Origin of the sequence: Mitsuokella sp. AF33-22 (assembly GCF_003475755.1) — a bacterium.
Lineage (GTDB): Bacteria > Bacillota > Negativicutes > Selenomonadales > Selenomonadaceae > Mitsuokella.
This window is the reverse complement of the sequence record NZ_QRQA01000011.1, coordinates 1-57,671: the sequence shown is the minus strand read 5'-3', so window position 1 is coordinate 57,671 and position 57,671 is coordinate 1. Positions and strand designations below refer to the sequence as shown.

General features: G+C 56.5%; 53 protein-coding genes, 1 pseudogene and 1 riboswitch (1 of these 55 running past the window's edge). Of the genes and pseudogenes, 31 read left to right on the top strand and 23 right to left on the bottom strand.

The features are described from left to right. The 6 genes from DWZ54_RS08195 to DWZ54_RS08170 form a co-directional block, all read right to left on the bottom strand. A protein-coding gene (locus tag DWZ54_RS08195) for a glutamate synthase-related protein (RefSeq protein WP_118475437.1) crosses the window boundary here: on the bottom strand, positions 1–1,084 show its 5' portion. It extends 548 nt beyond the left edge of the window; the window shows 1,084 of its 1,632 coding nt (coding positions 1–1,084); it begins with the start codon at positions 1,082–1,084; its stop codon lies beyond the left edge, outside the window. Continuing rightward, positions 1,072–2,178, bottom strand: a complete 1,107-nt coding sequence (locus tag DWZ54_RS08190; protein WP_118475436.1) for a glutamate synthase — start codon at positions 2,176–2,178, stop codon at positions 1,072–1,074. The genes DWZ54_RS08195 and DWZ54_RS08190 overlap by 13 nt, the downstream gene beginning before the upstream one ends. A 246-nt stretch (positions 2,179–2,424) precedes the next feature. Then, positions 2,425–3,462: a peptidoglycan DD-metalloendopeptidase family protein gene (locus DWZ54_RS08185; RefSeq protein WP_370245761.1), complete on the bottom strand. Its 1,038-nt coding sequence runs from the start codon at positions 3,460–3,462 to the stop codon at positions 2,425–2,427. 138 nt (positions 3,463–3,600) lie between these two features. Then, positions 3,601–4,119 (bottom strand): DUF4446 family protein, encoded by a 519-nt coding sequence (locus DWZ54_RS08180; protein WP_118475434.1) that lies wholly within the window; start codon positions 4,117–4,119, stop codon positions 3,601–3,603. A 60-nt stretch (positions 4,120–4,179) separates the two neighbouring features. Continuing rightward, a complete protein-coding gene (locus tag DWZ54_RS08175) occupies positions 4,180–5,133 on the bottom strand; it encodes a ParB/RepB/Spo0J family partition protein (RefSeq protein ID WP_118475432.1) in 954 nt (317 codons plus the stop codon). Beyond that, positions 5,123–5,893 carry a ParA family protein gene (locus tag DWZ54_RS08170; protein ID WP_298465507.1) on the bottom strand — a complete coding sequence of 257 codons (771 nt, stop codon included), beginning with the start codon at positions 5,891–5,893 and terminating at the stop codon, positions 5,123–5,125. Before DWZ54_RS08170 ends, DWZ54_RS08175 begins: the two co-directional genes overlap by 11 nt. Positions 5,894–6,141: 248 nt before the next feature. Between DWZ54_RS08170 and DWZ54_RS08165 the strand changes: the two genes are divergently transcribed. Together DWZ54_RS08165 and DWZ54_RS08160 are read left to right on the top strand one after the other, a co-directional pair. Beyond that, positions 6,142–6,828, top strand: coding sequence for a vitamin B12 dependent-methionine synthase activation domain-containing protein (locus DWZ54_RS08165; RefSeq protein WP_118475430.1), 687 nt, complete (start codon positions 6,142–6,144; stop codon positions 6,826–6,828). A gap of 117 nt (positions 6,829–6,945) precedes the next feature. Next, entirely contained in the window at positions 6,946–9,324 is a 2,379-nt protein-coding gene (locus DWZ54_RS08160) for a homocysteine S-methyltransferase family protein (protein ID WP_118475429.1), read from the top strand. A 325-nt stretch (positions 9,325–9,649) separates the two neighbouring features. Here the strand turns inward: DWZ54_RS08160 and pfkA are convergent, their stop codons facing one another. Next, a complete protein-coding gene (gene pfkA / locus DWZ54_RS08155) occupies positions 9,650–10,612 on the bottom strand; it encodes a 6-phosphofructokinase (protein ID WP_118015072.1) in 963 nt (320 codons plus the stop codon). A 177-nt stretch (positions 10,613–10,789) separates the two neighbouring features. Next, a riboswitch (ZMP/ZTP riboswitch) is annotated at positions 10,790–10,866 on the top strand. A 46-nt stretch (positions 10,867–10,912) separates the two neighbouring features. Here pfkA and DWZ54_RS08150 point away from each other — a divergent pair. Next, on the top strand, positions 10,913–12,085 hold the full coding sequence (locus DWZ54_RS08150; RefSeq protein ID WP_118475427.1) for a phosphoribosylaminoimidazolecarboxamide formyltransferase: 1,173 nt from the start codon (positions 10,913–10,915) through the stop codon (positions 12,083–12,085). 324 nt (positions 12,086–12,409) lie between these two features. On the opposite strand, the gene DWZ54_RS08145 is transcribed toward DWZ54_RS08150, so the two are convergent. Further along, the gene (locus DWZ54_RS08145) at positions 12,410–14,587 is read right to left on the bottom strand and encodes a tetratricopeptide repeat protein (RefSeq protein ID WP_233541661.1); all 2,178 of its coding nucleotides are present in this window, start codon (positions 14,585–14,587) and stop codon (positions 12,410–12,412) included. Between the two features lie 378 nt (positions 14,588–14,965). Next, a pseudogene (locus DWZ54_RS12165) lies at positions 14,966–15,079 on the bottom strand (helix-turn-helix domain-containing protein); the annotation flags it as partial. A 208-nt stretch (positions 15,080–15,287) separates the two neighbouring features. On the opposite strand from DWZ54_RS12165, the gene DWZ54_RS08140 reads away from it, so the two are divergent. After that, positions 15,288–15,542: a hypothetical protein gene (locus DWZ54_RS08140; protein WP_118475423.1), complete on the top strand. Its 255-nt coding sequence runs from the start codon at positions 15,288–15,290 to the stop codon at positions 15,540–15,542. Positions 15,543–15,580: 38 nt separating this feature from the next. After that, entirely contained in the window at positions 15,581–16,678 is a 1,098-nt protein-coding gene (locus DWZ54_RS08135) for a hypothetical protein (protein ID WP_118475421.1), read from the top strand. Positions 16,679–16,771: 93 nt separating this feature from the next. On the opposite strand, the gene DWZ54_RS08130 is transcribed toward DWZ54_RS08135, so the two are convergent. From DWZ54_RS08130 to rpmH, 10 genes are all read right to left on the bottom strand, one after another. Continuing rightward, positions 16,772–17,512: a sulfite exporter TauE/SafE family protein gene (locus DWZ54_RS08130; RefSeq protein WP_118475419.1), complete on the bottom strand. Its 741-nt coding sequence runs from the start codon at positions 17,510–17,512 to the stop codon at positions 16,772–16,774. A 79-nt stretch (positions 17,513–17,591) separates the two neighbouring features. Continuing rightward, the gene (locus DWZ54_RS08125) at positions 17,592–18,491 is read right to left on the bottom strand and encodes an RluA family pseudouridine synthase (protein WP_199663306.1); all 900 of its coding nucleotides are present in this window, start codon (positions 18,489–18,491) and stop codon (positions 17,592–17,594) included. A gap of 396 nt (positions 18,492–18,887) precedes the next feature. Continuing rightward, complete coding sequence (rsmG, locus tag DWZ54_RS08120) at positions 18,888–19,601, bottom strand: 16S rRNA (guanine(527)-N(7))-methyltransferase RsmG (protein ID WP_118475417.1); 714 nt, start codon at positions 19,599–19,601, stop codon at positions 18,888–18,890. Positions 19,602–19,615: 14 nt separating this feature from the next. Further along, positions 19,616–21,517 carry a tRNA uridine-5-carboxymethylaminomethyl(34) synthesis enzyme MnmG gene (gene mnmG, locus DWZ54_RS08115; RefSeq protein WP_118475415.1) on the bottom strand — a complete coding sequence of 634 codons (1,902 nt, stop codon included), beginning with the start codon at positions 21,515–21,517 and terminating at the stop codon, positions 19,616–19,618. A gap of 48 nt (positions 21,518–21,565) precedes the next feature. Then, complete coding sequence (gene mnmE, locus DWZ54_RS08110; protein WP_118475414.1) at positions 21,566–22,948, bottom strand: tRNA uridine-5-carboxymethylaminomethyl(34) synthesis GTPase MnmE; 1,383 nt, start codon at positions 22,946–22,948, stop codon at positions 21,566–21,568. 97 nt (positions 22,949–23,045) lie between these two features. Next, on the bottom strand, positions 23,046–23,801 hold the full coding sequence (gene jag / locus DWZ54_RS08105) for an RNA-binding cell elongation regulator Jag/EloR (RefSeq protein ID WP_118475412.1): 756 nt from the start codon (positions 23,799–23,801) through the stop codon (positions 23,046–23,048). A 1-nt stretch (position 23,802) separates the two neighbouring features. Next, positions 23,803–24,477: a YidC/Oxa1 family membrane protein insertase gene (locus DWZ54_RS08100; protein ID WP_118015468.1), complete on the bottom strand. Its 675-nt coding sequence runs from the start codon at positions 24,475–24,477 to the stop codon at positions 23,803–23,805. Positions 24,478–24,559: 82 nt separating this feature from the next. Continuing rightward, positions 24,560–24,769, bottom strand: a complete 210-nt coding sequence (yidD, locus tag DWZ54_RS08095) for a membrane protein insertion efficiency factor YidD (protein ID WP_118475527.1) — start codon at positions 24,767–24,769, stop codon at positions 24,560–24,562. Between the two features lie 6 nt (positions 24,770–24,775). Beyond that, positions 24,776–25,150 carry a ribonuclease P protein component gene (gene rnpA / locus DWZ54_RS08090; RefSeq protein WP_118475410.1) on the bottom strand — a complete coding sequence of 125 codons (375 nt, stop codon included), beginning with the start codon at positions 25,148–25,150 and terminating at the stop codon, positions 24,776–24,778. An 81-nt stretch (positions 25,151–25,231) separates the two neighbouring features. Next, positions 25,232–25,366 carry a 50S ribosomal protein L34 gene (rpmH, locus tag DWZ54_RS08085; RefSeq protein WP_075429623.1) on the bottom strand — a complete coding sequence of 45 codons (135 nt, stop codon included), beginning with the start codon at positions 25,364–25,366 and terminating at the stop codon, positions 25,232–25,234. A gap of 415 nt (positions 25,367–25,781) precedes the next feature. Between rpmH and dnaA the strand changes: the two genes are divergently transcribed. The 9 genes from dnaA (at position 25,782) to htpX (ending at position 35,152) form a co-directional block, all read left to right on the top strand. Beyond that, on the top strand, positions 25,782–27,221 hold the full coding sequence (dnaA, locus tag DWZ54_RS08080) for a chromosomal replication initiator protein DnaA (RefSeq protein WP_118475408.1): 1,440 nt from the start codon (positions 25,782–25,784) through the stop codon (positions 27,219–27,221). A 266-nt stretch (positions 27,222–27,487) separates the two neighbouring features. After that, entirely contained in the window at positions 27,488–28,600 is a 1,113-nt protein-coding gene (gene dnaN, locus DWZ54_RS08075; RefSeq protein ID WP_118475406.1) for a DNA polymerase III subunit beta, read from the top strand. 25 nt (positions 28,601–28,625) lie between these two features. Next, entirely contained in the window at positions 28,626–28,853 is a 228-nt protein-coding gene (locus tag DWZ54_RS08070) for an RNA-binding S4 domain-containing protein (RefSeq protein ID WP_199663304.1), read from the top strand. A gap of 7 nt (positions 28,854–28,860) precedes the next feature. Next, on the top strand, positions 28,861–29,964 hold the full coding sequence (gene recF / locus DWZ54_RS08065; RefSeq protein ID WP_118475405.1) for a DNA replication/repair protein RecF: 1,104 nt from the start codon (positions 28,861–28,863) through the stop codon (positions 29,962–29,964). Between the two features lie 4 nt (positions 29,965–29,968). After that, complete coding sequence (locus DWZ54_RS08060) at positions 29,969–30,985, top strand: DUF721 domain-containing protein (protein WP_118475403.1); 1,017 nt, start codon at positions 29,969–29,971, stop codon at positions 30,983–30,985. A 5-nt stretch (positions 30,986–30,990) separates the two neighbouring features. Further along, complete coding sequence (gene remB, locus DWZ54_RS08055; RefSeq protein ID WP_158573640.1) at positions 30,991–31,254, top strand: extracellular matrix regulator RemB; 264 nt, start codon at positions 30,991–30,993, stop codon at positions 31,252–31,254. 19 nt (positions 31,255–31,273) lie between these two features. Then, complete coding sequence (gene gyrB / locus DWZ54_RS08050) at positions 31,274–33,310, top strand: DNA topoisomerase (ATP-hydrolyzing) subunit B (protein WP_199497535.1); 2,037 nt, start codon at positions 31,274–31,276, stop codon at positions 33,308–33,310. A 229-nt stretch (positions 33,311–33,539) separates the two neighbouring features. Continuing rightward, on the top strand, positions 33,540–34,244 hold the full coding sequence (locus tag DWZ54_RS08045; protein ID WP_233541660.1) for a YjbE family putative metal transport protein: 705 nt from the start codon (positions 33,540–33,542) through the stop codon (positions 34,242–34,244). 44 nt (positions 34,245–34,288) lie between these two features. After that, positions 34,289–35,152, top strand: a complete 864-nt coding sequence (gene htpX / locus DWZ54_RS08040; protein WP_118015475.1) for a zinc metalloprotease HtpX — start codon at positions 34,289–34,291, stop codon at positions 35,150–35,152. Between the two features lie 299 nt (positions 35,153–35,451). Here the strand turns inward: htpX and DWZ54_RS08030 are convergent, their stop codons facing one another. Next, positions 35,452–36,093 (bottom strand): A24 family peptidase, encoded by a 642-nt coding sequence (locus DWZ54_RS08030; RefSeq protein ID WP_233541659.1) that lies wholly within the window; start codon positions 36,091–36,093, stop codon positions 35,452–35,454. A gap of 210 nt (positions 36,094–36,303) precedes the next feature. On the opposite strand from DWZ54_RS08030, the gene cpaB reads away from it, so the two are divergent. From cpaB to DWZ54_RS07975, 11 genes are all read left to right on the top strand, one after another. Next, entirely contained in the window at positions 36,304–37,290 is a 987-nt protein-coding gene (gene cpaB / locus DWZ54_RS08025) for a Flp pilus assembly protein CpaB (protein WP_233541658.1), read from the top strand. Continuing rightward, the gene (locus tag DWZ54_RS08020; RefSeq protein WP_118475397.1) at positions 37,287–38,912 is read left to right on the top strand and encodes a type II and III secretion system protein family protein; all 1,626 of its coding nucleotides are present in this window, start codon (positions 37,287–37,289) and stop codon (positions 38,910–38,912) included. The genes cpaB and DWZ54_RS08020 overlap by 4 nt, the downstream gene beginning before the upstream one ends. Before the next feature lie 194 nt (positions 38,913–39,106). Beyond that, on the top strand, positions 39,107–39,943 hold the full coding sequence (locus DWZ54_RS08015) for an AAA family ATPase (protein ID WP_233541657.1): 837 nt from the start codon (positions 39,107–39,109) through the stop codon (positions 39,941–39,943). Positions 39,944–40,362: 419 nt separating this feature from the next. Next, positions 40,363–41,490: a P-loop NTPase gene (locus DWZ54_RS08010; RefSeq protein ID WP_118475393.1), complete on the top strand. Its 1,128-nt coding sequence runs from the start codon at positions 40,363–40,365 to the stop codon at positions 41,488–41,490. Continuing rightward, a complete protein-coding gene (locus DWZ54_RS08005) occupies positions 41,487–42,452 on the top strand; it encodes a type II secretion system F family protein (RefSeq protein WP_118475391.1) in 966 nt (321 codons plus the stop codon). The genes DWZ54_RS08010 and DWZ54_RS08005 overlap by 4 nt, the downstream gene beginning before the upstream one ends. 98 nt (positions 42,453–42,550) lie before the next feature. Next, positions 42,551–42,760 (top strand): Flp family type IVb pilin, encoded by a 210-nt coding sequence (locus DWZ54_RS08000; RefSeq protein ID WP_118475389.1) that lies wholly within the window; start codon positions 42,551–42,553, stop codon positions 42,758–42,760. Positions 42,761–42,789: 29 nt separating this feature from the next. Beyond that, a complete protein-coding gene (locus DWZ54_RS07995) occupies positions 42,790–43,254 on the top strand; it encodes a TadE/TadG family type IV pilus assembly protein (protein ID WP_118475387.1) in 465 nt (154 codons plus the stop codon). 16 nt (positions 43,255–43,270) lie between these two features. Continuing rightward, positions 43,271–44,677, top strand: coding sequence for a CpaF family protein (locus DWZ54_RS07990; protein ID WP_118475385.1), 1,407 nt, complete (start codon positions 43,271–43,273; stop codon positions 44,675–44,677). A gap of 478 nt (positions 44,678–45,155) precedes the next feature. Next, on the top strand, positions 45,156–46,088 hold the full coding sequence (locus DWZ54_RS07985) for a type II secretion system F family protein (RefSeq protein WP_118475383.1): 933 nt from the start codon (positions 45,156–45,158) through the stop codon (positions 46,086–46,088). 374 nt (positions 46,089–46,462) lie between these two features. After that, positions 46,463–46,816, top strand: coding sequence for a DUF192 domain-containing protein (locus DWZ54_RS07980; protein WP_118475381.1), 354 nt, complete (start codon positions 46,463–46,465; stop codon positions 46,814–46,816). Positions 46,817–47,129: 313 nt separating this feature from the next. Beyond that, complete coding sequence (locus DWZ54_RS07975; protein WP_118475379.1) at positions 47,130–48,530, top strand: pilus assembly protein TadG-related protein; 1,401 nt, start codon at positions 47,130–47,132, stop codon at positions 48,528–48,530. 324 nt (positions 48,531–48,854) lie between these two features. Here DWZ54_RS07975 and DWZ54_RS07970 read toward each other — a convergent pair whose 3' ends face one another. Further along, entirely contained in the window at positions 48,855–49,121 is a 267-nt protein-coding gene (locus tag DWZ54_RS07970; RefSeq protein WP_118475377.1) for an SEL1-like repeat protein, read from the bottom strand. 180 nt (positions 49,122–49,301) lie between these two features. On the opposite strand from DWZ54_RS07970, the gene DWZ54_RS07965 reads away from it, so the two are divergent. The 3 genes from DWZ54_RS07965 (at position 49,302) to gyrA (ending at position 54,128) form a co-directional block, all read left to right on the top strand. Then, positions 49,302–50,297 carry a pyridoxal-phosphate dependent enzyme gene (locus DWZ54_RS07965; RefSeq protein WP_118475376.1) on the top strand — a complete coding sequence of 332 codons (996 nt, stop codon included), beginning with the start codon at positions 49,302–49,304 and terminating at the stop codon, positions 50,295–50,297. A 47-nt stretch (positions 50,298–50,344) separates the two neighbouring features. Continuing rightward, the gene (locus DWZ54_RS07960) at positions 50,345–51,241 is read left to right on the top strand and encodes an exopolyphosphatase (protein ID WP_367181021.1); all 897 of its coding nucleotides are present in this window, start codon (positions 50,345–50,347) and stop codon (positions 51,239–51,241) included. 460 nt (positions 51,242–51,701) lie between these two features. Beyond that, positions 51,702–54,128 carry a DNA gyrase subunit A gene (gene gyrA, locus DWZ54_RS07955; protein ID WP_118475374.1) on the top strand — a complete coding sequence of 809 codons (2,427 nt, stop codon included), beginning with the start codon at positions 51,702–51,704 and terminating at the stop codon, positions 54,126–54,128. Between the two features lie 121 nt (positions 54,129–54,249). Here the strand turns inward: gyrA and DWZ54_RS07950 are convergent, their stop codons facing one another. Both DWZ54_RS07950 and DWZ54_RS07945 read right to left on the bottom strand, forming a co-directional pair. Then, positions 54,250–54,900, bottom strand: a complete 651-nt coding sequence (locus DWZ54_RS07950; RefSeq protein WP_233541656.1) for a YitT family protein — start codon at positions 54,898–54,900, stop codon at positions 54,250–54,252. A 107-nt stretch (positions 54,901–55,007) separates the two neighbouring features. After that, positions 55,008–55,502 carry a nitroreductase family protein gene (locus DWZ54_RS07945; RefSeq protein WP_118475372.1) on the bottom strand — a complete coding sequence of 165 codons (495 nt, stop codon included), beginning with the start codon at positions 55,500–55,502 and terminating at the stop codon, positions 55,008–55,010. A gap of 209 nt (positions 55,503–55,711) precedes the next feature. On the opposite strand from DWZ54_RS07945, the gene DWZ54_RS07940 reads away from it, so the two are divergent. Genes DWZ54_RS07940 through DWZ54_RS07930 form a run of 3 tightly spaced genes read left to right on the top strand, consistent with a single transcriptional unit; the run spans position 55,712 to position 57,523 of the window. Beyond that, positions 55,712–56,230, top strand: a complete 519-nt coding sequence (locus DWZ54_RS07940; RefSeq protein ID WP_118475370.1) for an SRPBCC domain-containing protein — start codon at positions 55,712–55,714, stop codon at positions 56,228–56,230. Between the two features lie 58 nt (positions 56,231–56,288). Then, complete coding sequence (locus DWZ54_RS07935; protein ID WP_118475368.1) at positions 56,289–56,630, top strand: helix-turn-helix domain-containing protein; 342 nt, start codon at positions 56,289–56,291, stop codon at positions 56,628–56,630. A 41-nt stretch (positions 56,631–56,671) separates the two neighbouring features. Then, complete coding sequence (locus DWZ54_RS07930; protein WP_199663302.1) at positions 56,672–57,523, top strand: type 1 glutamine amidotransferase domain-containing protein; 852 nt, start codon at positions 56,672–56,674, stop codon at positions 57,521–57,523. Positions 57,524–57,671: the final 148 nt, after the last annotated feature.

Here is a 57,671-nt window from a genome sequence, read left to right as displayed (position 1 = left end):
CGCGCAACAGATTGTTGTAGACCGATACCGACGTGGCCGAAGCCGCGCACTTGATGGCAACCGGCACGCGGAAGCCGAAGGCCGCATTCATCGAGAGATGCATCTTCTGAACGGATTCCTCGATGGAGTACAGGCCCTGATGGTTCGGCGGCGAAGCGAGCGTCGCCTTCGGTACGCCGCGGATGGCCTGGACATGCTCGGCCACCTTTGCCTCCGGCAGCAGGCCGCCGTCACCCGGTTTTGCACCCTGGCCAATCTTGATGAGGATGCCGGCAGGATCCGTCTTCATGTGCGGCATGGCCTTGATGATGCGGTTCCAGCCGAAGTGACCGGATGCGATCTGGATGATGAAGTATTTGAGGTAATCCGATTCGAGGAGTTTGACCGGCATGCCGCCCTCGCCGGAGCTCATGCGTACCGGCAGGCCGCATTTCTCATTGAGGTAGCCGACGGCGAGAGCCACGGCCTCCCAGGCGCGCGTTGAGAGAGCACCAATGGACATATCCGAGAAAATCAGCGGGTAGATCCAGTGAACCGGCGGCGTGTGCTTCGTCTCGACGAGCTTGCCGTCCTTGATGGCAAACGGCAGCTCCTTGGCCGAGAGCACACGGCCGAACGGCGAGCGGATATCAAAGGTATGGCGCGCAGCATCGAGCGACGGGTCCGTCATCTGCGAGATGCGGCCGACAACGATGGAATCGAGCGTTCGCTGTGCATTGAGGTTCGTGCGGCCGCCACGCTTGATGGGGCCATGATCCTTCGAGAGCAGCGTCTTTCTCGTATCCGGATTGCGCACGGGGCGAATGGCATTGTTCGGGCAGACCTTCTCGCAGATGCCGCAGCCACGGCAGAAATCCGTGAGACTCGCCACCTGCTTGATGACCGGGCGGGCCGCATGCAGGTGCTTGGGCTCCGGCTGCGTGCTCTCCGAAATGGTCATGTCGCGGCGTTCCACGCTGACCTTGATGGATTTGAAGGAACAGCTGGCCACGCAGCTGCCGCACATCGTACAGCGCGAAGGATCATATTCTATTTTCCAGGGCAGATCATTGACGCCCACATCCTGAGTCTTTACTGCTTCCATCTCTGTACCTCCAGGTCATTGTCGATGACGACGATTTCACGTTCATTCGGATAGATATCCTGCGTCTGGTCACGATCCGGCATGATTTCATTGAGGCCGCAGACCTCCGACGAGATGGCTACCATATCATCCGTGCGTCCGACCACGACGGGGCGCAGCTTCTTGGAATCGCAACAGGTAATCATCTTCATGTCCGGCAGGACGCCGATGATGGTGTTCGGGCCGTTGATCTCGAGGTTCGCGAGGCTCTGGCGGATCGCGATGAGCACATCCTTGTCGGGACGCTCGGCGATCTCCTCGAACGGCAGCGGCGTGATGACGTGCTTGTAATACGTCAGCGGCCACTTGAGTTCGTGATGGACGTAATGGAGCGTATTGAGGAAGCACTGGGAATCGGACTCAAAGCCGATGTAGCCGCGGTGCAGGGATTTCTGGAATTCCTTGTTCTTCGTGTAGAACGTATTCTCACCGTTGGCGCAGAGCGTGTAGCCCTGCAGGAAGAACGGATGCGCCGCATAGCGGACGATGTCGTAGTTCGTGTTCTGACGGCACTGAGCCACGATGGATTTCGCCACGAGGCAGCCATTGTCGTCCCAGAGATGGAAATACGTCGCGATATCGCGCGGATCGCCGATCTCCTTGAGCGTCAGCACATCCGGCCAGAAGGAATAGACAAAACCGGCATCCTCTTTCTCGAGCAGCTTGCGCAGTGCCAGGCGCGTATCGAGCAGCAGGTCCTCCTTCTGCTCCTTCGTCATGTGTTCGGCATCCTCCGGATAATCGTAATTGCGGAAAATGTAGTACGGCATCGCCTTGATATCGAGGCCCGGACGTTTATCCGGCACCGGGATCCACTCGGCCAGCTGGACGAAGTTATGGGCATCCATATACTCCTCCACGAGCTGCGCGCCGCGCTGCGTGCAAGCCAGCGACAGCAGCGGCTTGTCCTTATAATTGGAAAAGATTCCGTACAGGTCCTGCATGACCATGGCGAAACCAGAATTGTCGTGCCCTTCCTGCTGCGGCAGCATCAGGTGAAGTGCCTTGGATGGCTGAATGGGTACTTTACTCTTGATTGAACCTATCCGACACATGGCGGTCTCTCCTTCTATATACACACAAATGTATTTTTACAATGCATATTGGGTTACGTAACTTCTATTATAAAAATGTATACTTGCTATGTCAACCGGAATGTAACATGTATACATGAATACCACGCTTTCCATAATTATTCTTTATTGTTTATACTTGTATGAAAAAGATGATAAAAAAATCCCGCACAAACTCGAACAAACAAGTTTGTGCGGGATTCTCTGTCAAGCCAAAACCTATATGGCTTAGAGATAGCCCACCGGATTGACCGGCGAACCATTGACGCGGACTTCATAGTGGACGTGCGGGCCTGTCGAAAAGCCCGTGCTGCCCATGTAGGCAATAATCTGGCCGCGGCGTACATGCTGACCGGCCGAGACGACCACCTGCATCGCATGACCGTAACGCGTCATGATGCCATTGCCATGGTCGATGTCGACCATATTGCCGTAGCCGCCCGAATTCCAGCCGGCCGTCGTGACGACACCATCCGCCGTCGCGACAATCGGCGTGCCCATATCATTGGCGATATCGATGCCCGGATGGAAGTCCGAGCCGTTCCAGCGCAAGCCGAACGGCGAGCTCACATCGCCACGTGCCGGCCAGATGGAAGGCGTCGTGATGGATACACCGGCCATCGTCGTCATGCCCGGCAGAGAGGAACCCGCGGCCATGCCCAGCTGCTCCTGCTGCTGCTTGAGCTGCTCCTGCAGGGCCAGCAGGGATTCGCGGCGCTTGGCGACATCCTTCTCGATATTGTCGAGTGCCGCGCTGACATTCTCCAGATCCGGCGTCACATGTGGGCCGCCCTGGCCATCATGCGTGCCATCACTGCTGTCATCCATCTGTCCGGCATCATCCTCTGCGGGGCCGGCGCCCGACATGCGGCGCAAATCCGATTCCAGCTGCGTCAGCTGGTCGAGCTGGTCCTGCAGCGCATTGGCCTTCTTCGAGAGCTGCAGCAGCTGTTCCTGCTGGATATTGTTGACTTCCCGGAGCTCGCGGATTTCCGAAGCGCCATTCTGATTGACGAACGTGCTGTAAACCGAATAGCTGAAGGCGCCGACAAACAGCAGTGCACCTGCAGCCAGCGAGGCTGCCCCGTACTTGAGCATGCGTGCCGAAAGGCGGATGCTCTTGACATCGCCCTTGTCATCCGGTATGAGCTTGATTGTATAGATGGTCTGCTTCTTCTTCGGTTTTGCCTTCGGCTGCTCTGCCTTCTGCTTCTCAGCGGCAGCCGCCTGTTCCGGCTGTTTCTCTTCCTTATTATCGTTATCCAAAAAACCGAACCTCCAAAAACAAAAATAATCCACGGACCCTTACTCTCCCTGGATTACAACTGATCAAATAACGAAAAATGAACCTTATGCTTTATTATAGCATAAGGTTCATTCCAATTCAAAACATTATTTTTTCATTCAGGCCTCTGCCGCAACTTTCCCCATGGCCTCATCAAGAGCCTGCTGTTCCTCTGCCATCAGCGCATACGTGGACGTTCCGTTCTCCACGGGCTTGACGTAGCTGCGCGAATCCTCACGACCGAAAATACTCGTGAGGATGACGCCGTTGTTGTGCGAATCCAGCAGGGCGACCGCATAGCTGAGGTCGCTGCCCATGTCGTCAAACGCGCGGAAACGCACGACACCGACACGCGTGATGGCCAGCTGCAGCAGGGCATCAATGCGCTCATTTTCCTGCTTGATGCGCTCATTCTCCTCAGCCACGGCCTTCATCTCATTGATATGCCCAATCAGCATGCGTTCCAGATTCGACCCATCAGCGCCCGTCATCATCTTGCGATACCGCTTCTTCATGTAATTGACCTTCATGTAGAGATTGATGGTCAGCAGAAGCAGCAGCAGGGCCAGAACGCCCAGGACCGCAACGATCATGACGATATTATCGAGTGCAAGTTTGGTGATTACCTGAATATCCATTTTCTTCTTGAAAACTCCTTAGAATGTATAACAACGATGTTTCACGTGAAACATCATGGATCAAACCACAAAATCCTTTGGTCCTCCAGCCGACGGAGCAGGAGAATCCTCCTGCCTGGTCAGGAGTTCCAACAGCCGTTCCAGATCGTCCTCTGAATAAAATTCGATCTCGATGCGGCTTTTTTTGCGTCCCGAACGAATGTGTACGCTCGTGCCGAGGGCCTCGACCAGACGATTCGCCGCAGCTTCGAGAAAGGCGTCCTGATTGCGCCCGCTCTGCCCGTCGTTCGTCTTCTCCTGCTCTGCTTTCGCCGCAGACAGGGACTGAAGATACGCCGGGTTCTCAAGCAGCTTATGCACGAGTTCCTCGGCCTGACGGGCCGAGCTGCCATGCTCGCGGATAAAGGCTGCAGCCTGACGCTGCAGATCCATGTCGTCAAGCGCGAGCAGCGGCTTGGCCTGCCCCATCGACAGATTGCCGCTCGCGACATCATCCTGAACGTCAGGTGCCAGGCGCAGCAGGCGCAGGAAATTGGCAACATGCGAACGGCTGCGGCCGATCTTCTGCGCAATGACCTCCTGCGTCAGATGGAAATCCTGCATGAGGCGTTCGTACGCCCGCGCCTCCTCAATCGCATTGAGGTTCTCGCGCTGGATGTTCTCGATCAGAGCAATCGCACTGATCTCCGCATCATTGTATTCGCGCACAAGAGCGGGCACTTTCACAAGGCCGGCCAGGCGCGCCGCACGCAGGCGGCGCTCACCGGCGATGAGCTCATAGCCGCGCTCAGGCAGCCGGCGCACGATGAGCGGCTGCAATATGCCGTAATGCTGGATGGATGCACGGAGCTCCTCGAGAGCCGCTTCATCAAATTCCTGACGAGGCTGATAACGGTTGGCCTGTATCTCAGCTGCCGGGATTTCCTGCACCTGATCTCTGGCCGGCGTGATCTTGCGGTCCTTGAGCAGGGCTCCCAGTCCCTTGCCAAGGCCGCCATGCCCCTTACTTGCCATGAGCCATCACCTCTTCTGCCAGCTGGCGGTAGGTATCCGCACCCTTGGAGCGCTTATCGTAATAGATGATTGGTTCGCCGTACGACGGCGCTTCACTGAGCCGCACCGTACGCGGAATCATCGTCTTGTAGACGAGTTCCCCAAATGTTTCCCGTACTTCGGCCACGACCTGCTCAGCCAGACGCGTGCGGGAATCGTACATCGTCATGAGCACGCCTTCGACCTCCAGACCGGCATTGAGATTGGAACGCACGAGCTCAATCGTATTCATGAGCTGCGAGACACCTTCCAATGCATAGAACTCGCACTGGATTGGCATGAGCACCGAATCCGCCGCTGCCAGGGAATTGAGCGTCAGGAGCCCCAGCGAGGGCGGGCAGTCGATGATGATGTAATCGTAAGCCCCGGCTACGGTATCGAGGGCCCGCTTGAGGCGCGTCTCACGCGAGATGGCTGCCACGAGCTCAACCTCAGCTCCCGCCAGTTCGATATTGGCCGGCAGGACATCCACTTGGAATTCCGTATGTACAAGCGCCTGTTCAATCGGCGTGCCCTCGATGATCACCTGATAGATGGTCGTATCGAGCGCGGATTTATCGATGCCATAGCCACTGGAGGCATTGCCCTGCGGATCACAGTCCACCAGCAGGATTTTCTTGCCTTTCTCCGCCAGGCATGCCGCCAGGTTGACGGAAGTCGTCGTCTTGCCGACGCCGCCTTTCTGATTGGCTACTGCAATGATTTTTGCCACATAGTTCACCACTTTCCTAGAATTTGCCCCAGACCACGGCCTGTCAGGAACATCGATACATTATTCCTTGTAAAAAGACCCCGGAATCAGTATAATTGTTACATTGTAACATTTGTAAACGACGAATGCCACAGCACGTGGCTACCATACATACATATGGGCAATTTTTTCCTATATCATATAATATAATGAATTGGTGAAAAATGCTATTGTTTCACGTGAAACAACATAAAAAATTTTCCCGAGGAGGTTTTATCATGCCCGTCTACAATGCCCCACTGCTCACGATTGATCCCAAGGAAACCCGGCGCTACGCAGGGCTCATGCGTGCCAAGAACTTCGACGAAGCCCTCATTGAAGAGGCCTGTCAGGATGCGCGCCTGCTCGCCAAGCCGCAGGGTATCTGGCAGCTCTACGACTACGACTGCGAGAAGCAGGATGTCCTGGCTGATCCCCCCTTCCATATCGAAGGCGCGAAAATCGGCAAGCATCTCGCCGGCTGCGACAAGGTCATCCTGCTGGCCGTCACGGTCGGCGATGATATCGAGGACATGGTCACGAAACGCTTTTCCGATGGTGAGTACGCCTCCAGCGTGCTGCTCGATGCCGCAGCGACCACGGCCGTCGAGCAGCTGGCCGATGGCATGGAACGGGCCATCAAGCCCAAGATGGCGGCGCAGGGCTATGGCATGCGCTGGCGTTTCAGCCCGGGCTACGGCGACTGGCCGCTCGACCAGCAGCCTGAGCTCATCCGCCTGACACGCTGCGAGACGATTGGCATCACCCTTTCTGAGTCCAAGATGCTCGTGCCGCGCAAAAGCGTCACGGCCATCATCGGCCTTTACAAGGAAGAAACGCATACCACCCCACAAGCAGATGCTCACGAAGCCAGGGGCTGCGCCGCGTGCGGCAAGAAAGACTGTCCTTCACGCAGACAAGAATAAATAAAATGACGAAAGGGAACGGATTTTCCTTGACATATAATGCATACTAACATAGTATGGTTATAAAATAATACCTATACAAACTGCAAAACTGAATGAACAATAAGGAGCGTTACCATGATCCATATCTTTGACGGTGCCATGGGTACCATGCTGCAGGCCGGGGGGCTCAAACCAGGCGGCTGCCCTGAGCTCATGAACATCGAGCATCCGGAAGTCGTCCTTGGTATCCACCGCGCATATATCGAAGCCGGTGCGACCATCATCGAGACGAATACCTTCGGCGCGAGCCGCCTCAAACTCGACCATTACGGTCTCGAGGACCGCGTGGCAGAGCTCAACGCCGCCGCCGTGCGGATTGCCCGGGAAGCGGCAGGCGAGAAAGCAAAGATTGCCGGCTCCATGGGCCCGACGGGCCGTTTCATCAGCCCGCTCGGCGATCTCGATTTTGAAGAAGCCTATGCCTGCTTCCACGAGCAGGCCGCTGCCCTCGCCGAGGCCGGCATCGATTACTTCATCATCGAAACCTGCATCGACATCCAGGAAATGCGCGCCGCGCTGCTCGCCGCCAAGGATGTCGCGCCCAACATCCCCGTCATCTGCCAGCTGACCTACAGCGATGATGGCCGTACCGTCACGGGTACGGACCCGCAGTCCGCCGCCATCATCCTCTCGGCCATGGGCGCCGATATCATCGGCGTCAACTGCTCGCTTGGACCGGAACAGCTCGTGCCGATTGTCAAAACGCTTGCCGAGAACTGCGACTGCCCGATCAGCGTACAGCCGAACGCCGGCATGCCGCAGCTCGTCGACGGCGAAACGCACTTCCCGATGGGACCGGAGGACTTCGGCAGCTGGGCACCAAAGCTCCTCGCCGCCGGTGCCACCTACCTCGGCGGCTGCTGCGGCACGACGCCGGAGCACATCCGCGCCCTCGCCTCCGCCCTCGCTGACTGTGAGGAACCCAGACGCGCCGCACGTCCCCAGCGCCTCTGGCTGGCCAGCCGCAGCAAATCCGTCTGCATCGACAAAGACCTGCCGACCGTCCTCATCGGCGAACGCATCAACCCGACGGGCCGCAAAAAGCTCGCCGCCGAGATTCGCGAGGGGGCGCTGCTCTCCGTCAAGAAGGAAGCCGTCAATCAGGTGAAGGCCGGCGCCAGACTTCTCGACGTCAACATGGGCGTTGCCGGCATCGATGCCGTAACGGCCATGAAGCAGGCTGTAACCGAAATTGCCCAGCTTACCGACGCACCGCTCGCCATCGATACGAGCGACGCCGCAGCACTCGAAGCCGGCCTGCGCGCCTATCCGGGCCGCGCGCTCATCAACTCCGTCTCCGCCGAGGATGCCCGCATCCGCGATTTTCTGCCGCTCGCCAAGAAATACGGCGCTGCCATCCTCTGCCTGCCAATCACCGAAGACGGCGTGCCCAAGACGGCAGACGACCGCCTCAAGGCCGTGCAGTTCATCATCGGGAAAGCCCGGAAAGCCGGGCTCAAGGACGGAGATTTCCTGCTCGACGCCCTCGTCATGACCGTATCGGCTGACAAGAATGCCTGCCGCGAAGTCCTGCGTACCCTGCATCTCTATCGCCAGCATCTGGGCTTCCCCTCCACGATGGGCCTTTCCAACATCTCCTTCGGCCTGCCGAACCGGCCGCTCATCAACAGCACCTTCTTTGCCATGTGCCTTGCGGCCGGCCTCGATGCACCGATCATGAACCCCTACGATGAATCCATGCAGAAAGCCCTCAAGGCCAGTGCGGCCCTGCTCGGCGACGACCCCTGCGGCCTGGCCTTCAGTCAGGACGAGAGCAACCTCGCCGTGCCCAAGAAAGCAGCCGTGATGAAGACGACGAACCTGCCAATCCTTGAGGCCATCAAGCAGGCCGTCATCGAAGGTGAAAAAGACATCATCGTCGACCTCGTCCTCAAGGCGCTCGAAGAGGGCAAGACAGGCAATGAGATCACGGAAAACGGCCTGACCGCCGCCATGACGGAAATCGGCGAAGACTTCGGCTCCGGGCGCATGTTCCTGCCGCAGGTCCTCTTGTCTGCCGAAACCATGCGCGCCGCCTTTGACAAGCTCAAGGAACTCATCCCGGCCAGTGCCGAAGCGGACAAGGGTACCTTCGTCATTGCCACGGTCAAGGGCGATGTCCACGACCTCGGCAAGAACATCACGGGAGCCCTGCTTGCCAACTCCGGCTTCAAGGTCATCGATCTCGGCAAGGACGTCGATGCCGATACCATCGTGCAGGCAGCCAAAGAACACCAGGCCGACATCGTCGGCCTCGCCGCACTGATGACGACCACGATGCCGCAGATCGACAAAGTCATCGCCAGGCTCCGGGACGAACAGCTCGACGTGAAGGTCATGATCGGCGGCGCCGCCGTCACCCAGGACTACGCCGATGCCTGCGGTGCCGACGCCTACGCAGCCGACGGCGTAAAGGCCGTCAAGCTCGCCAAACAAATGGTCGGAGCGGAATAAATCTCACTTATTCAAGATGCGGATATCGTAACCTTCGGCGGGAGGGCTGCGCAAAAACGAAGCGTTGGCGCGCTGCGTAAAGAATCGATTTTTTTCCTTTTAAGGCAGCCTGCCAAAAGTGCGAAACGCGCTACGCTTGAACGACGCACTTTTGACAGGAGGCTGGCAGGAAAAAAATCGATTTAGCAGCCCGACTTCGCGAAGTGTTGCGCAGCCCTCCCGCCGCCATCTCACGATCGTCACATCCCCTGTATAAAAGAAGCCCGCTTCCTCATCCATGACGGATGGGAAGCGGGCTTCTCTTTTGTTATGCAAATCCTTGCGATCAGAACAGAACCTTTGCAAGATGCAGATAGTCCGGATCAAGAACCTTCTTGTTGTTGACGGCATCATGCAGGTCGATCGAAACGACACGGCCCTTGCTGTAGCCGAACACGATATCCGACAGGCCGGAAATCAGTGCAAGAGCAGCCTGCTCGCCGAGCTGGCTGGCGCGTACGCGGTCGATGACCGACGGAGCTCCCCCACGCTGGATATGGCCGAGCACCGATACGCGCGTATCGAGCTGCGTCTTCTCGGCAATATGCTTGCCGATTTCCTGGCCGCTGCCGGCACCCTCAGCCACGACGACGAGGATGTAACGCTTGCCCTTCTTGTAGGCTTCCTTCATGTCTTCGCAGATGGCGTCGAGATCGTACTCTTCTTCCGGTACCAGGATGTACTCCGCACCGCCCGAGATGCCCGAAACGAGTGCGAGCCAGCCGCAGTTGCGGCCCATGACCTCGAGGACGATGACGCGACGATGAGCCGAAGCCGTATCGCGCAGCTTGTTGATGGCATCGATAATCGTATTGGCAGCCGTATCGCAGCCAATCGTATAGTCAGAGCCCCAGACATCATTATCGATCGTGCCCGGCAGGCCGACAATCGGCATGCCCGTCTCCTTCGACAGGAGGGATGCGCCGCGCAGGGAACCGTCACCACCGATGACGCAGAGACCTTCGATGCCGCGGTCCTTGAGGTTCTGATAACCCATCATGCGGCCTTCCGGCGTCTTCCAGCGCTTGCAGCGTGCCGTACCAAGGAAAGTGCCGCCACGCTGGATGATATCGCCGACATCCTTGGACTGCATCTCAAACATATCCTGCTCGAGCAGACCGTGATAGCCGCCACGGATACCCCAGACCTTGACACCTTCGTATAAAGCAGTACGTACAACCGCGCGTGCCGCTGCATTCATTCCTGGGCTGTCGCCGCCACTGGTCATGACTGCAATGCTTTTCAACATAATGGAAGTCCCCCTTGAATTGAGAATAGCTAGCATATTGACTGGCTGAAAGCCATCGTATGACGTTTAACTACACCTAATGATACCATAAAAATCCCTTGGAAAACAGGGATGCCGGTTATTTTTTCGGACCAGCTCAGACCTTGACAAAATTCCATCTGGATGATAGATTTTAGTTAGATGCTGTGCAACTGACGGAAGTGGATGACCACAGGGAGCACAGGGAAGAAGAGCCGACCGTCTGGGCAGAGCCTGGATTTGTGTCGGCTTTTTTGTATGTGAAAAGGAGCAAATAGCAAAATGAAAGAACTGGAACTCAAATACGGGTGCAACCCGAACCAGAAACCAGCCCGCGTTTTCATGGAAAACGGTGAACTGCCTTTCGAGGTCCTCAACGGCCGTCCCGGCTACATCAACCTGCTTGACGCCATGAACAGCTGGCAGCTCGTCCGTGAGCTGCGGGAAGCCACGGGCCTGCCGGCTGCCGCTTCTTTCAAGCACGTCAGCCCGGCTGGCGCTGCTGTCGCCGTTCCTCTTTCGCCGGTCCTCGAGAAAGTCTACTTCGTCGAAGGCGTGGAGCTCTCCCCGATTGCCACGGCCTACATCCGTGCCCGCGGTGCTGACCGCATGAGCTCCTACGGCGATTTCGTCGCCCTCTCGGACGAATGCGACGCACAGACGGCTTCCTTCCTCAAGCGCGAAGTATCGGACGGCATCATTGCACCGTCGTATTCGCCGGAAGCCCTCGAGATCCTCAAATCGAAGCGCAAAGGCACGTACCTGATCCTGCAGATGGACCCCGCCTATCAGCCGGAAGAACTCGAGCGCAAGCAGGTCTTCGGCGTCACGTTCGAACAGAAACGCAACAATGTCGAAATCACGGAAGACTGCCTCAAGGACATCGTGACGAAGAATCATGATCTGCCGGAAAGCGCCAAGCGCGATCTCCTGATTGCCCTCATCACGCTCAAATACACGCAGTCCAACTCCGTCTGCTACACGAAGGACGGACAGGCCATCGGCATCGGTGCTGGCCAGCAGAGCCGCGTCCACTGCACGCGCCTTGCCGGCACGAAGGCGGACAACTGGTTCCTGCGCCAGAGCCCGCAGGTCCTTGGCCTCCCGTTCAAGCCGGAAGTCCGCCGCCCAGACCGCGACAATGCCATCGACGTCTACATCGGCGAGGAATGGGAAGACCTGCTCGAGACGGACGACTGGAAGCGCGTCTTCACCGAAAAACCGCCTGTCTTCACACGCGAGCAGAAGAAAGCCTGGCTCCAGAAGGAAGAAGGTGTCTCTCTTGGCTCCGATGCCTTCTTCCCGTTCGGCGACAACATCGAGCGCGCCCACAAGAGCGGCGTGACCTACGTCGCCCAGACCGGCGGTTCCATCCGTGACGACAACGTCATCGAGACGGCCGACAAATACAACATGACGATGGCCATGACGCACATCCGTCTGTTCCATCATTAAGATACCGCCATTGGCTATGCGATTCTCCTCCTTCTGGAACTCGGTCACAAGACAGGACCGCTGATCTGTGCTAGAATAATGCCAAGGAGAGTTTTCACTGCTAACGATGATTCGTGAGAGCCGCCCCGGTTGAGCAGAACCGGGGCGGCTTTTATTTTTACAAAAACATTTCGTTTAGGTATTGATATTCATTCTCATATATGCTATATTATCTATAGGCTTTCGTTAGCACCTCAATATGAGGCGCAAAGCTCTCCTAAGATATAATACACAGCAAAAATCCCGGCGTACTGCTCATGCGCCGGGATTTTTGTCTGTAAACTCCTATTCATGGAGGTGAAGAGCATCCTCTATCTTGGACAGCAAAGCCTGTGTCTGAGGCAAAGCCGATGGTTTTACCTGCTCCTGGATGGCGCATGCCTGCGTCAGATACTCCCGGGCTGCCGGCAGATTGTCCAGCTCGTATTCTGTTTTACCCAGCCAGAACATGATCTGAGCCGTATAGGCATGGCGTTCTCCCAGGGCGGAACGGCGAATGGACAGGCACTTCAAAAAAGCCGCTTTTGCCTGTGCATATGCTTCCTGCTGATAGTAGATCTTGCCAAGGCTTTCGTAGCTCCATGCCGTTGCCGGATGGTCCGGTCCCAGGGAATTTTCTCGTATCTTGAGCCCTGCCTGAACGTATTTCAGCGCTGTCGCATAATGTTTATCGTCTTTCCCCTTGGCCATTGCCGCATAATCATTTCCCAGCATAGTCAGAGAATCCGCAATGGTCGGATCATCCGGCGTATAGACTTCGCGGCGCAGTTTCAACCCCTTTTCATGCCAGGCTATCGCCTCCTCACATTTATCCTGCCGTTGATACACCGTGCCGATATTGTGATACGAATATGCCAGCTGCTGCTTGTTCGGCACCGGCTGTTTCTCACGGATCTCCATGCCCTTTTTATAATTTTCCAGGGCTTTATCGAGATTATCCAGATTGATATAGACAATCCCGATATTATTCAAGATATCCGCATGCAATTCCGGATTGTCAATCTTATGAACATCCATGCGATTCTCGGCCAGTCGGAAGTTGTCCAGCGCCTCGGTATACTGAGAGTTCTTACGGTAAACATTGGCCAGATAGTTATAAGCTTCCACGATATCTTCATAAGGAGGATGCGCTTGTTTTTCCCACATGTCGATAGCCGTATGGTAAGCCTTGATTGCCTCCTGATAATCCGCCAGTTTCACTGCCAGATTGGCATGCAGGCAATACGCCTGTGGCAGCAGGGTCTGACTCGCATCATCCGCAGAAGACTTGCAGATCGATAACGCCAGATTGCACTGTCCCCAGGCCTGCCGGTACTGATGTGCCTTATAAATCACCTTTGCCTGGCGAATGAGCAGACCGGCCGAATCCTTGTCGTATGATGCACGAAACAGTTCCCCGGCACGGATCAGGATGGTACAGACATCGTGACGGTCCATGGCCTGGATTTCTTCATCATTGTCTGCATACACACGGATTGCCGCTTCCAAGTAATCCTGACAGTCCCTGAGCGTCGGATGCAGATTCCACAAGACAGCCGTTTCAATCAGAGGATGCAGATGGATCCGGTCGTCCTCGGCCGCCTGATGCGACTCGCGAACAATCCAGCTCTGATTGACGAGAACATTGATTGCGCTGATGCTGCAGCCATCCAGCAGGAACTCATCAAAAAAGGTCATACGGACGCCGTTGATCGAGCAAAGGGCAAGTTTCATCAGGATTTGCTTGGCCTGCTCATTCATCGCACTGATATTGAACAAGGTCGAGATGACATTATAAATATCTTCCTGCTCATAATTATTATCTTTCTCGACCGGAATCTTCAAATCACGCGTGTCCCGTTTCTCCTTGAGCAGCTTAATCATTCTGGCAGGCGACATGGAATACTCCCGCATCGTCTTGGCGATAAGCTCAATCAGCATGGTATGTCCGGATACCATATGGCAGAGTTCCTTATACTTATCCATGTTTTTAGCCGGCAGCTCGATGGGATCTTCCTTGCGGGGACTGTAATTCAAACGAAAGAGCTCCAGTTGTTCCGCATCGCTCAACGGCTTGATGGGGACCATATACATATCTTTGTAAAGGGTCGTGTTGCGGCTCGTGATCAACACGTGCAGTTCCATATCCGCGAGTTCCTCAAGGATGCGCTGATCCTCCTCCGGCAGAAGAGCCCCCATGATATCCATATTATCGATAATCAGGAGAGCATCTTTATGGAACGTTTTCAATGCCTTCATGCGAATCTGAAACCCTTCATCACCGGCTTTGTCTTCCTTCTGATATTTCTTCAAGCCCTGAAACGGAATATCCTGGATTGTCGCTTTGAGGTCCTGATGAAAATAAACCATCTGTATCTGTTTATAGATATGATTCTTCTTGCCACGGTCTGCATAATGCAAAGCCGTCTGCGATTTGCCCAGGCCACCGATGCCACAGATAACGGCCAGACTGTATGCTTCCATCACAGAAGAAATTTTCTCCAAGAGTTCATTGCGTCCAACAAACCCCTCCGTCAGCCGGTAATTGAGCGGTGCAAAGGAAATATCCTGAGCAGAAGATGTTGCATTGACCCGCTTTGCCTCGCGGGACTCCTCTGCCCGCTCCACAACCCTCCGTAAAAACGCCTCCCTGGCTTTATGTATTGTTTCTCGCGGCTTATGTTCACATTCTGCTTGTGAGATCACACCATACAGGTCATCAAGTTCCTGATCGAAGGCTTCATGTTCATGCAGATACCGCTGAAGCTTCTGGACGAATTCCGGATAGGCTTCATGGCAAAACAGCTGCTGGTAGAAAACATCTTTTGTGATTCCACCTCCCATCTGGCTCTGCTCTCCCGTGCACAGCCTGGAAATAGTTGCGGGGTTAACCCCCAGCTCGTCGGCAATCTCTTTTTGACTCAACTTTTGCTTCGTCTTCAGAAAAATCAGTAAAAAAGGATATGTAATATACACACCAGATCCCCCTTACAAATACTTCTCTAATGGTAACAACTTTCTTAATAGATTTCTGCAATTTTCTGCAACAATCCTGCAATCCGGGGAAATATTGTTGCACACGAAAAATGCATCGAAAAAGCATCGCGTTTGACTCGGCCTGCAACGGCAAAAATCGTATCATAAAGACAACAAAGAGATACGGGCTGTGGAAAGGAGCACGACCATGAAGCAGGAACAACAAACGAGCTTTCGTCAGCAACTAAAAATCATGTTCAAAGGTTACCGCCATCTGACCAGAAAGCTGAGCCGGCAGCTTGCCCAGCTCGGCTTCACCCTGGAAAACGGCAGGACCCACTACAAGATTTACTATGGCGAAGATCACCGGCACGCCGTAATCATCAGCAAGACCTCTTCCGATTACCGTGCGGGAATGAATATCTGCCGTCAGCTTTATACACTTGTACCGGCCCATCCATAAGCCGGTCCGAGGATCACAATAAACAGGAGGAATACATCATGAAAAACGAAATGAATTCTATCTATGCAGGGGCAGTCGGTACGGCGAAAAACGCCAAGGCCGTGCATCAGGCAGTCCGGAAAATGCGGGCCTTCGAACAGGCCCAGGAGGAGTTGTCCGGCCTGAATACGCTGCGGGGCGGCAGCAAGGGATTCAAGGGTTTTGTCGGGGAAAGCCTGGAAGCTGCTGAATCCTCAGCCCGCGGGCGCACGACCATCGTCCTGAACAATAACGGGCTTGCTGACCTGAAGCATCTCAAGACGAACGGGAAAGCTGCGTTCCAGCAGGTGAAGATTGGCTACAAGCCTGGACAGATTGATTTTGCACGCTATAAGGGACAGACCATCGTCGTCGACAAGGGCAACCCCTATTTCCGCACGCTGAAAGCAGAAGCAGCAAAATCCGGCGTAAAAGTGGTCGAAGGCCATGTCACGGAACAGGAAGCCAGGTTCTGGGCTGACGCCATGCAGCTGGAAACCAAGGTAACCGGCAAGACGAATGCAGCCGTCGTACCCAAGTTTTACCAGTCGGCCAAAACTGCAGCGGCCGCACATCGTGCCGGCGTATCGGCGGCCAAGTCCGGCGCAGCAGCCGGCGCAGGTTTCAGCCTGGGCAAGAATATCGTCCAGGTGGTCAAGGGCAATAAGACGGTTTCAGAAGCCGCCGGCGATGTAATTGTCGATACGGCGGAAGCCGGTGCGATCAGCTACGGCGCCGGGGCCGCAGGCAGTCTGCTGGCCAGTACGGAAATTGGTGCAGCCGCACTCGAGACGGCCAGTACAGCAGGAGCGGTAATTTCCAGCGCGCCTGTGATCAGCTCAGCAGTCAGTGCCGGAACGGCAATCACGGGAGCGATTGGCGGAGCTGGTGCCTCAGCGGCGGCAGCCGCGACGGGAGCCGTCACCAGTGCCGTCACCTCCGCTGCTGCCGCTGCTTCAAGCGTCGCGGCGGGGACAGCAGCCGCCGGTGCCGTCGGTGCCATCGGGTCGGGGGCCGTAGCTGGTGCGGCCGCCATCGGCGCCGCAGCCGTAACAGTTGCACCAGTTCTGGTCGTCGGCGGCCTGATTGGCGGCCTGATCAGCCTCTTTGATGACTGAGAACATTTGCCCGTAAAAAACTCCGTGGCCTGTGATTTTATCACGAGCCACGGAGTTTTCATTCAATGTTTCACGTGAAACATTTTCCACATCTCACTGCATGGCGAGATCATAGAACATGTAGGCGCAGATGAAGTACAGCATGAAGAAGATTAGGAAGCGGAAGAGCTTGACGGAAACGAAGCGGATGACGGCGTTGCCGAGCACCAGGCCGATGACGAGGGCTGGTATCAGGTAAATCGACTCCACGGCGGCGGAATACATGGACACGCCCTGGAACAGGAAGAAGCCGATGGAGATGATGCCGCTGATTAGGAAGAAGACGACGCTCGTGCCGCGCAGCTCCGCCGGCGTCATCTTCGTGTAGGCAAAATAAAGGATCAGCGGCGGACCGGCCATGCCCGTCGTGACGCCGCAGAGGCCGGCCAGGATACCCATGAGGATGGAATTGCGGCGGCAGAGCGAGAACTCATGATGCGTGAACTGCATGAGCAGCAGCGAGACGAGAATGACCGTACTGACGAGCAGCTTCAGCTGATTGGCTGAAAAATGCGCAAAAATCCAGAAGCCGAAGGGCTGCGCCACAATATAGCCAACCAGGATTGCCCCGATCAGCTTGTAGCGTGCATCTTTCCAGACGAGGAAGGTCTGCACGATGCTGGTAATCAGGCCCACGACAAACATCACGAGCACGGTTTCCCGCGGGTCATAGAAAAGCATGAGCAGCGGCGCTGCAATGATCACGAGCCCGAAGCCTGTGATGCCCTGCATGAACGCAGCCACTCCGATGGCCAGTGTCGGCCAGAGATGTGCCTGCCCAGCAGTAATATCCAAAACAACCACAACCTTTCTGCAAATGATGCTGGTAATCTTGCTGCCAAGGATTATTTCGCTGCCACGCCCTAACTTTCCTCTATCGATGTTTCACGTGAAACAACATTCGTTCAATAAGATGCTGCATATCTTCGGGAATGGGGGCTTCGATGTGGATTTCTCGGCCGGTATCGGGATGGCGGAAGTACACGCGCCAGGCGTGCAGGGCCTGGCGTGGGATGGCATCACAGGGACCGCCATACGCACTGTCACCGAGCAGCGGATGGCCAAGCGCAGAGAAGTGGACACGAATCTGATGCGTGCGGCCGGTCAGCAGATGGATCTTGAGCAGGGAATAATCCGGCCACACGGCACTGACCTCGTATTCCGTCAGCGCACGCCTGCCGTCAGTGCGCACCTGCCAGTGATTGGCCAGTGCCGGATCACGGCCGATGGGCAGGTCAATACATCCCTTGCTGGCGTCCAGATGCCCCATCACCAATGCCAGGTATTCACGGTAAAGCTGCCCATGATATTTCGTCATCGCATACTGTGCCTGAGCCGACTTCGCGATGACGACGATGCCCGTCGTATTGCGGTCAAGCCGGTAGAGCGGATGGATGCCTGCCGCCTCTCCCCAGCGCTTGAGGTAGCCCGCCACGGCATGGACAAGCGTATCGCGCGCCGCGCGATGCGTCGGATGGACGATCATGCCCGCAGGTTTATTGACAACAAGAATAGTTTTATCCTCATAGAGGACATCGAGGGGCAGATCGACGGGCACGACGGGCGATGCTTCCTGCCAGGACAGCGTTACCTCATCCCCCTCGTGAACGCGCAGCCGGGCATCGTGACGTGCCTGCCCATTGACAAGGATCGTGCCGTTCCACTTGATGCGTTTCCAGAGTTTGGCCGAGAGCCCGAGAGGTACGCGCACGGGCTGGCGCAGCTCCCTGCCGTCATGAGCAGTATCTACGATGTAGGAAATCTTCAAGAACATCCCTCTCTTCTTCTGTAAATAATCTTGGGGACCTCTTCCGCCTCGCAAGCTCGGCACCTTCTCCGTGCACGGAGAAGGCACGCGCCTTGTCGGATTCGATCCTTCTACCGAAGGGCAAGCGCCTCCAGCCTTCTCCCCGCAGGGGCGCGAAGCGCGGGATGCCGGTGGCATCCCCGGGGAAGGGGGACCGCGGAGCGGTGGAAGAGGTCCTTGGACTTGCGGATAAGAAACAGAACAGTTGGCAGGCCGTTTCTGGCGTCGTAGCTCCCCGCAGGGGCGCGAAGCGTGGGATGCCGGTGGCATCCCCGGGGAAGGGGGACCGCGGAGCGGTGGAAGAGGTCGAAATTTTGCCGGGAATGCAAACGGGCATGTTTCACGTGAAACATGCCCGTTTTGTTAAAGCGGATTCTTTGCCGGTGTGCCGGCCTTGCGCGGATAGGCCCTGGGGGTCGGCATGGTCTTGGTCACGGTGATGATGGCACGCTTGTCATCAAGGCCCGGCAGATGGACTTCGCGCACCTCCGTGTGGCTGCCGCCCATGACCTTGATGGCTTTCTGAGCCTCCTCGACTTCTTCGGCAAAAGCCCTGCCCTTGAGTGCGAGGAAGTGGCCGCCGCGTTTGACGAACGGCAGGCAGTATTCACAAAGGATGGGCAGCCGTGCGACGGCGCGCGAGACGGCAAGGTCAAACTGCTCGCGGTACTTCTTGTTGCGCGCCCCCTCCTCTGCCCTTGCATGGACGCATTCCACATCCTGCAGACCAAGCTCATCGACGACCGTCTGCAGGAAGTTGACACGCTTGTTCAGGGAATCCATTAGCGTCAGATGCACCTGCGGGCAGAAGATCTTGAGCGGCAGTCCCGGGAAGCCGGCACCTGTACCGACATCGATTATTGATATCTTACCTTCAAAGATAGCAGGATCATACGCGGAGAGCGAATCGACCATATGCTTGACGGCCACCTCATGTGCCTCCGTAATGGCAGTGAGATTCATTTTCTTATTCCATTCCACCAGCAGCTCATAGTAACGCGTGAACTGCGCGAGCTGCTGGTCACTCAGCGTCAGGCCGAAATCCTCCGCGGCCTTCTTCATCTCATCTTGAAACATCTCCATTCCCCCTCTCAATCCTTCGCATGTTCTGCATCGCGAAGCCGTTTCTGCTGCTCGAGCCAGACGAGCAGAACCGATACATCGGCCGGCGAAACACCGCTGATGCGGCCAGCCTGCCCGACCGAACGCGGACGGATGGCTGCGAGCTTTTCACGGGCCTCATCACGCAGGCTTGGTACATCCTGATAATCAATATCTTCCGGCAGGAGCTTCGCCTCAAGCTTCTCCATATGCGCGACCTGCTCAAGCTGCTTTTTGATATAACCTTCGTACAGGATGGACGTCTCGACCTGCTGCCGGACCTCGGGCGTAAGTTCCGGCAAATCCGGGTAGGCAGCACGCAGTGTATCGTAATCGACATCCTGACGGCGCAGCAGGTCGGCAAGCGGCTGTGCGCTCTTGATGGGCTCGATGCCGGCAACCTTCAGCCGGTCATTCGTTTCCTGGCTCGGATTGATGGCGGTGCTCTTGAGCAGTTTCATCGCCTGCTCGATGGCCTCCTTCTTTTTCGTGAAACGGGCCCAGCGGTCGTCCTTGACGAGGCCCACGCGGCGGCCGTGCGGTGTGAGTCTCAGATCCGCATTGTCCTGGCGCAGCAGCAGGCGGTATTCAGCCCGGCTCGTCATGATGCGGTACGGCTCATTCGTCCCCTTCGTCACGAGATCATCGATGAGCACGCCAATATACCCTTCGGACCGCTTGAGCACGAGCGGCTCCTGCCCTTTGATGAGCATGGCCGCATTGATGCCGGCGATGATGCCCTGGGCCGCAGCTTCCTCGTAGCCTGAGGTACCGTTGGCCTGACCGGCCGAGAAAAAGCCATGGATATCCTTGAATTCAAGCGTCGGCTTGAGCTGTGTCGGGTCGATGCAGTCGTATTCAATGGCATAGCCGGCGCGCATGACATGGGCATGCTCAAGCCCCGGGATGGTCTTGAGAAACGCGAGCTGGACATCCATCGGCATGCTCGTGCTCATGCCCTGCACATAAACCTCATTCGTGTGCAGGCCCTCCGGCTCGAGAAACAGCTGATGGCGGTCCTTATCGGGGAAGCGCAGGATCTTCGTCTCGATGGACGGGCAGTAGCGCGGGCCGATGCCCTCGATGATGCCATTGGCCATCGGCGCACGGTCCATATTGTCACGCAGAATCTTATGCGTCGCCTCATTCGTATACGTCAGCCAGCACGGCACCTGCTCGCGCGTCTTCACATTACTCATGAACGAGAAATTGCGCGCTTCTTCATCGCCAGGCTGGATCTGCATCTTCGCATAATCGAGCGTGCGGCCGTCGACACGGGCCGGCGTGCCCGTCTTGAAGCGCATGAGGCGGATGCCCGCCGCCTTGAGCGAATCCGAGAACTTCATGGCCGGGCGCTGCCCGTTCGGGCCGCCGCTATACGTATGCTCCCCGACGATGATGCGTCCCTTGAGATACGTGCCCGTCGCCATGATAATAACAGGAGCCAGATAGACCTCCCCCGTCTCGACCACGACGCCGCGCACGGCCTTCTTGTCATCGGTCAGGAGTAAATCGGTAATGAGAATCTGTTTTACATCCAGATTTTCGGTATTCTCACAAGTCTCCTTCATCGTGAACTGGTAGAGCTTCTTATCGGCCTGCGCGCGCAGCGCGTGGACAGCCGGGCCCTTGCCGGTATTGAGCATGCGGAACTGGATGCAGGTCTTGTCGGCATTGACGCCCATCTCGCCGCCAAGTGCATCCACTTCGCGCACGAGATGACCTTTGCCCGGTCCTCCCACCGAAGGGTTGCAGGGCATCAGGGCGATATTGTCCATCGAAAGCGTCGCCAAAAGCGTCCGGCAGCCGATGCGCGCCGCGGCGAGCGCCGCTTCCACGCCGGCATGGCCTGCACCGATGACGATGATATCGTATTTTCCAGCAGTAAACAACGATAACTCCTCCTTATTTATATAGCAACGATTGGCAAGCCAAACGTCTTACTTGCCGATGCAGAATTTGCTGAAGATCTCATTGATGATATCCTCGCCGACCGTCTCGCCTGTCAGTTCACCGAGCTTTTCCCAGGCCGAACGCAGGTCGATGGATATGAAATCCAGCCCCATGTCGGCTTCGATCGTCCGCAGCGATGCCTCAAGATGTGCGTCAGCCTGACGCAGGACCTCGGCCTGGCGGGCATCCGTGACAAAATCGCCTTCCTCACCGGCAGCTGCGCCGGCGTAAACGCGCGAGCGAATGCGTTCCACCAGGCGCGTGAAGCCGGCCTGCGTATGCGTCGAAATGGGAATGACCGTCTGGCGCGGGGCGCGTGCAGACAAGAGCTCGGGGGTCGTCACCATCGGCAGGTCGCATTTGTTGAGCAGAAGGATGGCATCATGCTGCTCGCTGAGCGCGAGGATTTCCTCATCTTCGCGGCCGAGCGAGCGTGACGCGTCGAAAAGTGCCAGTACCAGAGAAGCCCGGTCCGCATACGAACGGGCCTTCTCGACGCCGATGCGTTCGACGACATCATCCGTCGAGCGGATGCCGGCCGTGTCGATGATGCGCAGGGGGATGCCGCCGACATCGGCGTATTCCTCAATGGAATCGCGCGTCGTGCCGGGAATCTCCGTGACAATGGCCCGTTCCTCGCGAAGCAGAGAATTGAGCAGGCTGGACTTGCCGACATTCGGCTTGCCGATGATGGCCGTCATGAGTCCGTCCCGCAGGATGCGTCCGGCATGTGCCGTTTTCAGCATGCCGGAAATCTTGTTGCGTATATCAACCACTTTTTTCTGTATATCGTAGGTCAGCACATCGTCCACTTCATCCTCCGGGAAATCGATGGCGGCTTCGATATGGGCAATCATGCCGAGGATATCGTGGCGCATCACCTGGATGCCCTGCGAGAAATGTCCCGTCAGGTGCCCTGCAGCCATGGCCAGCGAAGCATCCGTGCGCGCTTCAATGATGTCCATGACGGCCTGTGCCTGCGACAGATCAAGCCTTCCGTTGAGGAAAGCGCGCTTCGTGAACTCGCCGCGCTCAGCGGGGCGCGCACCCTGCTGCCACGTCAGGGACAGGATCTTGCGCAGCGGCATCATGCCGCCATGGCATTGCAGTTCCACGACATCCTCCACCGTATACGAATGCGGCGCACGCATGACGAGGGCAATGGCCTCATCGACAACCTGCCCGTTCTCATCGATGATCCGGCCATAAACGGCACGGTAACTCTCCATATCCGCCAATTTGCGGCCGCCGGCCGATTGAAAAACGGCTTCGGCCACTTCAATGGCATGCTCTCCGCTGATGCGGACAATGCCGATGCCGCCCTCTCCGCGGGGCGTGGCAATCGCACTGATGGTATCTCCCTGCTGCATGATACCCTTCCTTTCAAAAAATCCTTTCAAAAAAAGCAAAAAGGGCTCGCTCCCAGGATAGGAGACAGCCCTTTCACAGCTCTCTGCATGATTTCTTTTATTCTCGTTTGTAATCGTCGCGCTCGCGGCGGCGGCGCTTCGGCGCAATGACCACGTAGCGGCGCGGCTCTTCACCGGCACTGTACGTCGACACCTTGCGGCTGTCCTGCAGCGCCATGTGGATGATCTTGCGCTCGTGGCGGTTCATCGGTTCGAGATGAATCTCCTGCCCAATGCGGCAGGCCTTCTCAGCCAGATGCCCCGCAAGGCGCGTCAGCGTCTCCTCGCGGCGTGCGCGGTAGCCCTCCACATCGAGGATGACGTGCAGGCGCTCCGAACTCGTGCCGTGGTTGGCCGCCAGATTTGCCAGATACTGCAGCGCATCGAGCGTCTGCCCGTGCTTGCCGATGAGAATGCCGAGATTCTTGCCCTCCAGGTGGAAGATGACGCCATCCTCGTGCTCTTCGCGCACGAGCTCCACCTCAATCTTCATCGTGGCAAAGACATCCTCGAGGAATTTCCTTGCCCGCTGCTCCTGCTCAAGGAGCGTCGGCACTGCGACGCCGGCTTCCTCGGCCAGGCTTTCTTCGAGTTCCTCTACATCAGCCGATGCATCCGTAAGGGGGGCCTTTTCCGGCTCCTCCTGACGCACGCGGATGCGGGCCGGCTTGCGGCCCAGGATGCCCAGGAAACCGCGGGATGGCTGCTCGAGCACCGTGTACTCAAGGCTTTCCTCGCTGCAGCCGAGCGATGCGGCCGCGGCAGCCAATGCCGCCTCGACCGTCTTCCCCGTCCATTCCATGGTTTCTGCCATATCAGGCAGCCTCCTTTTTCTTGGTGTCGTTGCTATCGCGGTACATCCACCACTGCTGGGCAATCTGTACGATGTTCATCGTGACCCAGTAGAGCACGAGGCCCGAGGGGAAATTCAAGCTGATCCAGCCGATGAAGAGCGGCATAACCGTCATCATAATCTTCATCTGCTGATTCATTTCCGTCGTCGTCTGCTTCTGCTGCAGGAACGTCGTCAGTGCCGAGAGCACCGGCAGGATGTAGTACGGATCCGGGTCAGACATGCTCGGCAGCCAGAGGAACTGCGCGGATTCCGGCGTCGGATACGTGAAATTGTACAGGGAATAGTACATGCCCATGAGGATCGGCATCTGGATGAGCAGCGGCAGGCAGCCTGCGAGCGGATTGACGCCGGCTTCCTTGTAGAGCGCGCCGACCTTCTGCTGCATGACCTGCGGATTGTCCTTGTACTTTTCCTGAATCTTCTTCATCTTCGGCGAAAGCTCCTGCATCGCCTTCATGGAACGAACCTGCTTTACCGTCAGCGGATAGAGGATCATCTTGATGACAATCGTCAGGAGGATGATGGCCACGCCGTAGCTGCCGGGGCCAACCAGCTCCGTGACATGGTAGAGGGCCTGCAGGACAACCTGCAGGATATGTTCAATCGGCTCGAAAATCGTTGCAAAGAAACCCAATGTATCACATCCTAATCTAAAAGAAACGTTATTAATTTGCACACACGATGCAGGCGGCAGGCGCCGCACATACAAGAATCATTCACGGTACAGGATCATAGCCGCCCTTGTGGAAGGGATGGCAGCGCAGGATGCGCTTCAAGGCCAGATAACCGCCGCGGCGGGCACCGTAGCGCTCGATGGCGATGAGAGCATACTCCGAACAGGTCGGGACATAGCGGCAGGAAGGCGGCAGAAGCGGTGAGATAAAGCCGCGATAAAACCGCACGAGCAGCAGGAGCATCTTCTTCATCATCCGTCAGGACCTCTTTCCTCTATCCGGGACAGGCGATGCGAAAATGCCGGCCTTCTTCCCGACTTTCAGGAAAGCTTTCTCGACGGCCTGGCACTTGGCTTCGACCATGGCCTTGCGTCCGACGAGGAGCAGGGCGACATCGTCGCGCAGAAGCTCCTGATGCAGCCGGTAACTTTCGCGCAGCAGGCGCTTGACGCGATTGCGCACCACGGCACAGCCCAGCTTCTTGCCGGCAGCAAAGCCGACCCGCCCGCGGACATTCGCAGCCGGGAATACATAGAGCACAAAATACCGGTTCGCATACGAACGGCCAACCCGGTAGACACGCTGGAAATCACTGCGCCGCTTGATGATCCGTTTTCTCGGTAAGGTAAGCATTCGCAATTCCCCAAAAACAAACAGAAAAGTAAAACGCGTTCATCATAGTAAAAAAGGCCACCGAAGTGACCTCATCTCGATTTATGCCGAAAGCTTCTTTCTGCCGCGCTGGCGTCTTCTCTTCAGAACGAGACGGCCGCCCTTCGTCTTCATGCGCTCACGGAAGCCATGGGTCTGCTTTCTCCAATGGTTGTTCGGCTGATAAGTCTGTTTCATTCCCTCAACACCTCCTTTAGTTTTGCTGTTTTCTGAACTAAATGGCTGTATAGAAGCATAGTATCAGAATTTTAACTATGTCAAATTATAGACTAGCCGCTCGTGGAATGTCAAGGATTTTCCCTTGTCTTTTTCCCCCGGCCTGTGGATATTTCGCGCCTCATTGGGACTTGCTCACATAAAAACTGTTGATAAGTCCCCCTGATTTTGATAAGATATTGTTGATTATTGTGCGGAAAACCCATTGGTGCCCTGCCTGACAAGGCTCGCGAATCTCTAAGCAACATCCACGCTTCCCGCCTCTACCCCAGGAGAACCTTCGAGTTATCCACATGTGTGGATAAAAATGTGGATAAAATTATGCACCTGTGGAAAAAGTTTCTACATATTCTAATAGCAGGAAAGGATTTTTTTCATGGAGCAGACACAGCTGCAGGCTGTCTGGGAGCAGATCCTCACCAAGATGAAGGAATCGCTCGCCGAGTCAGCCTTCAAGTGGTTCGCATCAGTCAAACCGCTCTCCCTGACTGACGACGAGCTCATCCTCAGCGTGCAGAATGATCTCGTCAAGGACTGGATTACCAGCCATTACCTCACGATTGTCGAAGACGCCGTCAGTGCCGTCCTCGGCAGCAAGCATAAAGTGACACTCGAAATCGTTCCCGCCGCCCCCGTCCCGGAAAAGCCAAAGGAAGAACCTTCTCCGGCCGTCAGCACGCATACGGGCGGCCGCGCGAAAAAAGAGAACCCGGACCAGGGCTCGCTCTTCCAGGAGCAGCCGGCACCGGTCGTCGACAATGGCGACATGCACATCGTCGCCCCCGGCGACCGCTCTTCCCTGAACCCCAAATACACCTTCGAGACATTCGTAACCGGCAGTTCCAACCGCTTCGCACATGCGGCGGCCATGGCTGTCGCCGAATCGCCAGGCAAGGTGTACAATCCATTCTTCATGTATGGCGGCGTCGGACTCGGCAAGACTCACTTGATGCACGCCATCGGCAACCGCGTGCTACAGAACCATCCTGAGATGCGGGTGCTCTACGTCTCGAGCGAACAGTTCACGAACGAAATCATCCGCGCGATCCAGGAAGGCAAGGCCGAGCTTTTCCGCCAGAAATACCGCACCATCGACATCCTGATGGTCGACGATATCCAGTTTCTCTCGGGCAAGCAGAGCACGCAGGAAGAATTCTTCAATACGTTCAACGCCCTGCACGTGGCGGACAAGCAGATCATCCTGTCATCCGACCGCCCGCCGCGCGAAGTGCAGAAGCTCGAAGACCGCCTGCGCTCCCGCTTTGAAGGCGGCCTGATCACCGATATCCAGGCGCCGGACCTCGAGACGCGCATCGCCATCCTCAAGAACAAGGCCCTGCTCGACCATGTCGACGTGCCGAACGATGTCCTGATGTTCATCGCCAACCGCATCGACAGCAACATCCGTGAGCTCGAAGGCGCGCTGACCCGCGTCGTCGCTTATGCCTCGCTCATCAAGAAGCCCGTGACAACCGAGGTCGTCGCCGAAGCGCTCAAGGATGTCTTCCCGAACAACCGCAAGAAAGAAGTGACGCTCGAGGTCATCCAGGAAATCGTCGCTTCCTACTTCAAGATCAAGATCGAGGACCTGCACGCGAAAAAGCGCACGCGCAGCATCGCCTTCCCGCGTCAAATTGCCATGTACCTCTGCCGCGAGCTCACCGATACGTCGCTACCGCAAATCGGCAACTTCTTCGGAGGCCGCGACCATACGACCGTCCTGCACGCTTACGATAAAATCAACAAGGAGCGTGAGGAAAACCCGAAGCTCCATAAGATTATCAACGACCTTATCGAGAGCATCCAGAAAATGTAAAAAAGCGAACCATACGACGTGGATAACCTTGTGGAGAACCCTATGGATTTCCTGTCGACACAATGTGGATAACCGAAAGGGGAGTTTACCGCCGTGGAAACTGTGGATAACCTCCCCTATTGTTATGAACAAGTTACCCACAGCAAACGGTGAACACCCGAGCGCCATACAGCCACTTATCCACTTTTCCACACGGCCTACTACTACGTCGGCTATTTATATATATATTTCAGTCCTATCATAGAAAAACAGAGAGAAGGCCCAACATGAAAATAACCTGCCAGAAAAATGAACTCGCCAATGCCCTGCAGATCGTATCGAAAGCCGTGGCCAACAAGCCGCAAACCCCAATCCTCTCAGGCATTTACCTCAAAGCAGCCAATGGCATCCTGGAACTCCAGGCCACCAATTATGAGATTGGACTCGTGGCACGCATCGAAGCGGAAGTCACAGAAGAAGGGGAAATCGCCCTCGCAGGCCGTTATTTCCAGGAAGTTGTCCGCAAGCTGCCTGGGGATACCGTCAAACTTTCCTTCAATCGCGATGCCAACATCGTCCTCATCGAATCGAACCAGGCAAAATTCACGCTTCTTTCGATGAACGCCGCAGAATTCCCAACAATCAAACCATTTGAAGGCAACCTTTCCTTCAGCATCAAGGACAATATCCTGCGCGGCCTCATCAAGAAAACAGTCTTTGCCTGCAGCAGCGATGAATCCCGTCCGGTCTTCACGGGCTGCTCGCTTGAAGTCACCGAAAACAAAGTCACGATGGCTGCTACGAACACACATCGTCTGGCCGTCAAAGCCGAAACATTCGATCAGTCCATCGGCAACATCAAGATCATCATCCCCGCACGCATCCTGCAGGAACTTCTCCACAACATGGTTTCGGATATCCCGACCGATGTCAAGGTAACCTGCTCGTACAACCAGATCAGCTTCTCCTTCGACAATCTCTACATGATGTCCCGCCTCATCGAGGGACAGTTCCCGAATTACCGCGGCGTCATCCCGCCGAAGTTCGCAACGCATGTCCTCGTCAACACGGCGGAGTTCAGCGCGGCCGTCGATCGTGTTTCCCTGATTTCCCGTTCGGGCGAATACAACATCATCAAGCTTGAATTCGATGGCCAGCAGATTCATATCACGTCGAACAACCCGGAAATCGGCAATGCCGAAGAGTACGTGCCGGCCGAGATCGATGGCCCGGCTCTCACCATCGCCTTCAATGCGCAGTACATCATCGATGTGCTCAAGAACATCGACGGCCAGCAGTGCCGCATCAGCCTCAACCAGCCGCTCTCGCCGGCTTCCATCCAGGAAGCCGAAGACGAGGCATTCATCTACATCGTGACGCCGGTGCGCACGGCTCACTGATTCTGCCACAGAGAAAGGACGCATCATGAATATCGAAAACGTCAAGATTGATACCGCAGAAATCCAGCTCGACCAGTTCCTCAAATGGGCAGGCATCCTGCCCTCCTGCGGCGAAACGAAAATCCTCATCGAGGAACGCCGCATCAGGCGCAACGGCGAGGTCGAAAGCGCCCGCCGCCGCAAGCTCCGTGACGGTGACATCATCGAGATCGAGGGCCTCGGAGCCTGGAAGGTCGTCCACGAAGAAGGATAAAAAGAGAATGCATGTTCGTTCTATTAAGCTGAGAAATTATCGGAACTATAATGAGCTGAATCTCGAGCTTTCGCCGAGCATCAATATCTTTCTCGGGGCCAACGCCCAGGGCAAGACGAATATCGTCGAAGCCGTCTGCTATGCTTCCCTAGGCCGTTCGCACCGGACGCATGCCGATGCCGATCTCATCCGCTGGCAGGCGGATGACGCGAGCATCGAGCTGACCTTCGAGCGCCGCGGTGTCGCCAACAAGCTCGCCTTTGCCTTCAGCCGCAGCAAACGCCGCCGCATGCTGCTCAACGGGCAGACGATTCCCCTGAAGGAGCTCGTCGGCAATCTTAATACCGTCCTCTTCTCTCCGGAGGACCTCTTCCTCATCAAGGGGGCGCCGGCTGGCCGCCGGCGCTTTTTAGACAGTGAGATCTCGCAGGCGAGCCCTGCCTACTACCATGAGCTCCTGCAGTACAACCGCATTCTCTCGCAGCGCAATACGCTCTTGAAGCGCATACGCGAACACCGGGCGGATGCCTCGATGCTCGACCTTTGGGATGTGCAGCTCGCCGCGAGTGCCGAGAAGATCACGCAGAAGCGCCAGGAAGCCGTGCGGAAGCTCAACATGCTCGCCAATCTCATGCAGCGCCGCATCTCTGGCGACCAGGAGAATCTCGCCGTGACCTACGAGATTGCCGGGCTCGAGCAGGAACACATGACAAAGCCTCTCGCTTCATGGTATAATGAAATGCTGGAGAAATGCCGCGGCACGGATATCCTGCGCGGCTCGACGAGCATCGGGCCGCACCACGATGACATGGTCCTCTTCGTCAACGGCATCAATCTGCGGACCTTTGGCTCGCAGGGGCAGCAGCGCACGGGCGTCCTCTCGCTGAAGCTCGCGGAACTGGAATTCCTGCGCTCGGAAACGGGCGAATACCCCATCCTGCTGCTCGATGACGTCATGAGCGAGCTCGACGCCCTGCGCCGGTGCCAGCTCCTGGACTTCATACGCCGCGAGCGCATCCAGACGCTCATCACGGCCACGGATGCGGCTTATTTCCCGCAGGAACGCTTCGGCACGTATTATCAGGTGAAACAGGGAACCGTCTCGAGGTGATTGCATGGCAAGACGCATGCCGGGACTGGAGCATACGGCGACCATCATCCCGAAAGCCATTCATGCTCTTGGTCCGAAACAGGAAAAGGAGTTTTATGAGCACTGGGTGCTCTGGCACTGGGGGGACATTGCGGGCGACGCCATTGCACGCCACGTCAAGGTCATGGGCATCCGCAACAAGGTGCTCTATGCGACAAGCGATGATTCCGTCTGGGCACAGGAGATCCGCATGATGATGCCGCAGATTGTCCAGAATGTCAACAACTATGCCGGACAGGCACTCATCAAGGAGATGCGCTTCGTCAAGAAATGGGAGAAGCCGGCAGTGCCGGACCGTTCAAGCGGAGGGACCTGGCTCGCAAGAGACGCCGGCGAGGAAGACCCCGACATCGGCAGGAAGCGCCGCCAGATCCCCCTTACGGAGCAGGATATAGCCGACGCGCAGAAGCTGGCCGCAGGCATCGAGGATGAAGACCTGGCTATGTCCCTGCGCGGCCTCTACCGCAAGCAGCGCCAGCTCGACAAGCTGCACGCTCAGGAAGAATGGCATCCCTGCGCCTCCTGTGGCCGGCTCTGTGCGCCGGAAGACCGGCTCTGCCCGGCCTGCCACATGAAAGAAGAGGAGGAGCTTCGCGCGAAGGTACGCGGCGTGCTGAGGGACATCCCCTGGGCCCGCTACGCTGAGGTCCATGAATACGTGCCGGACTGCACGACCAAGATCGTCAATGAGCAGCGCGCCCTGCTCGTCCAGCAGCTGGCTTCCACCGTTGAAGTAACGGATACGGAGAGCCTCGCGGCCAAAAACCTCGTCATGCTCTACCGCTGCCTGCCGCCCGACAAGCTGACGGAGGAGGTCATGAAGCGCGCCATCTACGATCTGCGCTTCAACCTGCACCGCCCGAAGGACTACAAGGCTCCGCGGCGCTATGAGATCATCCCGCTGCGCCATGCTGAACACGGCAGGAAGGCGGCAGCCTCCAGGCCGCGGGGCGCACAAGACGTGCAAGAAAAGAAAGGATGAGCGTCATGTTCCTGCATCTTGGCAATGGTGCCTCTGTGCGCACCAAGGATATCATCGCCATCTACGATTACGAGATGTTCCGTGACGGCGACAATGCACGTTTTTTGGAGAGACAGCGCCGGGAGGGCCGCGTCCTGCGGGCCGACGCCACACGGGAGATGATCAAGTCCCTCGTGATCACACCAGACAAGATGTATCTGTCCGTCATATCGCCGGCCACACTCAGGCGGCGTTCACGGCAGATTTTCGATATGGATACTTCTGAATGATTGGAGCGTAGAAGATTTTATGGCAAACGATAACGATAAGAAAACGATCGACCTGACGCCGGCTGAGCCTGCCGTGCAGGAGGATTTGACGGATAAGGATCTCGATACCACGGGCGTCGAGATTCACCGCGATGAATCGAGTGCAGAGGTCACGGCCGTTGACGCCGATTACGGCGCCGAGCAGATCCAGATTCTTGAAGGCCTCGAGGCCGTCCGCATGCGTCCGGGCATGTACATCGGCAGCACGTCGGAGCGCGGCCTGCATCACCTCGTCTATGAAGTCGTCGACAACTCCATCGATGAGGCCCTGGCCGGTTACTGCGATCACATCGAGGTTACGATTGAGAAGGACAACAGCATCACGGTCGTCGACAATGGCCGCGGCATCCCGGTTGATATGCACGAGAGCGGCAAGCCCGCCGTTGAGGTCGTCCTGACCGTCCTGCACGCGGGCGGCAAATTCGGCGGCGATGGCTACAAGGTATCGGGCGGCCTGCACGGCGTCGGCGTCTCCGTCGTCAACGCCCTCTCGACGAGCATGGAAGTCCAGGTCAAGCGCGACGGCAAGATCTATGAGATTGCCTTCAAGCGCGGCGTTACAGTGAAGCCGCTGACGGTTGTCGGCACGACGGAAGAGACGGGCACGCGTGTCCACTTCGTACCGGACCCGGAAATCTTCTCGGTCACGACCTACAGCTATGAGACGCTGCGCCATCGCCTGCGCGAGCTCGCCTTCCTGAATCACGGCATCACGATTAGCCTTGCAGACGACCGCGTCGATCCTGTCAAGAACGAGACGTTCCATTTCGAAGGCGGCATCAGCTCCTTTGTCGAGCATCTCAACCGCAAGAAAGAGAAGCTCAACCCGGAGCCCATCTACTTCAACGGCGTCAAGGACGATACGGTCGTCGAGATCGCCATGCAGTACAACGACAGCTACCAGGAGAACATCTACTCCTTCGTCAACAACATCAACACCGAAGAGGGCGGCACGCACCTCGCGGGCTTCAAGCTCGCGCTGACGCGCGCAGCCAATGACTTCGCACGCAAGCAGGGCATCCTCAAGGACAAGGACGCCAATCTCTCGGGTGACGACGTCCGCGAGGGACTGACGTGCGTCATCAGCCTCAAGATTCGCGAGCCGCAGTTCGAGGGCCAGACGAAGACGAAGCTCGGCAATTCCGAGGTGCGCGGCATCGTCGACTCCATCGTCACAGAGGGCCTCTCCGAATACTTTGAGGAGAACCCCGTCATCACGAAGAAGATCATCGAGAAGGCCATCATGGCTGCCCGCGCCCGCGAAGCCGCCCGCAAGGCCCGCGAGCTCACGCGCCGCAAGAACGCTCTCGAGGTATCGAGCCTGCCGGGCAAACTTGCAGACTGCTCCATCAAGGACCCGGAGCAGGCCGAGATCTACCTCGTCGAGGGTGATTCCGCAGGCGGCTCGGCCAAGCAGGGCCGTGACCGCCGCTTCCAGGCCATCCTGCCGCTGCGCGGCAAGATCCTCAACGTCGAGAAGGCACGCCTCGACAAAATCTTCGCGAATGCCGAGATCCGCACGATGATCACGGCCTTCGGCACGGGCATCAGCGAGGACTTCGACATCTCGAAGCGCCGCTACGGCAAGATCATCATCATGACGGATGCCGATGTCGATGGCGCGCACATCCGCACGCTGCTCCTGACCTTCCTCTACCGCTACATGAAGCCGCTCATCGAGCACGGCCATGTCTACATCGCTCAGCCGCCGCTCTATCAGATCCGCAAGGGCAAGAAGCACTGGTACACCTACAGCGATGACGAGCTCTCGCGCAAGCTCGACGAGGTCGGCCGCGACGGTGTTACCGTTCAGCGCTACAAAGGCCTTGGCGAGATGAACCCCGAGCAGCTCTGGGAAACGACCATGGATCCCGAGGGCCGCACGATGCTGCGCGTCGAGATGGAGGATGCCGAGGAAGCCGACGAGCTCTTCACGATCCTCATGGGTGACAAGGTCGAGCCGCGCCGCCAGTTCATCGAGGAGAACGCCAAGCTCGTGCGCAACCTCGATATCTGATTTTTTGACTTTTACTTGCCAAAGCCGCTGCATTGTGCTATATTGAGATTATGAAATATGCATACTTCCAACAGGGGGAGTAGCTGAACGACCATCATCGTCAGTACGGACATGAGCTGTCCCGGTGTGGCCGGCGCGAGTAAGCAAGACCCTGCCCTATCCAACCGCTCGGCGGCAGGTAGGGCAGGGTTTTTCGTATATTTCGTCAAATCTTGGGGGAGTGATACTTTTGGATAATCTGTTTGCAGGCATGTTCTCGCCGGAGTGGCTGGCTGCGCTCTCGGGCATCCTGCTCCTGGACCTGCTGCTGTCGGGCGACAACGCGATTCTCATCGCGCTTGCCTGCAAGAACCTGCCGCAGCACAACCGGCGCAAGGCCATCATCGTGGGCGGCCTCGGCGCCGTGGGCATCCGCATCGTCTGCACCCTGTTCGCCACGGGGCTGCTCGCCTCGCCTTACGTCGAATTTGTCGGCGGCGCCGCACTGCTCTTCATCGCCGTGCGCCTCCTGACGGACCGTCACGATGAAAAGCCCGGCGAGGGAAAAAAGCAGCCGGCTACCTTCGGCGAGGCCGTGCGCACCATCCTCATCGCGGATTTCATCATGAGCATCGACAACATCCTGTCGCTCGCCGGCGTCGCGAATACCGTGCCGCACGGCAAGTGGAGCCTCATCATCTGCGGCCTCATGATCTCCATCCCCATCGTGCTGTTCGGCGCCCAGATCTTCCTGATGATCATGCTGAAAGTGCCCGCGCTCATCTATCTCGGCGCCGGTATACTCGGCTGGACCTCAGCCGAGCTCATGACGGAAGACCCCGCTGTCGGTGCTTTCCTCGCTCCCTACGCACTTCCACTCAAGATCGGCTTTGTCATCCTCGTACTCGCTGCGGGATACTGCCTGAACCGCCGTGCCGCGCAGAAGAACGCCTGACGGCAGCTTACCTTTTGCCTTTTTCTGTTGAAGGAGGAATTGTTATGAATAACCTCAAGACCTTGTTCCTCATGGTGCTCATGGCCGCTCTGATGATCTTCATCGGCGGGCTCGTGGGCGGCCGCAGCGGCATGATGATCATGCTCATCATCTCGCTGGCCATGAATGCCTATACCTACTGGTGCAGCGATTCCCTCGTGCTGCGTTCCACGGGCGCGCAGGAAGTCACGCGCGAAGAAGCGCCGCAGCTCTACGCGCTCGTCGAGCGCCTCGCGGAGCGCGCCGGCCTGCCGATGCCGCGCGTCTGCATCATCGACACGGACGTGCCGAACGCCTTTGCAACGGGCCGTGATCCCTCGCATGCCGCCGTGGCTGTCACGACGGGCATCATGCGCGTCCTTGACTACGACGAGCTCTCAGGCGTCCTCGCACATGAGCTCTCCCACGTCAAGAACCGCGACATCCTGACCTCGACGGTCGTCGCCATGATGGCCACGGTCATCGGCTACGTGGCGCAGTTCTTCGCGTTCTTCGGCGGCGGCAGCAGCGATGACGAGGGCAGCAGCGGCAACATCCTCGTGAGCCTGGCCGTCATCATCCTGGCTCCGCTTGCCGCCCTGCTCATCCAGATGGCCATCTCGCGTTCACGTGAATACGAGGCCGACAAGGACGGCGGCGAGATCTGCGGCAACCCGAACTACCTCGCCGCAGCCCTCGAGAAGATCGACTACTACGCCACGCACGCCGCCCCGATGCCGGAAGCTCAGCCGGCCACGGCACACATGTACATCGTCAACCCGTTTGAGGGCACCGGCAAAGCCATCACCAAACTCTTCAGCACGCACCCTGACACCGCCGACCGCATCGCCCGCCTCCACGAACAAGCCCGCGAAATGCGCGTCCGCTGAGCCTTCCCCGTGCGCTGCGCTGCTTGCTGCACGCGCTGCACGCATTGTTCTGCCGCAGGGTAAGATTCCCCAAGCCGTCTCCCGCAGGAGAAGGGGGACCGCGCAGCGGTGGAAGAGGTCCATGGAGACGTGTGCACCTAAAGCACCAGAATGCAGATACATCCCTGCATGGTACCCGCAGGGCGCGAAGCGCGGGATGCCGGGGGCATCCCCGGGGAAGGGGGACCGCGCAGCGGTGGAAGAGAAAAGCCTTGCTGCTGGCAATTGCCAGTGGCAAGGCTTTTTGCATGCGAGTGCATTCAGAGCAGCGTAAACGCCAGCGCACTCAGTGTAAAATACGGCCCGTACGCGAAATAATCCTGACGCCCCTTCTTCTTCGTCACGAGCATGATGATTGCGGCAATGCCGGCAAGCACCACACCCGAAATCACGATCGTCAGCAGCATATCCGTGCCGAGCCATAGCCCGAGCACCGCAATGAGCTTGATATCGCCGCCGCCAATCCCTCCGTGCGTCACGATGGCCAGCAGCAGGAACACGATGCCGCCGACCGCTGCCGCCTCGATATGATCCGTGACGACGCGCTCGAGCACCGGCAGCGAGATCACGCCGAGCACGGTAAACGGAATCATCATGCGGTCAAACATGACATGCTGCTCCATGTCGGTCCAGGTGTAGAGCAGCATGAAATACTGGAACACGAGCAAAAATGCCAGGCGCAGCGGATGCAGATGATGCATCGTGATGAGCGTGAACGCGAAGAGCAGGAAAAGCGTCGGGATAAGCTCCCGCGGGCGGCGCGCCTGCTGAGAAGCCACCTTGTCCGGAAAACTCAGGATGGCCGTGGACTTCTGGTACAGGGCATCAATCCAGCGGCAGCCGAGCAAGCCGCTGCCCGCGGCGAGCAGCCCGGCCAGTACGCATTTCATCAAAATGAACATGATAAGACCCCCAAGAATATAAGCTAGGTATCATCTGTCCCCTATCCTAGCAAAAACCGGCACAATCGTCAAAAAAGTTGAACCAACTCATAGCGGATATGGTATACTGGATATTAAAGAATGGGGAGTGTTGCATCATCCCCCGGCAGCAAGGAATACAGCATTCATCGTCGAACGCTTCGACCAAACGATTACAGAAGGAATGACAGTATGGCAAATCGTATGAAATTTGCGGAACGCATCCGCGAATTCCTGGACAAAATCACATATCGTCAATGGGTCATCGCAGCTGCCGTCGTCAGCTGCCTGCTCGGCCTCATGGTTTACTTCGCGATGTCCGGCTCGGACGAAAAGCCCGTAGCCAAGACCCCGTCGAACCTCGTGCAGGTCGTCGCGGCCAAGCAGGACATCCCCGAGCGCACCGTCGTCAAGGAAGACATGCTGAAGGTCGTCGAAGTCCCGAGCGACATGGTGCCCGAAGGCGCCTTCCACGACGTGGCGGACGCCATCGACCATCCGGCCAGCACGGCCATCCAGCAGGGCGACATCGTGACCTCGCGCAAGGTCTACAGCGACATCCGCATGGCCGGCTTCACCGGCATCATCCCGCCGGACTGCCGCGCCGTCACGATCCCCATCTCCGATGTCACGGGCGTTTCTGGCTTTGCACATCCCGGCGACTACGTGGACATCATGGTCATCACGGGCTCCAAGGAAAACGGCATGAACGGCCGCATCATCCTGCAGAACGTCCTCCTGCTCGGCATCAACAAGAATGCCGATCTGCCGGCAGCCAGCACCGATTCAAGCGGCAACACGAGCACGAGCACCAAGGCGTCCTCGGACAGCATGGCGACGGCCACCGTGGCTCTTAAGCCCGCCGAAGCCCTCAAGCTGGCCGTGGCCTCCCAGGAAGGCACGCTCTACCTGGACCTCCGCCCCTTCAAGCCGCGCGACATGTACACCTTTGATACCGACTACACGGGCGTGCCGCAGGGCACGGGCGGCTCCCAGAATCAGCCGGCACCGCCGGCTTCCTCGGCTCCTGCCCCATCCTACAGCTATAGCGCACCGGCGGCACAGTCGGCGCCCCCCTCTGCCCCATCTGCGGGCTCCGCGGGCGGCTCCGTCCCCGTCCTCGGGCATACCATCGAAGTCATCCGCGGCGTGACCGCAACGAGGGAGGGAGTCAAATGAAAAACGCCTTATTCGGCCTGGCCGCAGGTACCCTGGCTGTGACGGCCGTACTGGCCCCGGCTCCCGCCTATGCGCAGTACACGCCGGTCTCCATCGACCTCAACCAGTCGTATTATCTCAACACGGGCCGCAGCATCACGCGCGTGGCCATCGCCAATCCGAAGATTGCCGACGTCAGCCTCGTCGACCGCTCCTCGCTCAACATCATCGGCATCTCGCCGGGCACGACGACCCTGAACGTCTGGGCCAGCAACGGCTACCGCTACGAATACCGCGTCACCGTCTCCAATCAGGACTCGGGCCTCGCGAAAATCGTCCAGGAAGCCATTGACCTGCCGGGGGTCCGCGTCCAGATGATCGGCGGCAAGATTCTCCTGCGCGGCGCCGTCAAGAACCAGTACGAGCGCGACCTCGCCTACAAAATCGCCAAGCTCTACGCGGGCACGGGCGGCAGCTCGGGCGGCTCCTCCTCCGGCAAGAGTCAGAGCAGCTCCTCGTCCTCGGGCAACGGCTCGCTGCAGTCGCTGGGTTCGAGCCTCGGCTCCTCGGACGACTCGCGCGGCGACATCGACGATTCCGTCGTCAACATGCTCGAGATGACGAATCCCGACCAGATTAACATCGAGGCGATGTTCGTCGAGCTGAGCTCGACCGATGCCAAGAATCTCGGCATCAACTACGCCTCGCAGGATATGAGCGATACGGATAATAATGGCATCAACATGAACAACGCCGGCACGTTCTATGCCGGTGAATCGTACGGCAGCCAGCGCAGCGCCGGCAGCCACTGGTACAACCGCAACTGGCTCTTCACGCATTTCTCGAAGATCAACGCCGAGATTCATGCGCTCATCGAGAACGGCAAGGCCCGCGTCGTCTCGCGGCCGAATGTCACGACCATGAGCGGCAAGGACGCCAAGATCCTCATCGGCGGCGAGATTCCGTATGAATCCTCGAACGGCTTCGGCTCGACAACGACGGAATACAAGGAATACGGCATCGGCCTCGACCTAAAGGCACCGACGGTTGACCAGGACGGCAACATCACGACGGAGCTCGAGACGCAGGTCAGCCGCCTCGACTGGAACAACGCCGTCACGAAAGACGGCTACCGCATGCCGGGCATCGCGACGCGCTCCGCCTACACGACGGTCAACATCCCCTCGGGCATGACCATGGTCATCGGCGGCCTGCTGAATTCCGACGATGCCAAGACCATCCAGAAAGTGCCGCTGCTCGGCAACATCCCGCTGCTCGGCGAACTCTTCAAATACCACAACAACTCGCATACGCGCACGGAAATCGTCGTCCTGATCACGCCGCGCGTCGTCAGCGAAGAAACACCTGCCCGCATGTCGGCTGATATGGAGGATGCCTACAATGACAGCCGCCGTGAAGACCGCAGCATGAAGCAGGTCGACCTCAACGGCGAAATCCCTGAGAAATCCAACGAGCAGCTGGCAAAAGAAGCCAAAGCCGCCGAAAAGGCCGCCAGGAAAAATGCCAAGGCCACCTCTAAGTCCTCCGCCCTGACCACAAGGGTCGAGACAGAAAGCAGCGAAGCCCCCGGCGACCGCATCAAAGCGAGCGCCCGCGAGATCCTCAGCCACATGGACAAATAAAGCTCTGGCGCCCGAGGACCTCTTCCCCGCTGCGCACGGGCGCGAACCGCTTCCCCCCTCGGGGGAAGTGGCCCGTAGGGCCGATAGGGGAAGCCAAAGCCTTCCCCTCTGGGGAAGGTGGCAGCCGCAGGCTGACGGATGAGGTCCATGGCCTTGCAACCCAAGAAGCAATCATCAACGAAAGGAAGATGCCTATGTCAACAGAAAAACGGCCGACGCCTGTCAATGGCATCGTCATCACCTTTTTCAGCACCGCCTCAGCCGTCGGCAAAACCCTCGTCGCCTGCAACATGGCCTCGGAACTCGCCCATGAAGGCTATCGCGTCTGCCTTGCCGACTTCGACCTGCAGTTCGGCGACGTCTGCAACTACCTTCATCTCGAGCCGCTGCGGACCCTGGCTGATGTACAGCGTACCATGCAGGTCGAAGGCGATTCCTGCCGCGTCCAGGACTTTCTGACGCCCTATCAGAACGGCGACGTCTCCTTCTCGGTACTCGCGGCCCCCAAGGCCCTCGAAGAAGCCTACAACATCCATCACGACTACGCCGTGCGCGCCATACGCAAACTCCAGGCCCAGTACGACTACATCCTCATCGATATGGCCTCGATGTTCAGCACCCTGAACCTCGCCGTACTCGACCTTTCCACCATCGTCACATTCCTCGGCATCGTCGACTTCATCCCGACCATAAAAAATATGAAAATTGGTATGGACACATTGAAGATGCTGGGCTATGATAAGAACAAAATAAGACTGGTGCTGAACCGCAGCGATGCCAAGACACGCATCAGCCTGGCTGACGTGCAGAAGCTCCTCGACGAGCCCTTCTACCACGTCCTGCCCAACGACTTCCGCGCCGCCAGCCAGTCCCTGCGCGACGGCGTCCCCCTTGTGCTTGCCAAAGAGCACACCGACCTCGGCGACGCCCTCAAGGCCCTCGTAGCCCGCTACACCAATCACACCACAGCCCCCGCCGAAACCGAGAAAACCCGCGAAGAATCATCCTGGCTCAGCCGCATCTTCAGCTGATCCCCGCAGTGGACTCGGGCTTGTACGCGGAGCTTCCCCCTTGGGGGGAAGTGGCCCGCAGGGCCGATAGGGGAAGCAAACGGTATCGATATGGTTGCTCGATGAAAATCGAACTCATTACATCGACGCTATTTGCTGCTGCGAGCAGGTACCCCTTCAGACGGCTGCGCCGCCAGCTTCCCCCAAGGGGACGCCCAAGCCTTCCCCGCGCACGGGGAAGGTGGCCCAACGGGCCGGAAGAGGTCCTTGAACTGGTGGGAAAGAACCATGCTCGCCTGCAAGTCTTTGCAAGCGGCGTAGCCCCACGCACGGGCGCGAAGCGCGGGATGCCGGTAGCATCCCCGGAGAAGGTGGCCCGGAGGGCCGGAAGCGGTCCTTGGACCTATTTGCTCAAACTTGACTTGAAAGGAGGTGTTTTCATGGATTACCGCGTCATGATGGTCGAAAAAGACCGCCTCATGCTGCAAAAACTCTCAGGCGTTATCGACCGCACTCCCGGCTTCACCATGGCCGTACGCTACCAGAACACCAGCGACGCCCTCGGACAAGGCAAGATGTTCAACCCGAACCTCATCCTGCTCGACATCGACCATGAAAACACCATCCCGCTCATCGAATCCTTCCACGAGTCCTACCCGCACGCCGACATCCTCTGCATGGCCGAAGAATGGCAGCCCGAAAGCGCCAGCCATCTCGTCGCGGCCGGTGCCTGCGGCTGCCTCATCAAGCCCTTCAACGGCGTCGAACTCCAGGACGCCGTCAAGGAATTTGCTCAGGCCGGCCTCGAAAAAGAATGCGAAACGCTCGTCTTCTTCAGCCCTAAGGGCAAGAGTGGCAAGACCACGCTCATTGCGAACCTCGCTGCAGCTCTGGCCCGCCGCACGCATGAACAGGTCGGCATCATCGACGCCGATCTCCAGTTCGGTGATATGGCTGTCTTCTTCAACCTCACGCCGCAGTCGACCATTGTCGAAGCGACACGCGACATCCGCTTCCTCTCGCCGGTCACGCTCAAGCGCTACTTCGTGCCCGTCTCGAAACGCGTCCACGTGCTCTGCGGCACGACGCGCCCTAACTACATCGACAAGGTATCGATTCCCGCGCTCGAGAACCTCATCCGCATGTCGAAGAGCCTGTTCCGCTACCTGCTGATCGATGTGCCGCCCGGCTTCAATCCAACTTCAATTTCGGCCGCAGAAGCCTCGACGACAACGTACTTATGTGCTATGATTAACGGGGCTTACGAAATCGATCACATGCGCAAGGCGCTGGAGATCTTCAAGGACTGGCCCGACGTCGAGGAACGCGCGAAAGTCATCTTCACGCGCGTCTCCCCCTGCACGGAGGAAATGCGCCGCAAGCTTGAGACGCAGCTCGGCTACCCCGTCACGGCCATTATCCCGAACGAATACCTCGTGGTTTCCCACGCGGCGGATAATGGCCAGATGGCAACGGAAATCCAGCCGGATAACCCGCTTGCCAAAAGCGTCGACCGCCTGGCCGAGCAGATTGCCGGCCACCGCGTGCCAGAGAGGTGGTCCACATGAAGGCACTCCTGGCCATCTTTATCGCCATCCTGTGCTTCGGCCTCCTGATGATGCTGCTCTCCATCCGCTCGCGCTCACGCGAGGACCACACGCTGACGGAACGCATGAACTACTTCGCCGGCGTCCGGCCTGAGCAGCAGCAGGTAAAGGGCACGAGTACAAGGGAAATGCTCGTTCACCTCGTCGAGAGCATCTCCTCCGGCCTTGGGCGCATCCAGAAAGGACAGAAGCTCGAGCTCCTCATGCAGCAGGCCGACTGGCCGCTGCACGGCATGGAGTTTGAAGCCATCCTGCTGCTCTGGGGCCTGCTCGTGGGCTTTATCACATTCCTCGTGACGCTCAAGGGATCGATGTTCTTCCTCGGTGCCATCGTGGCCATCCTGCTCGGCTTCCTGCTGCTGGCCCTGCGCATCCGCAGGCGGCGCAAGAAATTCACGAACCAGCTCGGCGACATGCTGACGATGGTTGCGAACGCCCTGCGTGCCGGCTTCAGCTTCATGCAGGCCTTTGAGCTCATCTCCCGCGAGATGGACGCCCCGATGGGCAAGGAAGTCAGGCTCGTCGTCAACGAAGTCAATCTCGGCAACACCTTGGAGACGGCTCTCGACAACATGCAAAAGCGCGTCGCGAGTCCCGACTTCGAGCTCGTCGTCACCGCCGTCCTGATCCAACGGCAGGTGGGCGGCGACCTCGCCCAGATTCTCGATACGATCAGTGAGACGATTCAGGAGAGAATCCGAATGCGGCGGGAGATTATGACATTAACGGCACAGGGACGCGCATCTGCATTAGTCGTGGCGTGTATCCCCGTTGGATTGGCAGGTATAATTTCTACATTTAATCCGAATTATTTGAAACCATTAATTGAAACAGAAATGGGAAGAATGTGCATCTTTGGTGCCGTGATACTGCAAGTCGTAGGATTCATTATTATTCATCGTATTGTTGATATAAAAATTTAATAAAAAGAATAAACTTATATTACTATAGTATGTAATCCAAAAGGATTAACATAAAATCAATTTGATTATATGGTTTTGTCTTAGAGGAGGAAGTTACCATGGTTATCGAGATTCTGAAGTATTTGAAAGCTCGTTATGTGAGCGAAAAGGCCCAGGGTATTGTTGAATATGCATTGATTCTGGCATTTGTAGCTGTTGTTGCAACAGCTTTGTTTGGCAATGATAGTATCAAGGATAGCATTAAAGATGTATTTGATAATATCAAGGAGTTATTGAAGAAAGGTGCAGCTGCGTCTAAACAGGGCTAAGCGTGTTGTATTTTGAAAGAGGTAGGATTATGGAATTCCAAAGAGGACAGTCTATTGTGGAATTTGCATTAATTCTACCTCTATTTCTTTTATTTTTATTTGGTATTATATATTTCGCAATGATATTTTTAGATTATATGACTTTGAGTACTGTGGCCCGCAATAGTGCTCGTGAAGCAGCTGTAGTAACAAGTGAAACGGAATCGGCAAATGGTTATCCGACAATTCGAGAACATTATAAAAATCAGAAATTACCTGTCGATATTTATGATTGGGACCCTACTTCATCGGATTTTGTTATAGAGTACATGCCATCCCAAAATACAAATGAACATGGAAATGTAAAGGCTACGGTCAAGGCTAAACTCAATGATGATGGTTCTTGGTTATCGGGGATTCTCGATGGTTTGACCGATAATAAAAATACCAATAAATTAGATTTGAATATAACTTGTACGATGTACAGTGAAGATAATTGGAAGACGCAGAAATAGTAAGAGGTGAGATACGATGTCTTTATTGACGCGCCTGGGACGGGCGGCTGGGGAGAACCGTCAGGTCAATATTTTTGGTTCCCACAGTGAGGGGCAGGACACAGCGGCGGAACGCTCCTATCAGCAGGTCAAGCAGCGTATCCACCAGCGCATCGTCGACGAGATGACGCCGGCCGAGCAGGCCATGCTCTCCTCGGTGCACCAGGACCCGCATCAGGTCGAGACGCTGATCGGTGACTACTGCCAGCGCGTGCTCGATGAGGACCCGTTCGCCATCCCGCAGGGCGAGAAGCCGCGGCTTATTGCCGATATCCGCGATGAAGTCCTGGGCCTCGGTCCGATTGAAGCCCTGCGCAAGGACGATTCCATCACCGAAATCATGGTCAACGGGCCGCATCAGGTCTTCGTCGAGCGCATGGGCAAGCTCGAACTGACCGACGTGAAATTCCACGATACGGCGCACCTCATGAACATCATCGAGCGCATCCTGACGCCGCTCGGACGCCGCGTCGATGAATCCTCACCGCTCGTCGATGCCCGTCTCGAAGATGGCTCGCGTGTCAACATCATCATCCCGCCGCTGTCGCTCATCGGCCCGTGCCTGACCATCCGCAAATTCTCCAAGACTCCGCTTACCGTCGACAATCTGATCTCCTTCGGCACGATGGATGAGAAGATGGCGACCTTTTTGCGCGCGTGCATCAAGGCGCGCGTCAATATCCTCGTCTCGGGCGGCACGGGCTCCGGTAAAACGACGACGCTCAACGTCATCTCGTCGTTCATCCCCGAGGGCGAACGCATCGTCACCATCGAGGATGCCGCCGAGCTGCGCCTGCAGCAGCAGCACGTCGTCACGCTCGAGGCGCGTCCGGCCAACCTCGAAGGGCGGGGAGCCATTACCATCCGCGACCTCGTGCGCAATGCCCTGCGCATGCGCCCCGACCGCATCATCGTCGGTGAGGTCCGCACGGGCGAGGCCCTCGACATGCTGCAGGCCATGAACACCGGCCACGACGGCTCCCTGACCACGGCCCACGCCAACAGCCCGCGTGACGCCCTGTCGCGCCTTGAGACGATGGTCATGATGTCCGGCCTCGACCTGCCGGAGCGCGCCATCCGTGAGCAGATTTCCTCGGCCATCGACCTCATCCTGCACCAGTCCCGCATGCGCGACGGCAGCCGCAAGATCACCTACATCACCGAAGTCCAGCACATGGAAGGCAGTACCATCACCACACAGGATCTCTTCCGCTTCGAACAGACCGGCTTTGACAACAACGGCAAAGTCATCGGCCACTTCATGCCCACCGGCATGCAGCCCGAATTCCTCGAGAAGTTCGAAATCAGCGGCATCAAACTCCCCGAAGGCTTCTTCACCCCAGGCGGCAACAACGACATCGCCTTCACCGGCGGCCGCTTCTAAGCAGCTCTTTGGGCGGTAGAGCGAGATACGCTGTCCCCTTTGGGGAAAGTGGCCCGTAGGGCCGAAAGGGGAACGCAACGTCTCTGGCATAAAGCGTCACTGAAATTCGCACTTTAAGGATTCGTTTTCAGCGAGCCAGAACGTTCATGCAATCAGCCGCCCCTTCAGTCGCTTGCGCGACAGCTTCCCCAGAGGGGACGCCGAAGCCTTCCCTGTGAGCGGAGAAGGCAGCTTCGGGGGTAGTGGCCGGCAGGACCGAAAGAGGAACGCAACGTCTCTGGCATAAAGCGTCACTGAAATTCGCACTCTAAGGATTCGTTTTCAGTGAGCCAGAACGTTCATGCAATCAGCCGCCCCTTCAGTCGCTTGCGAGACAGCTTCCCCCTTCGGGGGAAGTGGCCCGCAAGCGACTGAAGGGGAATCAAACGTCTCTGACATAAAACGCCGATGAAACGCGAACCAAGAAAGGAGCGAACCGATGCTGAAAGTACTATTTGCCATATCGCTGACTGCCATTATCTTCCTCGTACTCTTCGGCATCATCCGGAGCATCGTACAGCCCAAAACCACCATCCGCAAGCGCATGGCCAGCCTGGAAACGATGGACGAAACGAACGACCCCTTTGCCGTACCGGCCTATGAAGCCGTCTCCACCGTCCAATCCGCGCCCCAAACAGGCGGCTTCAAACAGACCCTGGAAGAAATGGCCGAGCACTTGATGCCCAAGGGCCTGCGCCCCATCATCCAGAAACGCCTCGTACTTGCCGGCAAATCCCGCGAATGGGGCGTCGCCGAATTCTTTGGCAGCTGCCTGCTCGGTGCCGTCGTCATGTGGCTCTTTGCCACCGTACTCGTGCGCGGTGGCTCCTTTGCGCCCATCCAGAAAACCATGATGGTCTTCCTGCTGGGCCTTCTCGGCGGCCTGATGCCCGTTGTTTTCCTCAATACCACCATTGACCGCCGACAGAAACAAATCGAACGCCAGCTGCCCCAGGTACTCGATTTGCTCTGCGTCAGCGTGCAGGCCGGCCTTTCCTTCGACGCCGCCCTCGCCAAGATCACGGCTCGCATGAAAGGCCCCTTCATCGACGAATGCCGCCGCCTGCAGGAAGATATCCGCATGGGCGTCGTGCGCCGCACCGCCATGCGTGCCCTCGCGGACCGCTGCGGCCTCGAGGATGTCTCGCTTTTCATGACCTCCATCATCCAGGCCGAACGCCTCGGCACGAGCATGGGCAAGACCCTCAAGAACCAGGCCGACAACATCCGCGAACGCCGCCGCCAATACGTCAAAGCCCAGGCCATGAAAGCCCCGGTCAAAATCGTCTTCCCGCTCGTCCTCTTCATCTTCCCCGCCATCTTCGTCGTCACCCTCGTTCCAAGCCTGCTTTACCTGCTGAAGAATTTATAAGACCTCATTCGCATTGTGAACCTTTTCCTCAGCGAAAAGACAATGACTGTTTAGCGACGCTTCCCCCTTTGGGGGAAGTGGCCCAAAGGGCCGATAGGGGAGCTCAACGTTTCTGGCATCAACGTTTCTGGCATCAATCCACGCTGAAATTCAATCTTTAAGGATTACTTTTCAGTGAGCCCGTATGTTCATGCGAACAGTCGCCCCTTCAGCCGCTTGCGCGACAGCTTCCCCAGAGGGGAAGCCAAGTCTTCCCCGCGCACGGGCGCGAAGCGCGGGATGCCGGGGGCATCCCCGGAGAACGTGGCCCGAAGGGCCGGAAGAGGGCCATGGGCATGCGGCAGATGAAAGAAACAGAAAGGACAATTTAGCGCATGAAGCAACGCATATTCATCCATCCGGATAACGGTCGCAATATCCAGGTCCATATGGCCGACACATTCTGGACGCGCCTGGCGGGGCTGATGTTTCGCCGCCCTCTGCCGCCCGCGACAGGGCTCCTCATCACGCCCTGCAACAGCATCCACATGTGCTTCATGCGCTTCGCCATCGACGCCGTCTACCTCGACCAGCAAGGCAAGATCCTTAAAATCACCCGCCACCTGCGCCCCTGGCTCGGCCTCTCCGCCTGCTGGCAAGCCCACAGCGTCCTCGAGATGACCGCCGGTCAGGCCGACGCCCTGGGCCTAAAGCCGGGACAAATCCTTACCTTCCAAGAACAAAAATAAAGTCAGGCTCGACAAAACATCGTGTCTGACTTTTTTGCTATCCGGCAACTTTTGAATTCGGCCAAGAGAGATCGACGTAATCAGTCTAAGATGACGTATTTCGCTGCTTGCCAGCATTCTGGGGAGTATCCTCGGTACATTGATTTTGCAGATGCTGGGGCGGCAGATTAGACGTCTCCCGTTAGGGAAAAGAGGGACCGCGGAGCGGCGGAAGAGGTCTTGGTGACCAGGTCTTTTTCTTGCCTGTGCAGGGGGATGTTGCTATACTGGAGTCGTAGGATTTTATTGATGTATTAGGAAAGAAGGAGTCGTCATGGGCAGACCGATACACGCGCAACAAGGAGCCATACTGGTCCTGACGGCTTTTCTGCTGCCTTTTATCATCGCGTTCACGGGACTGGCTGTTGACTTTGGCAATCTCTATGTGCAGCATCAGCGTTTGCAGAATGCGGCGGATGCTGCTGTTTTAGCCGGTGCGAAAGCATATGCAGAGAATAACGAGAAGGTAGATAGTCATCCAAAAGCGGATGAAAGAGCAAAAGAATATATTATTGGTCAATATCATAATTTAGCTGTTGATGAAAATATTAATGTGCCTAAATATAAAGCAAAAGAATTTAATAAAAAGGTGTATTATCGTGTGGAACTTTCCAAAGAAGTACCATTATATTTCTTGAGTTTTATCAAGAAAACGCAGACTGTTGAAGCCGATAGTATAGCATCTATTGAGATGAATGAAAATACAGACACACCGGGATTCTTTAATAACTTATTTATTTTCCAATATAGATTTTCTTGTACGAATTCAATAGAACATCCGGATGTTATTCGTCATAGAGATAATCCCGATAATCAGAAAGTCCCTGCAAAAGATGTTGTACGTACTGTTTTTGATGGACGCATTGCATATACTGATGGTGTGGGAAATACATCTCCAACGCTGCAGCCAGGAGAGATTACATATAGTGACCAAGCAAAATGGGATTCGGAATATGAGAAACGATTAGATCGATATTTTACATCAGCTGCAAAAGAAGAAGGGAATACTGTTAAAGATCTTTTTGATGAAAATCAAGGTGCTAAATTTTCCTCTAATGGAACATTACAATCTGGTTTATGGGGAAAGGCAACATTTGAACCTTATACATATGATACGTTTACGGATTATATGGAGAATTTAATGAAAGACGTACATCCTGTTTCAGGAAATATAGATGTAAATCCCAATAATCCTTTATTTCACAGCGATAAGATATCCGTCAATAATGTTAATAATTTTCGTATTTCCGTTAGCAAGTCGTTGCCAGAATCAGACGATCCCATATATATTTATGTAAAAACAGGTTATAATCCAGATATTGTCAATATAGATGTGTATGCAGATACAGGCAGGCCGTTAATCATTTGTATTGATTCAAGAAAAAGTCCTCAGAAACCAAAAATTCATTTAGAATTGAATGGACATACTTTTAAAGGTGTTATTTATGCCCCTTATGCTAATCAATGGGAAGGCACACACATAAATTGTGGAGATAGTAAGTTTATTGGAACGATTGTATCTCCAATAATTGATGTGCAGGGGAGTAGGGGAACATTTATTTATAAAGATTTTATGAAGAAAAATAATTCTGGTGGTGGCAATTCAGGCACATCAGTTGATAAGGATAGTCCAATTAGACTGGTATCTTCACCGGATGGATTAAGTTGGGATTGAGCAATCACCCCTTCTGCCCCTTCAGGGCACCTTCCCCTTTAGGGGACGGCTGGGATTTTTCATTTAAGCAACAAAAAAGACATCTCTTGGGTTATCATCCTTAGAGATGTCTTTTTTACAATACAAAAGCGGGAACAACCGAACGTTCCCGCTTTTGCCGCCTCTATACCTTCTGCCACCTACCACATACTAGATGTAGTAGGCCTCCCATGACTATATTACAACAAATGGGGGCGTATTTCAATAGAGGGCAGGAGAAATTTTCTTATCGGGTGGCTGTTGTGGTGTCGATGTAGGTGACGGGGAAGCCGTCGACGGTGTAGGTCATGCGTTGGCCCGTGGGGATGGTTTCGGGGCGTTCTTAGTTTCGTCGCCACGGCTGGCTGCCTTGTGGAACCATTCGGCGGCCTTCTTGACGTCTTTCTTGACGCCGTAGCCGTTTTCATAGCAGAGGCCGATGTAACGGGCAGCTTTCATATGGCCCTGCTTGTCCGCGATGAAAAGGTCGTGGAGGGCGGCTTCGTAGTGGCCGGCTTTGTAGGAATTGATGCCGCGGTTGAGAAGGGCGCCTGCGAGCACGCTGCCGTGCATGTTGGGGAAGCGTGCCGGGGCGGCCGAGGCTGCCGGTCAGAAGGGGGCGAGATTCCTGGAAAGTTTATTTTGCACTTGACAGGGGAACGGGGGCGTCGTGACGAATTCTTTATAATAATAAGATCGTGAGTTCAAGGAATCGACGCGTGAGCGCTTGTCGCAAGAAAGGAAGCGATTCACATGTACTTTTATTGTGAAACATGCAAGAAGGAATATCCGCTGAATACGCATCTTTACCGCTGTGAATGCGGGGGCATGCTGAGCCTGCATAAGGATCCCGAGGATGTGCTGGCCTCGGGCATCACGCTCGGGGAGTTCGAGACGCCGCTGCTGCCATTTACCGTGGATAAGCTGGATTTCCTGCTGAAACTCGAGAATCTGCAGCCGACGGGTTCCTTCAAGGACCGCGGAGCGTATACGCTCATCAATGAGCTTCATCGTCTCGGCATCAAGGAAATCGCGCTCGATTCCTCGGGCAATGCCGGTGCGTCGATGGCTGCTTATGCGGCTGCAGCAGATATGAAGTGTACGGTTTACGTGCCGGATGATATCTCGCAGGAGAAGGTGGCTCAGATCGAGGCATATGGCGCGAAGATCGTCAAGGTGGCCAACGGGCGCATGAAGGCGTGCGCGGCCGTCAAGCAGAATCTCGGCGAGGCGTATTATGCGTCGCATGTCTACAATCCGCTGTTCTTTGAGGGCATCAAGTCGATGGCGTATGAGATGTATCATCAGCTGCACGAGCATGTGCCGGATTACATCTTCGTGCCGGTCGGCAATGGCACGCTGCTTTTGGGGCTGTTCCTCGGCTTCTGGGAGATCGGCCGCCTGCCGCAGTTCGTGGCGGTGCAGTCGGAGAAATGTGCGCCGGTCTATGAAGCGTTCCATGGGCTGCCGAAGGGACCGCGCCGTTCGACGATTGCCGAGGCCATCCGCATCTCGGAACCGAAGCGCATGAACGATATCGTGCGCGTTCTGAAGCTCTCGCATGGCGATGCCATCACGGTGGCGGATAAGGATATTCTCAAGGCGCACAAATACCTTGGCCATCGCGGCGTCTATGTCGAGATGACGTCGGCAGCGGCTCTGGCAGGTGCCGTGCAGTATTTCAAGGACGGCAAGCCGGATAATTACAAGGTCGTCATTCCCCTGACGGGCAATGGGCTCAAACGGTGATAATGACGCATGGCAGATGAGAAAGGACGAGAAGTTTGTTATACGGAATGATTGATATTGGCTCCAATACTGTGCGTATGGCGATTTACTTCATCGAGGGCACGCATGTGGAGATGCTCATGAAGAAGAAGCATACGGTCGGGCTGGCGGCGTATCTCAAGGATGGCGTTATGCAGCAGCAGGGCATCGATAAGACGGTGGAGATCCTGACGGAGTTCAAGAGCTTCCTGATGAACTTCAATATCACGCATGTGGTGGCCTTTACGACGGCAGCACTGCGCAATGCGAAGAACAGTCAGGCGGCCGTCGGGGAGATCGAGCGGCGTACCGGGCTTCCCATCCGCGTCATCACGGGCGATGAGGAGGCCACGTACGATTTCATCGGGGCGACGCATGGCCTGACGGCTGAGGGCGGCCTGCTCATCGATATCGGCGGTGCGAGCACGGAGATCGTCGTGTACCGCGGCCGTGAGATTCAGGAGAAGGTCAGCCTGCCCATCGGTTCGCTGGCGTTCTATACGAAGTATGTCGCAGGCGTCCTGCCGACGGCGGAGGAGTGCCAGGCGATGCGCGAAGAGGCCCGGGCGACGCTCGCAGCGGCCGATGGCTTCGAGGATGTCAAGGAAGGGGCTATTGCCGGCATCGGGGGCACGTTCAAAGGGGCCTGTGCGCTCTACAATGCGCTGTTCCATGAGCCTGAGGACAATGTGAAGATGGAGGCTGCGAAGCTCTCGGAGATCGTCCGCCGCTTCACGTTTGAGCATGGTTTGACGGAGGAGATGACAGTGATGCTGATGCGCACGGTGCCGGAGCGCATGCATACAGTCATCCCGGGGCTCATCATCGCCGAAGTGCTTGCAAGCCGTTTCCACAGCCAGGTCATCACCTACAGTGATTCAGGCGTACGTGAAGGTTACATCTACGCTGAAGTCTTGGGGCGGTAAATGTTGACGAATCATTTTTTTTGGCTTACAATATGAATAGGAAATGATGTCGGACAACATCATGAAAACCCAAAGGCCCACCGGCTTGACTACCCGGCGGGCCTTATTCGTATCTGATGACTAGGCAGATACAGGGAAATGATTAACTAGGTTGGAAGTCACGAACGGTGGCTAATCCGTTCCAACCACTCAATCAAATAATGTGCAATGATACTTGCAGCAATACTGATGAGGAAAGAAGCCAATATGTCGGACAAACACATGAAACACCCCTCCTCTCCGGTTCACCCGTTGAGGTCGTGACAGTTTATTCTATCATGAAATTTGTAAAAGGGATAGTAGGACTGTTCAGCCCTTGTGAGACGGGCGTTTGTGGACTTTTGAGCGGGAAAATGGTATAATTAAATGCTAAATGATTTTGTAAAAAATGAGTTTATTTTTTAGATTTTGAGGTGAGATTGTGGATTTTGGACAGGGAAAGATCGTGCCGGTCAATCTGGAACACGAGATGAAGAACTCATACATCGATTATGCCATGAGTGTCATCGTTGCGCGTGCACTGCCGGATGTCCGGGACGGCTTGAAACCAGTACACCGCCGCATCCTTTACGCGATGCAGGAAGCGGGCATGGGCTCCAACAAGCCCTACAAGAAATCGGCCCGTATCGTCGGTGAAGTCCTCGGTAAATATCATCCGCACGGCGATTCTTCCGTTTATGATGCCATCGTGCGCATGGCGCAGGATTTCTCCATGCGCTACATGCTCGCGGACGGCCACGGCAACTTCGGCTCGGTCGACGGCGATCCGGCGGCTGCCATGCGTTACACCGAGGTCCGTATGTCGAAGATTGCGGAACTCATGCTGCAGGACATCGACAAGGAAACGGTCGATTTTGCGCCGAACTACGATGAGTCCTTGAAGGAACCGGAGGTACTGCCGGCGAAGTTCCCGCAGCTGCTCGTCAACGGCACAAGCGGCATCGCCGTCGGCATGGCGACAAACATCCCGCCGCACAACATGTGCGAGGTTATCGACGGCACGCTGATGCTCATTGATAATCCGGACGCTTCCGTTGAGGAGCTCATGACGGTCATCAAGGGCCCCGATTTCCCGACGGCCGGCCTGATTCTCGGCAAGGACGGCATCCGCCAGGCGTACACGACGGGCCGCGGCGTCATCAAGATGCGCGCCAATGCCCGCATTGAGACGATGTCGAACGGCAAGCCGCGCATCATCGTGACAGAGCTGCCGTATCAGGTCAACAAGGCCCGCCTCGTTGAGAAAATTGCGCAGCTCGTGCGCGACAAACAGATTGAGGGCATCACGGATCTGCGTGATGAGTCGGACCGCGGCGGTATGCGCATTGTCATCGACCTGCGCCGCGACGCCAATGCCAACGTCATCCTGAATCAGCTCTACAAGCATACGCAGCTGCAGGACAGCTTCGGCGTCATCATGCTGGCACTCGTTGACGGCAAGCCGAAAATCCTGAACCTCAAGGAAGTCCTGCATTACTACATCAAGCATCAGGAAGACGTCATCACGCGGCGCACGCGCTATGAGCTCAAGAAAGCAGAAGCACGCGCCCATATCTTGGAAGGCTTGACGATTGCCCTCGACCATCTCGATGCCGTCATCACGACGATCCGCGAGAGCCGCACGGCCGACATTGCCCGCACAGCTCTGATGGAAGGCTTCAAGCTCTCCGAGAAGCAGGCTCAGGCCATCCTCGATCTGCGTCTCCAGCGCCTGACTGGCCTCGAGCGCGAGAAGATCGAAGAGGAGTATCAGGAAGTCTTGAAGGCAATCGAGGAGTACAAGGCCATCCTCGCCGATGAGAGCCGCATCCTCGGCATCATCAAGGAAGAGCTCACGGCAGTCAAGCAGAAGTTCGGCGATGCCCGCCGCACGCGCCTGACGGTTGATACGAGCGAAATTGATGTCGAAGACCTCATTGCGGAGGAGGATGTCGTCATCACGCTGACGCACAACAACTACATCAAGCGTATGCCGCTCGATACGTACCGCCGCCAGAACCGCGGCGGCAAGGGCATCAAGGGCATGGGGACGAAGGAGACGGATTTTGTCGAGAATCTCCTGATCACGACGACGCATCATACGATCCTGTTCTTCACGAACCGTGGCCGCGTCTACCATCTCAAGGCATACGAGATTGCCGAGGCCAGCCGCACGGCGAAGGGCACGGCCATCATCAACCTGCTGCAGCTTGAAAAGGACGAGAAGATCACGGCAGTCATCCAGGTCAAGGGCTTCAATCCAGATGCTTACCTGTTCATGGCCACGAAAAAGGGCATCGTCAAGAAGACGAGCCTTGTCGAGTTCAAGAACCTGCATAAGGGCGGCCTCAATGCCATCAATCTCGATGACGATGATGAGCTCATCGGCGTCAAGTTCACGGACGGCGAACGCGATATGATCCTCGGCACGAAGTGGGGCATGGCCATTGTCTTCTCCGAGGACGATGTGCGCGCGATGGGCCGCGCTGCCCGCGGCGTCAAGGGCATCAGCCTCAACGACGGTGATGAGATCATCGGCATGGATACGCTGTCGCCGAATGCCGAGGTCCTGACGGTTACGGCCGAGGGATATGGCAAGCGCACGGAGACGAGCGAGTACCGCACGCAGAACCGCGGTGGCAAGGGCCTCATCAACCTCAAGGTTACGGAGAAGACCGGCGATGTCATCGGCCTGCGCGTCGTTCATCCCGACCAGGAGCTCATGCTCATCACGACGGAAGGCATCGTGATCCGCACGAACATCTCCGATATCTCGGTCATCAGCCGCAACACGCAGGGCGTCAAGCTCATGTCCACGGCAGAGAATGATACGGTCGCTTCGATGGCCGTTATGGATCAGAAGAACTGATGAATTGAAGATCCGTGCTTGACCACATCTTCGATATCACACGGGCCGATATCTTCGAGAACTGAATCATGTAAAAAGGCTATTCCCTTGAGCAATCTGCTCGGGGAATAGCCTTTTCTTTTTATCTGTGTGGAGAAAGGTAGATGCGTCCGTGGGCGTCGATGCGGCTCAGGTGGCGCAGGTAGAAGCGGGCGATGATGCCGGTCAGCAGCGCGGAGATCAGGGTGCCTTCGCGGATGCCCTCGATGGTGCCCATGGTCAGCAGCGAGATGATGGCCGCAAGCACGACGAGGCTGATGTCATTGCCGACCTTGACCTTGCCGAAGTCGATGTGGAATTTATGGGCAAAGATGTAGACGGCGCCTTCACCGGCGAGCATGAGGACGTCGGCGATGCCCTGTCCGGCCACGCCGAGCGCGACGAGAGCGGTACCGAGCACGCAGAGGGCAATCTGGAGCGGGTAGAAATCCGGCATGATGGCAAAGAGCTGCATGAAAAAGTCAATGCAGAGACCGAAGAGGATCGTCACGGGAATCTGCAGCCAGAAGACTGTCGGGAAGTCGCGCCGCAGCATCAGGAGTTCGAAGACGACGAAGACCATGTTGACGGCAAATGTCGTCTGGCCGAAGGTGAACGGCAAGATCAGGCTCAGGACATACGGCAGGCTGGAGATCGGCGACGTGCCTAAGAGGCTTTTGACGACGAGGGCGATGCCGGCCGATTGGATCATGACAGCCAGGATCAGCAGCAGGTAACGTTTTGGTGTAGACAAATAAACCCTTCTTTCACGTTTTTTTTTTATTATACAATGCCCGGCAGACAAAGAAAAAGACGAATGGCATGTTTTTATCATGTCATTCGTCTTTTGTGTCACGGCAATCATTCAATCCAGTGGATCTTCCTGGCATCGTAGCGGTCGACCTGGGGCTTCTTGCCGACGGGGTAGCCGAAGGGCAGCAGGGCGAAGGCGTACTGATTGTCGGGCAGGCTCAGGATCTGACGGACGGCCTCCATGCGCTCGGGGACGGGAGAGACAGCCATCATGACGCCGCCGAGGCCAAGCTCTTCCATTTCAAGCCAGATGTTTTCCGTCGCAATCGCACAGTCGATATCCGTGATGCCTGGGAAGATGACGTCCTTGCGGGCGGCGATGACGAGCACGACGGGAGCCTTGGCTGCCGATATGGCATAGGGGCTCGTCTTGGCAAGCGCCTCAATTGTCTCGCGCTCCGTTACGACATAGAATTCCCAAGGCTGCTGGTTGCCGGCTGATGGTGCGACGAAGGCTGCCTGCAGCAGCTTGTCGATTTTCTCTTTTTCGACGGGCTTATCCTCGAATTTGCGGATACTCGTGCGTGTGAAGATGGCATTCATGGTATCATCCTTTCTATTTTGTTGTTATCTATTCTCATTATAGCAGATGCGGTTCTATCCTCAATAATATCCTTTTGGGTACTATCACACAATAAAGTGCATTCTTCCCAACAAGATTCTTTGGAGCTACAATGAATACATCAGCTGAAATGAGCCGCTACGGCAAAAGGAAAATCTATGAGATGTGACGAAATAAATGGAGGATATTTATGTTAAACGAAATCAACTGGCCGCATGACTACCTGCCGGGGTTGACAGACAACTTCGCTTCGAATGAGGTCATCGTCAAGGGCATCGACGCTGCAGAGACATTTGCGAATCTCATCGACACGAGCATCTGGCCGACGTATTACAGCAATGTCGCCGATGTCGAGTTCGACAATACGGAGGGCACAAAATTGGCACCAAATACGCGCTTCCGCTTCAAGACGTTCGGCTTCCCGATTGAGGCAGAGATCACGGAGTTTGAGGCACCGCATGATGGTCAGCCGGGCCGTTTGGCCTGGCATGGCTGGGCAGAGGGTGATGCAGAGCACCGTCTCGATGTCATCCATGCCTGGCTCATCGAGGACCTCTCAGAGGGCCGCGTTCGCATCCTGACGCAGGAGTCGCAGAAGGGCAAGCCGGCAGCTGAGCTCCACGAAGACCCAAAGGACCCGATGAATGTCGGCCATCAGGAATGGGTCCGCGGGCTCGCCGCTACGGTACTGGCAGCACATCAGGGCTGATGGCCGCAGGCTGGTGCAAGGCAACGGTTCGTCTAGTCATTTGGATAGGGGAGAAATCATGGCAAAAGAGACAATGTTCCACTGCCCGGTGGAGGCGGTACTGAGCCTCATCGGCGGCAAATACAAATGCATCATCCTCTGGCACCTGATGCAGCGGACGCACCGCTATGGCGAACTGCACCGCCTGATCCCGCAGGCGACGCCGAAGATGCTGACACAGCAGCTTCGCGAGCTCGAGGCAGACGGCATCATCCACCGCGAGGTCTACCCCGTCGTGCCGCCGCGCACGGAGTACAGCCTGACCGAGTTCGGCCAGAGTTTGTCTCCCATCATCGAGGCGATGTGCGAATGGGGCAAGGTGAATATGAAGCAGAGAATACTGCCCGGGGCTGAGGAATGACGGCTCTCTGGCAGGAGATGAGATTAACAGGAGGGATTTTTATGAAGCGTGTTCTTTTCTTGTGCTTAGCAGCGCTGCTGATGCTGCCATTCTTTGGCGGCCATTCGGAGGCTGCTGCCAGCAAGGGCAAGATTCTCGTCGTGGCTTCGAGCCAGTCTCAGATGGAGCTCGCCGATAAGAGCATCATGAATGTCGGCTTTTTCCTCAATGAATTCGCCGTGCCGACGGAGTATCTGGCAGAGCGCGGCTATGAGATCGTGCTTGCCACGCCGAGCGGCGAGATGCCCGTCATGGACAAGGGGTCGAACGACAAGAAATTCTTTGGTGGCGATGAAGCGGCCCGCTCCAAGGCGGTGGCGTTCGTCGATGGCCTCAAGCCCATCTCGCTGACAGACGCCATCAAGGGCGGCCTCGACCAGTATGCGGCAATCTTTGTGCCGGGTGGTCATGCGCCGATGACAGACCTCATGCAGGATGAGAATCTCGGCACAATCCTGCGCTACTTCCATGAGAAGCAGAAGCCGACAGCCTTCATCTGCCACGGTCCGGCCGCGATGCTCGCCGCCTTGCCAGATGCCGCAGCGTATCGCCAGGCGCTCGTCTCGCACGATGCCAAGGGCGCTATGGCAGCGTCCTCCAAAGGCTGGATCTACAGCGGCTATGAGATGACGGTTCTCTCGGATGCCGAGGAATGGCCGGGTGAAGTCGCGAAAGGCACGGAGATGCCGTTCCACGTCGAGCAAGCTCTGCAGATTGCGGGCGGCAAGATGCGCATCGACGGCATGTACGGCAGCCATGTCGTCCATGACCGCGAACTCATCACGGGCCAGAATCCCGCATCAGACCTCGAGCTGGCCAAAGAACTCGACAAGAGCCTGCAAGCTGAGTGCTAGATTCCCATATCTTCTCCTACACAAAGGGGCTGTGAAATAACCGACCCCTAGAAACAAGAGGGCCGCATGCTCATTGAGTATGCGGCCCTCTTTGTGGTAAAATTTTCTATATACCACTATGGAAAACATTACCACATATCATTCTAAA

What these genes read in the sequence shown, in the direction of transcription:
- pfkA (WP_118015072.1), bottom strand. Translation starts at nt 10,612, where the DNA reads ATGTTGAAAAGCATTGCAGTCATGACCAGTGGCGGCGACAGCCCAGGA.
- DWZ54_RS07985 (WP_118475383.1), top strand. Translation starts at nt 45,156, where the DNA reads ATGCTGAAAGTACTATTTGCCATATCGCTGACTGCCATTATCTTCCTC.
- htpX (WP_118015475.1), top strand. Translation starts at nt 34,289, where the DNA reads ATGAATAACCTCAAGACCTTGTTCCTCATGGTGCTCATGGCCGCTCTG.
- DWZ54_RS08140 (WP_118475423.1), top strand. Translation starts at nt 15,288, where the DNA reads ATGAAGCAGGAACAACAAACGAGCTTTCGTCAGCAACTAAAAATCATG.
- DWZ54_RS08030 (WP_233541659.1), bottom strand. Translation starts at nt 36,093, where the DNA reads ATGTTCATTTTGATGAAATGCGTACTGGCCGGGCTGCTCGCCGCGGGC.
- DWZ54_RS08135 (WP_118475421.1), top strand. Translation starts at nt 15,581, where the DNA reads ATGAAAAACGAAATGAATTCTATCTATGCAGGGGCAGTCGGTACGGCG.
- rpmH (WP_075429623.1), bottom strand. Translation starts at nt 25,366, where the DNA reads ATGAAACAGACTTATCAGCCGAACAACCATTGGAGAAAGCAGACCCAT.
- DWZ54_RS07930 (WP_199663302.1), top strand. Translation starts at nt 56,672, where the DNA reads ATGAAGCGTGTTCTTTTCTTGTGCTTAGCAGCGCTGCTGATGCTGCCA.
- dnaN (WP_118475406.1), top strand. Translation starts at nt 27,488, where the DNA reads ATGAAAATAACCTGCCAGAAAAATGAACTCGCCAATGCCCTGCAGATC.
- DWZ54_RS08145 (WP_233541661.1), bottom strand. Translation starts at nt 14,587, where the DNA reads ATGGAAGCATACAGTCTGGCCGTTATCTGTGGCATCGGTGGCCTGGGC.
- remB (WP_158573640.1), top strand. Translation starts at nt 30,991, where the DNA reads ATGTTCCTGCATCTTGGCAATGGTGCCTCTGTGCGCACCAAGGATATC.
- jag (WP_118475412.1), bottom strand. Translation starts at nt 23,801, where the DNA reads ATGGCAGAAACCATGGAATGGACGGGGAAGACGGTCGAGGCGGCATTG.
- DWZ54_RS08160 (WP_118475429.1), top strand. Translation starts at nt 6,946, where the DNA reads ATGATCCATATCTTTGACGGTGCCATGGGTACCATGCTGCAGGCCGGG.
- gyrB (WP_199497535.1), top strand. Translation starts at nt 31,274, where the DNA reads ATGGCAAACGATAACGATAAGAAAACGATCGACCTGACGCCGGCTGAG.
- DWZ54_RS08060 (WP_118475403.1), top strand. Translation starts at nt 29,969, where the DNA reads ATGGCAAGACGCATGCCGGGACTGGAGCATACGGCGACCATCATCCCG.
- dnaA (WP_118475408.1), top strand. Translation starts at nt 25,782, where the DNA reads ATGGAGCAGACACAGCTGCAGGCTGTCTGGGAGCAGATCCTCACCAAG.
- DWZ54_RS08180 (WP_118475434.1), bottom strand. Translation starts at nt 4,119, where the DNA reads ATGGATATTCAGGTAATCACCAAACTTGCACTCGATAATATCGTCATG.
- DWZ54_RS08190 (WP_118475436.1), bottom strand. Translation starts at nt 2,178, where the DNA reads ATGTGTCGGATAGGTTCAATCAAGAGTAAAGTACCCATTCAGCCATCC.
- DWZ54_RS07940 (WP_118475370.1), top strand. Translation starts at nt 55,712, where the DNA reads ATGTTAAACGAAATCAACTGGCCGCATGACTACCTGCCGGGGTTGACA.
- DWZ54_RS07970 (WP_118475377.1), bottom strand. Translation starts at nt 49,121, where the DNA reads ATGCACGGCAGCGTGCTCGCAGGCGCCCTTCTCAACCGCGGCATCAAT.
- DWZ54_RS07965 (WP_118475376.1), top strand. Translation starts at nt 49,302, where the DNA reads ATGTACTTTTATTGTGAAACATGCAAGAAGGAATATCCGCTGAATACG.
- DWZ54_RS07945 (WP_118475372.1), bottom strand. Translation starts at nt 55,502, where the DNA reads ATGAATGCCATCTTCACACGCACGAGTATCCGCAAATTCGAGGATAAG.
- rsmG (WP_118475417.1), bottom strand. Translation starts at nt 19,601, where the DNA reads ATGTTTCAAGATGAGATGAAGAAGGCCGCGGAGGATTTCGGCCTGACG.
- DWZ54_RS08125 (WP_199663306.1), bottom strand. Translation starts at nt 18,491, where the DNA reads ATGTTCTTGAAGATTTCCTACATCGTAGATACTGCTCATGACGGCAGG.
- DWZ54_RS08015 (WP_233541657.1), top strand. Translation starts at nt 39,107, where the DNA reads ATGTCAACAGAAAAACGGCCGACGCCTGTCAATGGCATCGTCATCACC.
- DWZ54_RS08000 (WP_118475389.1), top strand. Translation starts at nt 42,551, where the DNA reads ATGGTTATCGAGATTCTGAAGTATTTGAAAGCTCGTTATGTGAGCGAA.
- DWZ54_RS08010 (WP_118475393.1), top strand. Translation starts at nt 40,363, where the DNA reads ATGGATTACCGCGTCATGATGGTCGAAAAAGACCGCCTCATGCTGCAA.
- yidD (WP_118475527.1), bottom strand. Translation starts at nt 24,769, where the DNA reads ATGAAGAAGATGCTCCTGCTGCTCGTGCGGTTTTATCGCGGCTTTATC.
- DWZ54_RS08175 (WP_118475432.1), bottom strand. Translation starts at nt 5,133, where the DNA reads ATGGCAAGTAAGGGGCATGGCGGCCTTGGCAAGGGACTGGGAGCCCTG.
- cpaB (WP_233541658.1), top strand. Translation starts at nt 36,304, where the DNA reads ATGGCAAATCGTATGAAATTTGCGGAACGCATCCGCGAATTCCTGGAC.
- mnmE (WP_118475414.1), bottom strand. Translation starts at nt 22,948, where the DNA reads ATGCAGCAGGGAGATACCATCAGTGCGATTGCCACGCCCCGCGGAGAG.
- DWZ54_RS07995 (WP_118475387.1), top strand. Translation starts at nt 42,790, where the DNA reads ATGGAATTCCAAAGAGGACAGTCTATTGTGGAATTTGCATTAATTCTA.
- DWZ54_RS08165 (WP_118475430.1), top strand. Translation starts at nt 6,142, where the DNA reads ATGCCCGTCTACAATGCCCCACTGCTCACGATTGATCCCAAGGAAACC.
- DWZ54_RS08020 (WP_118475397.1), top strand. Translation starts at nt 37,287, where the DNA reads ATGAAAAACGCCTTATTCGGCCTGGCCGCAGGTACCCTGGCTGTGACG.
- DWZ54_RS07960 (WP_367181021.1), top strand. Translation starts at nt 50,345, where the DNA reads ATGATTGATATTGGCTCCAATACTGTGCGTATGGCGATTTACTTCATC.
- DWZ54_RS08070 (WP_199663304.1), top strand. Translation starts at nt 28,626, where the DNA reads ATGAATATCGAAAACGTCAAGATTGATACCGCAGAAATCCAGCTCGAC.
- DWZ54_RS07990 (WP_118475385.1), top strand. Translation starts at nt 43,271, where the DNA reads ATGTCTTTATTGACGCGCCTGGGACGGGCGGCTGGGGAGAACCGTCAG.
- DWZ54_RS07980 (WP_118475381.1), top strand. Translation starts at nt 46,463, where the DNA reads ATGAAGCAACGCATATTCATCCATCCGGATAACGGTCGCAATATCCAG.
- DWZ54_RS08150 (WP_118475427.1), top strand. Translation starts at nt 10,913, where the DNA reads ATGAAAGAACTGGAACTCAAATACGGGTGCAACCCGAACCAGAAACCA.
- DWZ54_RS07975 (WP_118475379.1), top strand. Translation starts at nt 47,130, where the DNA reads ATGGGCAGACCGATACACGCGCAACAAGGAGCCATACTGGTCCTGACG.
- rnpA (WP_118475410.1), bottom strand. Translation starts at nt 25,150, where the DNA reads ATGCTTACCTTACCGAGAAAACGGATCATCAAGCGGCGCAGTGATTTC.
- DWZ54_RS07935 (WP_118475368.1), top strand. Translation starts at nt 56,289, where the DNA reads ATGGCAAAAGAGACAATGTTCCACTGCCCGGTGGAGGCGGTACTGAGC.
- recF (WP_118475405.1), top strand. Translation starts at nt 28,861, where the DNA reads ATGCATGTTCGTTCTATTAAGCTGAGAAATTATCGGAACTATAATGAG.
- DWZ54_RS08005 (WP_118475391.1), top strand. Translation starts at nt 41,487, where the DNA reads ATGAAGGCACTCCTGGCCATCTTTATCGCCATCCTGTGCTTCGGCCTC.